The organism is Candidatus Hydrogenedentota bacterium (assembly GCA_013359265.1).
Lineage (GTDB): Bacteria > Hydrogenedentota > Hydrogenedentia > Hydrogenedentales > SLHB01 > JABWCD01.
In genome coordinates this window covers 1-57,671 of sequence record JABWCD010000031.1, presented here as the reverse complement: position 1 = coordinate 57,671, position 57,671 = coordinate 1, and the positions used below count along the sequence as shown (strand labels likewise).

Here is a 57,671-nt window from a genome sequence, read left to right as displayed (position 1 = left end):
CCCAACTGGAGCAGCATTTGATTGCCGACCGCATTGGTGAAGTCGAACCAGTGGTCTTCGAGTTTGCCGGATGGCGCCGCATCGTTGCCGATGACTCGCGAGATTTTCGGGTCCGACGCGGCGTACCGCTCTGCCTGCGCTCGCAGCATGGACATGATCGTGTCGCTCTGCGGGTCGGCGGCAAAGGCGCGGCGCTGGCGTCCGACAAACGAATGCATGCGGCCGAGGAGAGTCACCTCGCGCGTCGCGTTTGTTTGAAGGCACTTATCCAGGAACTGGAGCAGCGTCGCCGCGTTCGCGTGTTTGCCGAGGTTCAATTTGCTCCGATAAAACTGATACGCGATGCCATAGATGTTGTGCGCCATGAGCCGCGGTGTCGCGCCGCCGCCGTGAATCACGGAACGGCCCTGTTCGATGCCGCGCCAGAACTGGGACAGCGTACCAGCGCCGGGGACCTCGGTGTACGTCTCGGCAAGGTGGAGCGCACTGTGATCGTCCGAGCCCGCGGTAAGGTTTTTCTTCCAGGGTTCCGCGAATGTGGGGGCGATGCCGTGTTTATCCGCGAGGCGTTCAATCAGTTCCGGCGTGAGGTGTTCGACAACCTGGCGCAAGACGGCGTTCGCGTCGGAATTCTGATCGCCGTTGATTTCCCAGTTCTTGAACAGCAGCACGCACTGTTCGAGGTGATCCAACGTGAGCCGGTCGTTCACGGCGAACAGCGGGTGCGCGAGGACGTGAACGATTTGGCGCGATTCCAGGTATCCTACGAGGTCGTAGACGTTTTCGCGCGCGGTTTGGATGTCCTTGTGCTGCGCTTCGGAGATGTCGTATACGAGCACGTGCAGCTTGCACCGGTCCTTCGGAAAATACGTCGTTACTTCGTCGCTCAGAAACGTATTGGGAAGGTCCGCGATTTCGAGACACCCGTCGATGCTGTTGTGGTCCGTAATGGTGACGGCGGTCATCCCCTTTTCGCGCATCGTGCGGTACAATTCGCGCGGGGGCGTGAAGCTCTCCGGGCACCCGATTTTTTGCATAATCCACAGGGAGGGACGTTTCGAGTGCATGGAGTGGCAGTGCAAGTCGATTTTCACGTGGCGTACCTCCGTTTGCGTATGCGTTCCGATTTGGCCGTCTCGCTCGCCATTAGAGATTACTTGACAAACTTTCCGGTCCGGTTAGCGTCGTGTTAGAGTCCGGTTAGCGTGCGCAGGAAAGTACCGTCCATGGACGAAGTGTTAGGCCCACGGACAACGCATTGCGCACATGTCCGGGACGGTGGTGTGAATAAGTCAACGCGAAGGGGACTCACGATGCGCCGATTAGCGATCATGCCGTTTGCAGTTCTTGCGGTGTTGCCGAGTTTCGCGCAGTCCGCGCCGGTCATCACGAAATTGGGCACGATCGCGTGTGACATGGTCGAGACGGCCCCGGTCGCCTTTCGCGGCACGCTGTATCGGTTCGAGTACGTGCGGGAGAACTACGCGTACAACGCGCTCGGACGGACGTATTTTCGGTTCGTCGACGCAGCGTCGGATCGGATTGCCTCGACGGCGTTCGCGCTCGATTGCCATTTGGGGTCGGTGTTTGTCCACGAGGACCACGTGTACGCGTGGGGCGTGCCGAAATGGGGCGCGGATCGCGTGTACGCGTGGCGCTCGGGCGACCTGGCAGCGTGGAAGCCGCTTCCCGCGTTTGTGTTGGACGGTTGGAGCATCTTCAATACAAGCGTCTGCAAAGGTCCGGATGGATTTGTGATGGCGCTCGAGATCGACAAGCCGGTGGCGGAAGCGGGCGCGCCGTTCACGATCCGATTCGCGACATCAAACGATCTTGTCACGTGGAAGCTGACGGGGCCCGAGTGCGTGTATACGAAGGAGCGCTACAGTGCGTGCCCCACGATTCGCTTCTATGACGGTTACTATTACATGGTGTATCTTGGCGCGTATCCGGGCGAGTGGGAGCCGGAACTGGTCCGGTCGCGGGACTTGAAGTCTTGGGAGATCAGTCCGTTCAAGCCGATCATGCACCACGGCGACGAAGATCGCCGGATTGCCAATCCTAAATTGACCGCGGCAGAGCGCAGACGCGTCAGAACCGCGAAGAACGCCAACAACTCCGATTTGGATTTCACGGAGTACGACGGAAAAACGATCATCTACTATTCGTGGGGGAATCAGCACGGCATCGAGCACCTCGCTGTGGCGGAATATGCCGGCAGCGAACGCGAATTCCTGACCGGCTTTTTCCCGGGGGGGCGTTGACATGGTTGCGAACGCGCGCGGCGGAGTGCTTTGGCTCGCAATCCTGGCACCGGCGATCCTCATTCCCTCGGCCGCTTCGTCCCCACTGACCGTAGAAGCGGTACCGGCCTCGCAAGAGATTCGGATCAATATTGCAGGGAAGCATTTCACGTCCTATAAGTTCGCCGAGACGCAGAAGTACCCCTATCTGTATCCCGTCGCCGCTCCCGCGAGCGGCGCGTCCGTGACGACGGAAAGTTCGGAACCGTACCCGCACCATCATTCGTTGTTCTTCGGATGCGACAAGGTGAACGGCAACAACTACTGGCAGGATGAGAACGAGCAGGGCCAGATTCTGTCGCAAGGCCCGAAGATTATTGAGGCGTCGGGAAATCGGGTGGTGATCGAGGATACCTGTCTCTGGCAACGCGCGGGCGCGGAACCGGATATCCGCGATACGCGCACCATCGTCGTGGCCGCGCCCTCGGATTCGGTCCGCAGAATCGATTTTGAAATTACGCTCGAACCGCTGAAGGACGTACGCATCGAAAAGACAAACCATTCGCTGTTCGCGGCACGCGTTGTGCCCGAGTTGAGCGTGACGAATGGCGGACGGCTGGTCAATGCGGAAGGCAAAGAGAAGGAAGCGGGCACGTACGGCGTGCCGTCGCCCTGGTGCAGCTACAGCAGTGAGCGTGACGGCGTGCGCGAGGGTATTGCCATTTTCCAGCATTCAACGAATCGCTGGTATCCGTCGCAATGGTTCACGCGCGACTATGGGTTCTTCTCCCCCACGCCAATGTATTGGCTGCCGGACGGACATCTTGATCTGCCAAAGGGTGAACGCCTGACGTTGCGCTATCGTGTCGTTGTGTATTCGGGCGACGTGGATATCGGCGCGCTGTTCGCGGAATATGCGGACAACCCGCCGAACACGAACCAAAGTACCGTTCGTCAACGGGCGGGTTCGGGGTCCGCAGTGCTCGGATTGACTCGAACCTCGATCTCGAGGGGCCCTATTCGCTGATCGTCCTGCAAGAGTTCGACGGGCGGTTTCGGCGGTTCGCATTGCGAAAGCAGTTCCGTGAACCACTCGAACGCGGACGTATTGTCGGGCTCTAACGTTGTAGAGAACACAAACACGCCAAACATGAGGCGAAACACGTTGCTCCGTGGCACGATTGTCACATCGGGCGGGACTTCGTCTTTGTTCGCCGCGGTCATAGCCTTCTTTCCGAACGGGTTCGCGACGACAAGTCCGTAGTCGCGCGAGTGGTACCAACTGGTGCGGAAGTTATCCGGGCCCGGCATGATCGTCGCACCGACAAACGCGTCGTCCACCTTTCCGTACGCGCTGCACCACTTCGCGGGGAACCCCCAGGTGCCGTACTCGTTGCGGCCTTTCTGGCTGTTAAGAATTGTGCCGTTGCCGAACTTTACGGTGAGCGGCGTCTGCATGCGCACGCCCAGCCCCATTTCCTCCTGATCGCCGAAGCGGATTTCGCCTTTGCGGGACTGAAACGCGGACTGCGCGATGATGAACCAGCCGATATCGAGCGCGTACACGTCATACCGGCAGGTCTCGTAGAACGAGGCATCACTCGATCCCGTCAACGGATCGTAAACATTCAGCACGGTGAACGTGGCGTGATCGTCGTCGGAGAACGGTTTCTCCACAAAGTGCGCGTGCCACACACGCGCCTTGTTCCGCCACACGTCAAGACCGTTCACGTCGCCGAATGCCAGCCAGATGCCGGGGTGCATCGTCGCGTGGTCGTCGTTGCCCTTGTTGATAACGGGATCGGTTGGGTACGAACGGGTGACCTGTGCGCCGTTCGGCGCGTGAACGTTGCAGAAGTAGGGCCGCACGATATTTGGGTCGGACCAGACGTAGGTGGCGAAGGGTTTGTCCGCGATTCGGATTTCGAGCTTGTCGGTTGATTCGGCGATAGCGATTTCCGCTCGTGCGGATGGTGATGCGATTGACGCGACGACCGCGAGTGCGAGTACGGCAACTGAGTAGTAAGTGGCGGACTGGTGGATCGGCGATGGTCGATTACGATTACGAGCACGATTACGAGCACGAGCACCAGTATGAGTACGAACGAACGAAGAAAGCGGGTTCGTGGAGTGCGTAAGAAATTCTGCCGATGTTAAGGAAGAAATGGGAAACCCCCTTCCGGAAATCCGATGGGTACGCCGGAACTCGGATTGGTGCTGGCGCGCGCCGTTGGCGGCGGCGGTGTGCTTGCGGCCTTTTGGGGTTCCCACACTTCTCTGTACCATTCGAGCCATCGCTCGCGCGCCAATCCGTAAGGCAAACCGAACAATGCGGCCAACGCGTCAGTCGATGGAGCCACCAAACCGGCGTTGGCGCGTACCTGATCCATGAGAAACTCGACTACTTCCTCGTTTGGAACGTAGGCCAGCAGTCGAATCGCGATCTTTCGCGCGGCGGTGTCGCGCTCGGCGCGTCCGCTCGCGGCTTCGATCAACGTCTTGCGCGCATCGTCCCCCCCTATTCGCGCCAGTCCACGGTATGCCGCGACGCGCATTTGCACCTGCGGATGCGCGGCCATGCGGACAAACTCGCCGAGCAGGTTTGGGTTCTCGACGCTCGACAGGGCATCCGCGCAGTAGAAAGCGAGCGTGAGATCGTCGCCCCAAATTTCTCCGGCAAGCGGCACTCCCGCGCGCTGACTACCGATGCGCCCCAGGCAATACGCCGCGGCCATGCGTTCGACTCGGGGCGTTTCGCGCGACTCGAAGCGCACGATTAGGGGCGCCTCTATCGTGTCGCGCAGTCGCGGAAGCGCCGCGTCGACACTCTTCGCAACGACGGGGTCCCCCCAACCCAACACGCCCACGAGTGAACTGACCAACACGTCCTTCGGAACGTTCGTCAAGGCCCGCTCCGCAGCGTCACGGACTTGCCCATCGCGATCGGCCAGCGCGATGAGCAGGAGCGGGGCGGCGTCTTTTGCGGCATCGCCGGCGAGACCTTCGACGGCGCGCGCGCGAATCTCCGCATCCGTCGATTGAAGCATCTGTACGAGCAGGTCCGACGCGCTGTTGTCGGCCGCAGTGGGTTTGGTCCGTTCGCGCCGTTTGGCAGCCTGTTTCGACTCGGTTGCCACAGCTTGTTTCTTGAGTTCCTCCAGGGTCGGCGGGCCCAGCGGGATGAAACCCTCCAAATACGCGTTCGATGTCCCGCGGTTCTCGGTCGCCGGATTTGGCGAAGTTTGTTGGGCGAGGCACGCAAGCGTCGCGCTGACAATCAACAACGTCGCGACCCGAAGGGAAGTGGGTCCGCACGAAACGCGCTGTATGGTGCAGACGTTCATACGTCGAATTCTGAAGGAGAAACGCGAAACTGTCAAAATATGAATAGTGCAACATGCTGCGAGGAATAGACATTTGAGGGAATTATGTTATAATAGGTTGACGAAGGGGAGTCCTTCCCCCAGGCTTCCCCTTCGGGTACAGTCAGCAATGACTGGTTCCCACCACCGGCGAGTGCGTCGAAGGCAGTTCCCCCGCTGCCCGCACTCGCCTCTTTTTTGTGCCAGTTTGGCTGCGGATTACGTGCTGATGCCGTACAAGGCGGAGGGTCGGCATAGTAATTTATTAACAATACAGATAATTTCACTATTGACTTTATAGTTTCCATTCAGTATACTTGCGCCACGAGCACGCCTACCTGAGTCAATATATAACGCTAGAGCGTGCAAGACCTTACGGCGCAGGTACACCTCATTATCCCCAGTGTTTGGGCAGAAGCGGTGGTCTCCTGTCACACAACTCCTGTTGGCCGATTTGGTCAAATGTCCAGTAGCTAGGAGCACAATAATGGCACTACGTTTGTCGATGTCCTTGGACGTTTTTGGTTCCAGTCCGGACCGATTCTGTCCGCAAGGATTCCGTGATCCACTGCGGCCGCAGGAGAAGATCGCCATGGCTGCCAAGATCAAGGGAGTCAAGGCGATAGAGGTCAGCCAAAAGGACATCACCCCCGATTTTCCGGTGAAGGAATTGAAGCGAATCCTGAAGGACTACGCGCTTCTCTGCTCGGGCGTAGCGGGGGATCTCTCGGCGGATCGCCGGTTCGCGTGGGGCGCATTCGGACATCAACACCCGAAGACGCGAAACGCCGCAATAGACGAAGGCCGGAAAGCGGTGGACATGGCGCGCAGCCTTGCGGCGACGGAAGTTACGCTCAAACTGCACAGCGACGGGTTCGACTACCCGTTCCATATTGATTACACGACCCATTGGAACACGGTGATTTCGTCGATTAAGACAATTGCGAAGTACGCATCGCCGGACATCAATGTTGCCATTGCCTACAAGCCGCGCGACCCGCGAAAGTTCGCGACGGTTTCCAGCGTTGGCAAGGCGTTGTCGCTTTGTCAGGAAATTGCGATGAAGAACGTTGGTGTGGCGATGGGTTTCTCACACGCGCTGATGGCCGGCGAGACGCCCGCGGAATCGATAGCATTTCTCACCCGCGCCAGCAAGCTGTTTACCGTATACTTCAGCGACAACTACCGTCTCTGGGACGACATGCTGATGCCCGGAAGCGTGCATATGTGGGAATTGCTCGAGGCGTTGTTCTACCTGAAGACCACGAAGTTCAAAGGCTGGAGCGTTATCGACATGTTGCCGCAGCGGGTGGACCCTGCGCAGGCCTGCCAGATCGCGATTGGCAATCTTTCGATTTTCTGGAAGAAGCTGGAAAAGCTCGATCCGAACGAGTTGCGCAAGGCGCAGAAGACGCTCGACGCCGTCGAGAGCCAGCGGATTATCCGGCGGGTCATGCTGCAAGGATAGTCTCACGCAAACCACACGCCATACGGTTCAACCGATTTCGGACCGGGGTCTCCCCGAACAGGGAGGTCCCGGTTTTTCGTTTATGGAGTAACGAACATTCGGGTAGAAGGAAACACTCACGGACTTCGCGCGCAGCCGCTGCGCCGCCTCGAGCGGCTGGCGTCGCGCAGGACCGGCGCCGATACGATTGTCAGTCCCGAATTTGCGCGGGCGTTGACCGAGACGTCGCTCGAGATTCAACGGCAGGTGGGTGCGTTGATCGACCGCCGCGGACAGACGCGCAAGTTGGTCGTTGGCGATGCGCGTTCGCTGTTGCTTCCTGATCTGCGCGAGTATCGGCAAAGTCGCGACCGATTGTGCGGCCTCCGTCTTGTGCATACGCACCTGAACAATGAACCGCTCACCGACGACGATTTGACGGACTTGGCCGTATTGCGGCTAGACCTGATTGCGGCGGTGCTTGTCCAGGACGATGGCCTGCCGGGGACGGTGCATATCGCGCACCTTGTCCCGAACAACGACGCGGACCGTGCGTGGGAGATCACGCAGGCGCGTTCGGTGCACGACCTGCCGAACGACTTTCTTGATACGATCGGTGCGCTCGAGGAGGAGTTCGCGCGGTTGCGCAAGCCGCGCACGGTAGGCGACACCCGCGATCGCGGAATCCTCGTACACGTCTCGTCCGCGCGCCTGACCGAAGCGGAAGATTCGATGCAGGAACTGAAGGACCTCGCGCGCGCGGCGGGGATCGACTGCGTGCACGAGATCATTCAACGCCGCGAGATCGATCCCAGGTTCGTCATGGGAAAGGGTAAGCTGCAGTCGGCTGTCATTAAAGCGATGCAGCTCGGCGCGGAGGCCTTGGTGTTCGACCAGAACCTCTCCCCCGCGCAGGTCAACGCGTTGTCCGCGTTTACGGACCTGAAGATTCTCGACCGCACGCAGGTCATCCTCGACATTTTCGCGCAGCGGGCACAGACACGCGAAGGCAAGATTCAGGTCGAACTCGCGCAACTGCGTTACATGCTGCCGCGGCTTGGAATGAAACAGACGGCGCTCGCGTATTCGCGCCTTACGGGCGGCATCGGCGGGCGCGGCCCGGGCGAGACAAAACTGGAGATCGATCGGCGCCGCGCTCAGGAGCGCGCGGCGATGCTCGAACGCGAGGTGACCAAGCTGGGCGAACGGCGCAAGCTGCGGCGCGCGGTGCGCACGGAGAAACGAATGCCGACGATATCGATCGTCGGTTACACCAACGCCGGCAAATCTACGTTGCTGAACAATCTGACCGAAAGCAGCGTGGCCGCCGAGGACATGCTTTTCGCCACGCTGAATCCCGTGTCGCGGCGACTGCGGTTTCCGGAAGACCGTGAAGTCATCATCACCGATACGGTCGGATTCATACGCAAGTTGCCGAAGGAACTGATGGCGGCGTTTCGCTCGACGCTCGAAGAGCTCGATGATGCGGACCTGCTGTTGCACGTCGTCGACGCGTCTTCCGAAGGATTCGAGGAAAAGAAGGCGGCCGTAGAATCGCTGTTGGACGAACTGGGCCTGTCGCAGACACCGCAGTTGCTCGTATTGAACAAGGCGGACCTTTGCGACAAGGACGAACTCTCGGGCCTTGCGCAGCAGACTGGCGGTGTCGCAATCTCGGCGCTGGATCGCGGGACGTTTCAAACGCTGATGCGTGCAATCGAACAGCAGTTGTGGAAGCGCGCTGCCTATGCGCGCGCAACCTCGGACACCTGATCGAGCACGTTGCGGACCTTGCGCGCGAGCGCCTCAGGCGTGAACGGTTTCGGGAGGAAAGCGATCCCCTTTTGAAGTTCGCCCTGGTGAACGATGGCGTCCTCCGTGTAGCCGGACATGTAGAGCACCTTGAGGTGCTCGTGTCGCGGCTTGAGCTGTTCGGCGATTTCCCGCCCGCTCATCTTCGGCATCACGACGTCCGTTAACAGCAGATGGATGGGGCCCGCGTGCTTCGCGGCGATCTCGATTGCGTCGAATCCGCCGGGCGCCTCGAGGACCGTGTAGCCGCGTTCGACGAGCGTTTGCACCGTGATCGAGCGGACCAGAGATTCGTCTTCGACGAGAAGGATGGTTTCGTTGCCGCCCTTTGCCGGCATTGCGGCCCTTCTACCCGGGAGGTTTGCGGCTTCGCCGTGTATGCGCGGCAGGTAGACCTTGAACGTCGTCCCGCGGTCCACTTCGCTGTACACCCAAATGTGGCCGCCAAACTGCTTGACGATCCCGTAGCACATCGCGAGGCCGAGCCCGGTGCCTTTACCATCCTCCTTGGTCGTGAAGAACGGCTCGAAGATGTGGGTGCGAACGTCGTCGGTCATGCCGAACCCGGTGTCGCTGACCGCGAGCATCACGTATTCGCCCGCCTTCACTTCAGGGTGATACGCGACGTACTCTTCATCGAGAATCGTTGTGGCGATCTCGATCGTAAGTTTGCCGCCCTGCGGCATCGCGTCGCGCGCGTTAATGACAAGATTGACGAGGACCTGCTCGAACTGCCCGGGGTCGACATACGCGATGGGAGTTTCTATGGATGTGCAGGTTTTCAGCTCGATGTCCTCGCCGATCAGCCGGCGGAACATTTTTTCCAGGTTTTGCGTCAGGTAGTTCAAGTCCACGTTGCGCGGCTCCGCGATCTGCTTGCGCGCGAACGCGAGCAGTTGCCGTGTAAGGTCTGCGGCGCGCGATGACGCTTCCAGAATCTGCTCCATCTGCACGTGCAGCGTGCTGTCTTCCGGCACGTCCTCCATCGCGAATTCGCAATACCCCATGATTGCCGTGAGGAGGTTGTTGAAGTCGTGCGCGACACCCCCGGCCAGGCGGCCGATACCTTCCATTTTCTGCGACTGCATGAGCTGCCGCTCAAGGCTCTCGCGGTCCGTGATGTCGCGCGAATTGATAACCGCGCCGTCCAGTTCGGAGTCGATAGACATCCCGCGCCCAATGGATTCGAGTTTGTGCCACGATCCGTCGGCGTGTTTGCAGCGGAATTCGATACGGTGAACGGAGGCCGGATTGCTCAATCCCTCCAGCAGGGTCCGCAGTACGCGCCCCCGATCGTCGGGATGAATCAAATCGAACACGTTTCTACCGAGCAGTTCGTCGGGATCGTATCCGAGGATATGCTTGATCGAGGGGCTTTCGTAGCGAATGGTGCCGTCGAGGTTGAGAACGGTGATCAGGTCTTGCGCGTTTTCGGTCAGGGCGCGGAAATACCGCTCGTTGCGCTGAATCGCCTCGTCTTCGCGGTGGCGTTCCGTGATGTCCATCATCAGGCCCACGGTCTCGACGACGAGGCCGTTCGGGCTTACGACTTCGACCGAACTGTCACTCAGCCACCGTTCCTCGCCCGACTTCGTTTTGAACTTGTATTCGCGGTGCCAATTGCGGACGGCGCGATTGTCGATGAGGTCGCGCACCTCGTCCGCCGGAACGCCGGCAAGCGGTCCGATATACCGGACGTCCTCCGTCATACTTTGCAGATAATCGAAGGTAAGTTCGTCCGGCGAACGCCCGGTCAGGGCGTAGATGCGATCGTCGAAGAATGTGTAGGTTTTGCTGGCCCAGTCAATCCGGTACGGGATCGCACCCGCTTGCGCAATCGCGGCGCGGTAGACGTTGTCCTTTTCGATGAGTGCATTCGTGAGCCGCCGGGTGCGTTCTACTTCGTTGACGAGTTCGACGCGCTCACTCCGGAGTTGCGATTCGGCCCGGATGGTCGTGAGCAAGGTGAAATACAAACTCGCCAGAAGCAGCACGAGGCCGGCGACGAGACAGAACCATCGGACAGGGTCGTGCAGCGCACTATCATTGCCCAGGACAGGCCATGCGTTGAGCGCCGCGAGATGGCCCGTCAGGTTGACCAGTTGGTTCGCCAACAGAAATGCCGAGCCGGCTATCATCGTGTAGCGCAGCGTCCGCGCGTCGCGCAGCCAGAAGATGAGGTACAGCCCCGGCGAAAGCAGTGTGAGGATCGCGAAGGTGCTGATTATCCCGCCGGCAGCCGGATATTGGGGATAGGCGTTCTTGACCCATTGCGAGACCATCTCGAGAAGGACTGCGATAAAGAGTACGGCAAAAATTCTCGCGCCTGTCCATACCGAGTGGGGTGCGTGGCGCGGCGCCGTGCGGCCGGACGGGGCTGCCGGTGCGTGCACATTCGCGGTTGTGCTAATTGATGCCATCAGGTCGTAGAGCGCTTATCTACTTGTTGCAGGTTCGCTTTGGATTCGCGTATGGAATCGTCGAGGGCATGCGACGGCGGCCGCGCCGCAAACGTAAAATACGGGCGTTATAGCGTCCGATGGTAACCCGTAACGTTTTTGCGGGTCGAGTTTGTTATTCCGTATAAACCGCATATATTGTAAATCCTGCTTCAACTCGGCAGATTTTCGCATAAACTGATATATTAGTCAACAGAAAAGTTCGCCTTTCATCTACGCCTCCAACAGGCGAAAAGTATCAGATACCCGCGCATAGCATACTACGCGCAACTATATTAATAGCAATAGTTTAAGTCCGACTCGACATACTGGACCCTCCGTTTCCGCCGTTGCTGGGATGTGCGGTGGCAATCGAGCCCGATCATCGACCTCAGGTCGTGTGGTCATTGCAGCGTCCTGAATCACGCGGCAAATTGGGTCCGGCGCGCGGAGCAAGTTGGACTCTACCTTGTGCGCGCGGTAAACTGCGTCGGCAGTTGTAATGCGGTGCCGATTCCAGAGGAATTGCGGTAGTTTACGGGGAGTGCGATGCGTTTTCAGGTTGTCTTGATTACATCCGCGCTGTGCGGAATGGCCTCGTTTGCCCAATCGCTTGATATCGCGGGGATCTCCGAAAAAGTCGCCGAGGGCTTGAAGGCCCGGGACGCGAGCGCTGCGGCATTTGGGCAGGGCAATCAGGAAGAAGGCGCCAAACTGGCAGAGACCAGCACCAAACTGCTTCGGGAAGCGCGGGCCGAGTACGAGGCCAACGGCGCGGGGGAGTCCGACGACCCCGATGCTCTGATGGCGTATGCGGACGTGTTAAACGAATTGGGCGATTATGACCTCGCAGAGAAGTCGCTTTTGCGCGCGGTGTCTATCGACCCGGAGATCGCGTCCGCGTGGTTTAAGCTGGGTCAGACGGAAGGCAAGCTTGGCCCGCGGGCCGAGTCGCGTGCGATTCGCGCGTTGCGCCGGGCCGCGGCCATCGAACCGAAGACCGATATTACGGTGCAGGCAAACGCTTCGCTGGGCGCGCTGTACCAGCAGTCAGGACTTTTCGATTTCGCGCGCGAAGCATACGAGCGCGCGCTTGAACAGGACCCCACCCACGTCGGATCGAAACTGGCGATCGCGTCGCTCGATGCGCGCGAGGGCAAGATGGTAAAGGCCAAGGCGGCGTACGACTCCGTCGAGAAAGCGTCGAGCGACTACGCGCCGTTTATCACGCGCACGCTCGGCGTTGCCTTGGAGGAGTTCAGCCAATCGCGCCGTTGGTTGGACGACACGGCGGAATCGCACCTTGCGTACGCCGAATTGCTGGTCCGCGCGGGCCGCCTTCCCGAGGCGTACTGGCCACTGAACCGATCGCTGAAACTGAATGACCAAGACTACGTTGGGTGGAACCTTATGGGGTCCATCCTGCGGTCCATGGGCCAGACGAAGGGCGCTCGCGACGCGTTCGGCAAGTCGCTCGCCCTGAATGCCAATCAGCCTCGGACGACTCAAGTCATTGCGGAACTGGACAAAGAACTCGCGGCGACTGCGAGTGCGCCGGCTCCGACCGAGGGGCAGGCGCCAAATCCCCCGACCACGCCCGAATCTCCGGTTCAGACCGGCGCGTCCGCCCCATCCCCTCCCCCATCGGCGCCCGCTTCCGGGCAGTAAGTAAAACCCTGACAATGTGTTATGGGTATGAAGTGCTTGAAGTTGACGGGCAGGGTCTAAATATATTACATTACGAATCATATTTGTAGTATATTTTCCCAATTGCCCGAAAGCGCGACCACGCGGGTGGAGCCGATACCATGGGGTTTGAAGCGTACCTTACGCTTGGCATAGTCGTCGTAATCTTTATCGGGCTTGCAAAAGAGGTTGCGCCCGATTCGCTGTTACTTGGCGGCGTCATTGTGCTGGCCCTGGCGAACGTCATTACGCCCAAAGAGGCGCTGTCCGGCTTCTCGAACGAAGGCATGATCACGGTCGCGGCGCTGTTCATCGTGGCTGCGGCGTTGAAGGAAACCGGCGCTCTCGAACATATCGGGCGAATCCTGTTGGGCCGGGCGACGAACGAAAAGGGCGTCATCGCGCGGATGGGCGTCATCGTCACGGGAATCTCCGCGTTCATGAACAACACGCCCGTGGTCGCGATGATGTTGCCGGTGTTGGTCAGTTGGTGCCGCAAGCATCGCGTTTCCCCTTCCCGCGTACTCATTCCGCTCTCGTATCTCACGATCCTCGGCGGCGTCTGCACCTTGATCGGCACGAGCACCAACATCGTGGTGAATGGCTTGTTGGAAGACGCCAACAAGACACGGCCCGATTTGGCGCCGATGGGGCTGTTCGAGATTGCGTGGGTGGGCGTGCCGTGCGCCATCGTGGGAACGCTGTTCCTCGTATTCATTGGGCGCAGGTTGTTGCCTGAACGCAAGGACTTGCTGGACCAGTTGGGCGAGTCGATGCGCGAGTACATGGTGGACATGCGCGTCGAGCGGGGCTGCCGGCTGTCGGGCCAGCGCGTCGAGGAAGCCGGACTTCGCCACCTGCCGGGTCTGTTTCTTGTCGAACTCGTGCGTGGCGAACAGGTCATCTCGCCCGTCGCACCCGATCAGATTATCGAAGCGGGCGACGTGCTGGCGTTTACCGGCAGTGTTTCGACGATTGTGGATTTGGAGCGTATCCCTGGTCTTGTGCCGGTGGCGGACGAAGGATACGTCCGTGAGGCCGCTGAACGCCGCGGGCGCATGTTGAGCGAGGCCGTGGTATCGAACAAGTCGCCGCTGATCGGCAAGAGCATCCGTGACGCGAATTTCCGCGCGACGTACAATGCGGCGGTCGTGGCGGTGCATCGTGGCGGCGAACGCTTGAAAGGGCGCGTCGGCGATATCGTGCTGCGTAACGGCGACACCCTGCTGCTGCAAACCGGGCCCCACTTTTCGCGCGCGCACCGGGACAATCCGGATTTCTTTCTGGTGAGCGACGTCGAGGACTCGCGGCCGACGCGCCACGAGCGTTCAACGCTGTCGCTCGTGTTTCTCGGCGTGCTGATTGTGCTCCTTATGACGGAGAAATGGGGCACGGCCATCGCGGCGCTGACTGTTGCCGCATTGATGATCTCGACACGCTGCATCTCGACGACGGACGCGCGATTGAGTATCGACTGGCAAACGTTGATAACGATTGGCGCGTCGTTCGCTATCGGCACGGCGATGGAAAAATCTGGGCTGGTGTCGGCCATCAGCGGCTTGCTTATACCGGACCCCAAATCGTTGTCGCCGTTCGTTGTGCTTGTCATTCTATACATCATGACGAATGTCGCTACCGAGCTCATCAGCAACAATGCGGCGGCAGTGTTAATGTTTCCGTTCGCGGTGCAGTTCGCCGATCACCTCGGCGTGGAACCGAGGCCGTTTGTAATGGCGGTCGTTATCGCGGCGTCCGCTGCGTTTGCTCTGCCGCTGGGGTATCAAACGCACTTGATGGTATATGGCCCGGGCGGATACAAGTTGACCGACTTCTTGCGTGCCGGCCTGTTCATGGACGTGCTCATTGGGATCGTCGCGTTGACCGTAATTCCGATGGTGTGGAAATTCTGATCCGCGCCGTGGGCGAGAATGACGAAAACGACCGAAGGGACTTAAACGTCGTTTTCCGCGGATGTGGTGATGCCAAAGGTGTGGTGGAAGCATTCGACGAAGTCGCCGGCGACTTGCGCGAAGGTAGGAGCCGATCCAAGCAGCAGGTTAATGGATGTGATTGGCTTGTCCGGGATACCGCAGGGAACGATGAGACCGAAGTGGGCCATGTTCGGGTCGACATTTAACGCGATGCCGTGGAACGTGACCCAATTGTGCAAGCCGATTCCGATGGCGGCAACCTTTGCGCCGCCCACCCATACTCCCGTGTAGCCGTCCATGCGCTCGCCCTGTATGCCGTACCGCGCAAGCACGGAAATGATGACGTCCTCGAGGCTGCGCAGATACCACTTGATCGACGGCTTCCACTGATTGAGATCGAGGATCGGATACGCGACGAGTTGACCGGGCCCGTGGTAGGTCGCGTCGCCGCCGCGGTCCGCTTCGCAAATGTCGACGCCAAAATGCCTGTACCGATCCCGCCCGTGCAGGAGGCTGGACTGCCGGAAGTTGCGGCCCAGCGTAATGACGGGATCGTGCTCGACGATAAACAGCGCGTTTCCCGCCTCCCCGCGCTCGATCGCGCCGCGGCGCTCGAGCTGCATTGCATACACGTCGGCGTATGGCATGCGACGCGAAAAGCCAATGACGTCTATCGTACGCGGGGAAGTACTCGATGCAGTATTCACGAGAGAAACCGGTCGCGCACATCGGGCGTGGGGACAACGCATGTGTCCTGTTTACCCCACCATTTGTACCGGTTGCGCGCGACGATGTCGTATCCAACATTGCGGATGGACCGTGGAACAAAGCGGAGAAGCACGCCTAACCTGGCGGCGCCATTGAGATGCGACGCCATGCGGATGGTCGCGTCGGTCTTGGTATACGCCTTGCCGTTCACGATCAGCACTACGGAATCAAGCATATCCGGCGCGAAGCCGTGTTCAACGAGCAGCTTCTTGCCTGCATCGGATTGGAGGTGGGCGAAACGGAAGTGTTTCGAGGGGTCGTGCCGGATGATGTAGTTGCAGATTGAATTGCAGTAATTGCAGACGCCGTCGAAAAGTATAACCGGATGGTCCATGCCATTGCTTACTCGTGTCTCGGCAGTCCATTCGCTCCCGAAAACCAGAGTGTGTCCTCACCGAGTAAACCCTCGACTTCGTCGCATAATTCCTGGCTCGGCGCGACCTTGCACGCGGAGGTGGCGTGCACCGTTACATCTTCGTGTTCCGGCGTCACACAATGGAGATACACGTCGCACTTGCCCGGCCGCTCGCCGAGGATTTCCGCGAGGCGCTCGATAAGCGTTTCGTCGAGGCCGATCGTGGTGAGTCGAATATGGACGGCGCGAGTCAGCCGGTCCGGCGCTTCGTCGATGGGGATGACGTCGGACGCGATGAGACCCGGCTCGTCGTTGCGGAAGCTAATTCGCGCGGCGATCATCACCGCCATATCGGAAACAAGCAAGCCCGCCTTTTGTTCGTACAGGTCCGGAAATACGGTGACCTCGCAAGGTCCTTCGAGCGTTTCGAGGGTGACGAACGCCATTTTCTTGTTGCCGCGCTGTGTAATGTGCTGCTTCACGTTGGCGATCAACCCGCCGACGGTGACTTCCGTGCCGTCGCGCAGGTCCTTCAATGCCGCGATGCTGTGCGACGAGTACCGTTCGAGGATGCGCGAATACTTCGCGAGCGGATGGCTGCTGACGTAGAGGCCGAGCATCTCCTTCTCGAACTGCAGGAGCTCGTTCTCCGGCCACTCGGGGATGTTTGGTTTCGTGTGAATCGGGGCGGACTCGGCCTCGCCGGACACGAGATCGAGCAGGGAGGTTTGTCCCGCGTCGCGGTCGCGCTGGCTGAGTTGGCCTTCGTTAAGCGCTGCGTCGAGCACTTGCTCGACCTGGCGCCGGTTCCAGCCCGTGCTCGCGAACGCGCCGGCCTTGTTCAGGCTTTCGATGACGCGCCGATTGATCAGGCGGCTGTCGATGCGCTTGCAGAAATCGAAGATGTCCTTGTACGGACCGTTCGCGTCGCGCTCGGCGGCGATCGCCTCGACGGGCCCGGCGCCGACATTCTTCACCGCGCCCATACCGAACCGGATGCTGTTGCCTTCGACGGTGAAGCCGGTGTAGCTGGAATTGATGTCCGGCGGCAGCACGTCGATGTTGAGCCGCCGGCACTCTTCTACATACACGCCAACTTTATCGAGGTTGCCGGATTCGCTGGTGAGCAGGGCAGCCATGAACTCGGCGGGATAGTTCGCCTTTAGATACGCCGTCTGATACGCGACGTACGCGTACGCCATGCTGTGCGACTTATTGAACCCGTAGCCCGCAAACTGTTCAATCTTGTTGAAGAGATTCATCGCGACGTTTTTGTCGATCCCGTTTGCGACGGCGCCATCGACAAACTTGTCGCGCTGCTCGGCCATAAGATCGGCCTTCTTCTTCCCCATCGCGCGGCGCAGAATATCCGCCTGGCCCAACGTGAACCCGGCGACCGCCTGCACGATCTGCATGACCTGTTCCTGATAGAGCGCAACGCCGTACGTCTCGCGCAGGATAGGCTCGAGCAGCGGGTGGTCGTAGTGGATTTTCTTCTTATTGTGCTTGTTCTCGATGTATTGGTCCTTGAGTTGCATCGGACCTGGACGATACAGCGCGACCAACGCGCAGATTTCCTCCAAACTCTCCAAACCAATGCGTTTGGCCAGATCGCGCATGCCCGAACTTTCGAGCTGGAAGATGCCCATCGTCTTGCCGGAACGAAGCACCGCATAGGCGTTTGAATCGTTCGGTTCAAGGTTGTCGATATCGATTTGCGCGCCGCGGTTTTCCTTGATGAACCGCACCGCATCATGAACTACGGTCAACGTCCGCAGGCCGAGAAAGTCCATTTTCAGCAGCCCGACCTCTTCGACCCCTTTCATCTCGAACTGCGTGGCGACTACGTCGCTGCCTGCCGCCTGGAACAACGGAACGTGCTCGACGAGCGGCTGGTCGCAAATCACGACACCGGCGGCGTGCGTGCCGCAGTTGCCGATCGTGCCCTCGAGGCGCGTGGCGAGTTGCCACAGTTGCTTTACTTTCTCGTCGTCCTTGATAAGGCGCTGAAGTTCCGGCTCCTGCTTGGCCGCTTCGGCCAAGGTGATCTTGAGTGCGGGATCGTCCGAGATGAGCTTGGCGATCTTGTCGACTTCGCCGTATGGCATTCCCAGCACGCGCCCAACGTTTCGCACGGCCTGCCGCGCCTTCATTCGGCCGAACGTAATGATCTGGCTGACATTTTCCTGTCCGTACTTCGCGCGCGCATATTCGATCACTTCGCCGCGGCGGTTGTAGCAGAAGTCGAGATCGAAATCGGGCATGGAGATACGTTCGGGATTCAGGAACCGCTCGAACAGCAGTGCGTAGCGCATCGGGTCGATATTCGTGATCTTCAGCGCGTACGCGACCAGACTTCCCGCGCCCGATCCGCGCCCCGGGCCGACGGGGATATCGTTCTTTCGCGCGAACGCAATGAGGTCCCACACGACGAGGAAATAATCCGTGAAGCCCATCTGGACGATGACGTCCAACTCGAAGTTTGCGCGCTTCACATGTTCATCCGTAGGACTGTTGTGGTAGCGGCCGTTTAGCCCCTCGATCACGAGATGGCGCAGGTAGGCTTCCTTCGTGAACCCGTCCGGCGGCTCATAGCTGGGGATGAGGTGGTTGCCGAGCTTCAGTTCCACGTTGCAGCGCGCGGCGACCTTCTCGGTGTTCGCGATTGCTTCGGGACAATCCTTGAACTTTTCGGCCATTTCCTCGCCGCTGCGAATGTAGAACTCCGGCGTTGGGAATTTGAACCGATCTTCCTGGTCGAGCGTCGCCGCCGTCTGAATGGCGAGCAGCGCCTCGTGTGACGTAGCGTCGTCTTTGTCGGTGTAGTGGCAGTCGTTGGTTGCGATGACCATAAGGCCGTGGTGTTCGGCCAATTCCGCGAGCATGGGGTTAATCTTGATTTGCTCCGGAATGCCGTGGTCCATGATCTCGATCAGAAAGTTATCGCGGCCATAGACCTCTACGTACTTTTTGATCGCTTCGTTTGCGGAGTCGCGGTCGTCGTTCATCAAGAACTGCGGGATTTCTCCCGCGAGGCACGCGCTCGTGGCGATGAGGCCCTCGCTGTATTTCTTGAGGAGGTCGAAATCGACGCGCGGCTTGTAGTGAAAGCCTTCCGTGTATCCGAGCGAACTGAGCTTGCAGAGGTTGTGGTATCCAATGTCGTTCTCGCAGAGCAAGAGGAAGTGGTTGCTCGATGCACCCGCCGAGCGCCCCGTCTTGTCGAAGCGGCTTCCTTTCGCGACGTAGAGTTCCGAACCGATGATCGGCTTGATGCCGGCCTTTCGCGCCGCTTGATAGAATTCGAGCACGCCAAACAGGGCGCCGTGGTCCGTCAACGCGCAGGCCCGCATGCCGTACTTCTGGCAGCGATCGATAATCTCGTAAATCTTGCTCTGGCCGTCGAGCACGCTGTATTCGGAGTGGACGTGCAGATGCACGAACCCCGCGTGGTGATGACCGTGAGTTGTCTGTTCGGTTGTGCTCAACGCAACTGCTCCAACAATAACGTTAACGCCGCGTCGGCGGTCTTTTCTTTCACGTCCTCGCGCGACCCCTCGAACTGATTGCGCGTAACAATCGTACGCGCCGGCGTGGCCACGGCGATGTACACCAGCCCGACGGGCTTCTCCGGCGTCCCGCCCGTAGGCCCGGCAATACCCGTAACGCCTATGGCATAGTCCGATCCAAACACGCGCCTTGCGCCTTCCGCCATCGCGCGCGCCACGGGTTCGCTCACTGCGCCGTGCGCCATCAGCATATCATGCGGCACGCCGAGCAGGCGTTCTTTCGCGTGATTGCTGTAACTCACCACGCCGCCGAGGAAGTACGCGGACGATCCGGAAATGTCTGTAATGCGATGCGCGACGAGCCCCCCGCTGCACGATTCCGCGGTGGACAACGATTCCTTTGCGCCGGCAAGTCTGTCAGCGATCAATTGGCTCAGCGATGGCATTGACATGGCATCACGCGAATGAAGTCCCCTAGTAACGCGGAGAGGTACCGTACCACGCAGCGTGCCGGTGAGCAAAAGGTTCGACGAGATTCAGTCTGACATTGAATGGAGTTTGATGCACCGTTCGCAGGGGAACGACGCAGTGCGAGGCACTCGCGATTCATGGCGTGGCGGATAATGTTCGCACACAACTGCGAATACTACGCCGCAACAATTCTCTTGACAGATCCACCGCGTGACCCTACGATCCGCGCCGGGCCGGAACACCGGGGGCGATCGAATGACGCGTACCTATCATAACGAACGGCAAATACACGCAACCATTATTGTCGCCACGGTCGCCATCGCGCTGTGCGGAATAGCCTCGGCCGAAACGCTTCAAGACTTCGACAAAGGCGGCGGGATTTGCGAGAAAGGGGCGGACTGTGTTCCGTGGCAATACGAAAACGACCCCGCGCCGCAGCGCTTTGACGGCGGGCCCACCGGGACCGGAAAGTTTCTTCGGCTTGCCTACGGGGACCCGGTTGGGGGCGCGCCGAGTTTCAACACCATCTCATTCGATCAAACGGACCCGGCCTCGGACCTGATTACCGTCGATTTCGATTTCAGAATTACGCCGCGGATCGGGCGCGGCGACGGTTTCGGGTTCTCGTTGCTCAACGTCAATCTCGATGGAATCGGGCAATCGGGCGCCGTGGGCGGCACGGGCGAAGAGCCCAACTTCCAAGATTCGCTGGGCGTCGGCTTCGACATTCACGAGAATGCCGATCTCGATGACATCGGCAACGACATACTAAAAGCGAATTTCAGCAACAGCATTTCAATTCACTTCAATGGCGTGCGCATGCAGACCGATGTTACCGGCGCAATCGATCTCGCCTGCGGGCAATGGATTCACGCGCGCATCGTGCTACGTCCGGGCGGCGGGTTCTCGGATGTAAGCGTCTACCTCACGCCGCCGGATGGGCCATCCATCCAGGTCGTCGACAGTCTCTACATCGACGGGTTCGAACCGTACGCCGGCCGCGCCCACTTCGGCGCGCGATCGGGTGGAGACACCGCGGATTTCGACCTGGACAATATCAACGTACAATACGAGCCGCTTGATTCGTCCCACTTTTCCTTCTCGAAGCCGCTGTTCACCGGAATAGAATCGAATGGCGCGGCGACAGTCGAACTGGTGCGCACGGGCGATACGTCCGCCGCCGCGACGGTCGACTTGAATACAAAGAGCACAGGCTCCGCGGACAATGGGTCCGACTTTGAGTCTACGAATGTCACGGTTGCCTTTGCGGCAAACGAACTCAGCAAGTCCGTCGACATCCCGTTGATCGACGACGACACATCCGACGGCGATCTCGGCTTCCAAGTGCGTTTGCGGCGTCCCAGCGGCAATGCATTCGTGGCGGGACCCGCGGTCGCGGGAGTCACAATCATCGACGACGAGGTTGCGCGCACGAAGGGGCACTGGGGCGAATTGGCGCACTGGCCGATTGTAGGCGTTCACACGCACGTGCTTCCGACCGGTGACGTTGCGATATGGGACAGACTGGGCGCAGCCGCGATTTGGGACCCGACCACAAACGAAGCGCAACTCAGCAACACGCCCGGATACAACCTGTTCTGCAGCGGCCACGCGTACCTGCCGGACGGTTTGCTGCTGGCGACCGGCGGGCACGGCGATCCGCTCGGCTCGCCGCACGCCGATGGCATGGGACTTCTGGATACAAGCCTCTACGCCGCGTCGATCGACACGTGGTACTCACTACCGGACATGAACGACGGACGGTGGTATCCGACAAACACACCCATGCCGAACGGCGACATGCTGGTCGTTTCCGGAAGCGTGATGGATACGTCGACGCGGAACACGTTGCCACAGGTGTGGCAATACGCCACGTCGACGTGGCGCGATCTCACCGGCGCCGATGCCATCGAACCGCTCGGCGTGGACCTTTATCCGCGGATGTTCGTGGCGCCCGATGGCCGCGTGTTCAAAGCGGGCATGGACCAGGAATGCTGGTACCTCGATACGGCCGGCGTGGGCGCATGGACGCAGGGTCCGGACAACACGACCGGCGCGCACATTTACGGAACGGCGATCATGTATCGCCCGGGACGAATCCTCATCGCGGGTGGAAGCGATCTGCAGACCGGCGGCGAGGAGACGATCGTTCCCACAAGTACCGCCGAAGTCATTAACCTGAACGCGGCGAACCCGTCGTGGCGGGAAGTCCAATCGATGCAGTATCCGCGCCGTCATTTGAATTCGGTTATGCTGCCCGATGGCAGCGTGATTGTCATAGGCGGCACGAGCGACCCCGGGTTCAGCAACTCCGGCGCGCCGGTGTTGCCCGCCGAACGGTGGGACCCGAAAACCGAAACGTGGACCGAGCTGGACGCAATGCGCGTGCAACGCGAATACCACAGCACCGCGTTCCTGCTTCCTGATGGCCGCGTCATTGCTGCCGGCGGTGGACAAGGCGCAAACGTCCCCTCGTTCCAGAATCTTGCGGAAGTGTTCTATCCGCCGTACTTTTTTAAGGGTGAACGGCCAATAATCGGTGCCGCACCAGAGTCCATTGTCTACGGTTCGACTTTTTTTATCGCAACATCGAAACCGTCGAAGATTGCCCACGTGTCGATTACGCGGCTCCCTTCGGTTACGCATGCGTTTGACATGAACCAACGATTTGCCTTACTCGATGTCGAGAAAACAATCGGCGGCGTCAACGTGACCGCACCCGCCGACGCGCTCGCCGCTCAACCGGGGCACTACATGCTGTTTCTCGTGAACAAGAAAGGCGTGCCGTCGGAGGGGCAAATCGTGCGGCTTGGTAATTAACCCGTGCGACGCGCGCAGCGATACTATTTGGCGGCAGTCAACCGAATCCTGGCCGTCTGCGTTCTTGGCGCGCTTGCGCTGGCGAGCGGCTGCAATCAAAAGGTGAAGACCGCCACGGCGACTGACGCAGGCGGTCTCCCTCGGTTTCACCGCGCCGCACGCATCGGGGACATCGCCGCCGTGCAGACGATGCTGAAGGAAGGCGTCTCCCCCGATCTGCGCGACGCGGACGGCGTGACCGCGCTGCACCGCGCGGTGCGCGACGGCAAGCTGGATGTCGCGCAGGTCCTGCTCGACGCCAACGCGAACACCAATCTTGCTACTGCGACCGGGTGGACGCCGCTCCATCTGGCCGTGAAGTACGACCGGCGCGATGCAGTCGAACTTCTCATGCGCTACAACGCGGACGCGAACATGAAAACGCCGGACGGGTACCTTCCGTTGACCGCGGCGATTCGATCCGGCAACAACGAGATCACGCAGTTGCTGATTGCGGAGTGGCCAGTTTGGAAGCACGTGCCGATCGTGCAGGACGGCAAGGTGGTCGCGTACGAAACGCAGACGACGGGTACGCGCGTAGCGGACGTAAATATCATCGACGGCGAAGGCGTGACGCCGCTGTGGCTGGCCGTAGCCGCGAACGACTACGGATTAATTACGGACCTGCTGTTCAAAGGCGCGGACGTAAACGCGAAAGTAAAGAACGGCCGCACGGTGCTTCACCTCGCCGCCGAGCAAGGCACGGAGTATTGCGTGACGACGCTCCTCGAGCGCAACGCCTTCGCCGGAGCCCGTGACGATAAGAACGAATCGCCTTTCACGGTCGCGCAGCGCCGCGGCGATCAAAAGATTATGCAGCTTCTTTGGGAACGCGGCGGACGGCCATAGCGCCGGCGAGGAAGCCGGGCGCTACGTTCCCCCCTCCGACGGCATTACAGCTCCAACGCGCCGAGCAGTTCCGCCCATGCCCTGCTGCATGGATACAGGCCGGGAAACTTCACGAACTCGACGTGCCCGTCCATGTACAACACGTTTCCGCCGCTGGGAACGTGGTTGAACTCCTGCACGTCCGTGCTGACCTTGTCGAACATCACCGGTAATTGGCTCTGCGCGATGCTCGTCTTTGACGGATTGTTGATGTCCTCGACAAAGAACCGCTCGATTCCATCCCGAAGGCGCATCACATTGCGCTCCACGCCGGTGTCGTCCACAAACGCCCAATCCGCGTCAAGCGCCTGCGCGGGCTGATTGACGAAGATGTCCTGAAGCTTGTTAAGGAACAGGGGCGACAAATCCTGCGTTGCGGTTTCCACGAGCCAGGGCGACTTGATTGCCCACGGCATGTATATGTATGAAAGCGAATCGAACAAGCACGGGTTGAACGAACCGTTCTGGTAGGTCCCCCCCGTTCCGTCCGGCCGCCGCCAGCGCGGGCCCTCGAACTCCGTCATGCCGTTCGCATCCGATGGACACACGAGCAGTCGCGCGTCCGTCATGTACTCCGGATACATCGGAAGCCCGGCGAACATGAGTACGCCGGTGTTCTTTTGATCGCAATTGGGCCCCATGAACAATTGCACGGAAGGAAATCGCTCACCCTTTGCTTCGTTCGCGTACATCTTGAAGCAGAGCCCGAGTTGGCGCAGGTTGTTCGCGCACGAAATGCGCCGGGCGGATTCGCGGGCACGCGCCAGCGCGGGCAGCAGCATGCCCGCGAGGATCATGATGATCGAGATGACCACCAGAAGCTCGATGAGCGTAAAACCGCGCTTCCTCATGCTGCCGCTTCTCCCGGCCAGGGTAATCGTCACACACGCAATATTACAATCATACCCGTACCGCGAAACCAATCCAATAACGAAGGCGCATGATTGTGAAATCGAGAAGCCTCGACGGACTGTCGCAGTGCCCTTTTTCGCCGCCCTTTCCAAGGCCGGGAAGAAATGTTGGGAGTGCACTCCTTCCAAGTTCGCCCTTCGGCGGTTGGGCGTCAAGGAGAAGTACACTCCCACATCGAACGGCTTTACGGATGAGGCGCTCCGGCACGGTCGCCCGTCAATCGCTCTGCGATCGACGTTTTGCCCTTGCGTTCACGTCCGGTGTCCGCAGCTTGCCTCAAACCTCCAGCCACTCGATATCCCTGGGTGCTATCGCTCCGGGACCCAAACGTCTCGATACTCATACGTCGGAGGTATCCAACGCGTCCTGGTCTCGAAGTGACCAGGGACCTTCTTCAAGTTCAAGAAGCCGTACCGTTCCTTCGGTACCCAGACCTGATAGCTTTCGGAGTAACCTTCCCGGACCATTACGCGTTGACGCTCATAGTGACCGGGAGTTTTCACCTCGACCTGAATCTTCGGCTCAGATTCGATGATTCGGACCTCCGGCTCGATGATCCGTACCTCGGTCTCCGGCTCGATTTGAATGTCTTGGACCAGCTTGACTTCTCCGCGCAGCGTGTCCGCCGCCGCGGTCCCGCTGAAAATCGCGGGGGCCGCAGCCACCGCCGCGCTCGCCATGCCGGCCGTTACCAGTCGTTTCAGATCGAATCGCCTACTCATGATGCTCTCCTTTCGGTACCTGCGTCACGAACGCTGCAGATACGCTTCCGGGCGAAACGCCGCGTCAGTCCGCGGGTACCCACACCTTGCGGTACTCGTACTCCGGCGGCACCCAATGCTGCCGCGTTTCGTAGTGGCCGTGGAACGTCGCATTCAATTCAGGATCGAACCGTTCCGAAACCCATACCCGGATATCTTTGTAGTAGCCATCACGCACCATCACCTTTTGGTACTCGTAATGGCCGGGGACTTCGACCCGGAGTTGTATCCGAGGCGCCCGTTCAATGATCCGCACTTCAGGCTCACGCTTGATGATCACCTCGGCATCCGCCCGGGCCATTTGCACGGTTGCCGCAGCAGGCAGTGTGTTCATGCCCAATTGCGAATCGCTCACCGTGCCGGGCCGCGTCGTATCGCCCAATACCGGGAACGCAAACAGCGCACTCACAAGCATTGCGGCGTAGACCAGCCCTTTCCGTGATAGTCGATGCACCATGCTTTGCACTCCTCTGTTTCTCCCGCATCTTCAGTCAGAGTCCAGGGTCGCCTCCTTCGCCTATGTAAAAGCACAACCCCTTCGTCCGGCCGATTATTCGCGAGAACAGGAAAAAATTTTGGAGCACGATTTTGCGCTTGGCCCACACCAACTTGCGGCAAAACGCGAATTCATGAAATCGCCGCAATACCGCAAACAGTGGAAATTTGGCTCGCCATGTCTGCTCAACGGCGGTTGAATGCAGAGTCAGAATTCAAGATCCAACGCTGGATATAATACATATATACATACATATTTAACATATCTCGCTTGAGACGGGAAGCAACTTGTCCACCACGTTCTTGATTCCGCGGTACCCTTGTGGTAAAGTTTCATTGGTTTGACACCTCGTGGGGCGATCATGCCCATTTGACGGCGAGTGCCCCGTGCGATGGCGGACGCGGGTGGGTGTCTGCTATGCGGTAACTCTTTACATTACAATCAGTTGCAGGATACCATTGGGCAAATACTCCCAAGAGATCAAGGCGCGCGTCCTCGCGGCGACCGATATTGTGGAACTCATCGGGTCCTCGCTGGAGCTCAAGCCTTCCGGAGCAGGCCGTTTCAAGGCCCTTTGCCCATTCCACCACGAGAAGACGCCTTCCTTCAACGTGAGCCGGGATAGGCAGCGGTTTCACTGTTTCGGGTGCCAGAAAGGCGGGGACGCAATCCACTGGGTGATGGAGCACGACAGCCTCCCCTTCCCCGAAGCGCTACGCAAGCTGGCCGATCGGGCAGGGATCGAGCTTCCCGCCCCGTCGGAACGCGACAACAAGGAAGACTACCTGCGCCGCCAGTTGATCGAACTGGGCAGTTTCGCGGCGGGGTTTTATGCGGACCTGCTCAAGGACCCGATGAAGGGCGGCAAAGGCCGGAACTATTTGAAGACGCGCCACCTCAAAGACGAGACCGTGAAGCGGTTCTGCCTCGGGTTCGCGCCGGAAGGCTGGTCGCACCTGCTCGACGCCGCGCGCGCGAAGGGTTTTCGCGACACCGTGCTCGACGCCTCCGGCCTCGTGAAGCGCGGCGAACGCGGCTCGTTCTACGACACATTCCGGGACCGGTTGATGGTCCCTATCCGTGACGTTTCGGGAAACGTCGTCGCCTTCGGCGGGCGCGACCTCGGCGGCGAGTCTCAGGCAAAGTACATCAACAGCTCCGAAACCGCGATCTATAAGAAGAGCCGCGTACTCTACGGTCTCTACGAAGCGCGCGAAGCGTTGCGCCAGGAAAAGCGCGCGATTCTGGTCGAAGGCTACTTCGACCTGATGCGCTGCTTCGACTCGGGCATCTCGAACGTCATCGCAAGTTGCGGCACGGCGCTGACAACGGATCAGGCCAACCTCATTCGGCGCTACGTGCCGGAAGTAGTCGTCGTGTTCGACGGCGACGCGGCGGGAATTAAAGCCGCGCTGCGCGGTATCGCCATTTTGACCGCGGCGGGTATCACCGTGCGGGCACTGACGCTGCCGGACGGCAAAGACCCGGACGATTATATCCGCGCCGAAGGCGTGGACGCGTTCCGCGATCGCGTCGATGCCGCGCAGGACATCGTGACGTTTTACGTGCGTATGAACGAACCGCGCCTCGGGACCATCGAAGGCAGGACGGACGTCGCCAAGGAAGTGTTCACGATCGTCCAGAGTCTCGACGACGCGATGCGCACCGACGAGTACCTGAAGCGCCTCGCGCGCGAACTCCAACTCGACGAGTGGAGCGTCCGCCGCGAGTACCAGTCGCAGCTTCAGCGCCGAGACGCGAACGGTTCGATCGAAAAGGTGTCGGAAAAGCCGCGCGCGAAGTTCACGTTGGACGACACCAATTTCATCTCCGCGCTGTTGACGGGCGACCAGTTGCGCGATCGAGTTCGGAAAGAACTGACCGGCATCGCGCTGAAACCCGGCCCGTTTGCCGAGGTATTGATCGCGGTGCTCGCCGAAGAGAACGGCGACGCGCTCGGGCGTATCGATAACGAGGACGCCGGCCAGCTCTACGCGGCGGCGGCTAACCGGCATGTCGATTCCGAGACAGGACTGGAAATAGTGGAAAAACGTCTAACGAGTATCCGCCGGGAAGCGCTGTTGGACGAGGATGCGAATGTGCTCGAACAAATGCGCGAGGCCAAGCGCCGGGGCGACATCGCCGCCGAGGCCCAGTTGGCCACGCGGCGGGTGGGCATACGCAAGGAAATAGATAGGCTGGGCGCGGCATAAGGGGCGCCGCTCCGGCTGTTTACAATGCGATAGGCAGCAGTACCGACCGAACGCGGGAAGGTGGACAGGAAAAGCTATGGGAACGACAAAGGTTTCGTCCGATCGCGAGGCGATGAAGAAGAAGGCCATCGAGCTGGCCAAGAAGAAAAAGGGCAAGCTCACTTACGATGACCTGAACAATCTGCTCCCCGCGGACGGCGGCGGCGATATCTCTGTCGAGATCGACGAGATGATGGTCATGCTCAGCGGCATGGACATCGATATCGTCGATGACCTGCGTGTCGACGCGGAGTCGAAACAGGTCCAGGAAGAAAAGGAGAAGGCCGCGCGCCGCGCCGAAGCCCGCAAGGAAGCCGCACAGACCCGCCTCGAACGCGCGGACGATCCGGTCCGCATGTACCTGCGCGAGATGGGCCGCGTTCCCCTGCTGACGAAGGACCAGGAAGTCGCCATCGCGAAGCGCATCGAAGCCGCGGAAAACGACCTGACCGAACTGCTCCTCAGCACGCCGTACACGTTCAAGGAAGTGTCGATGCTCGCCGCACGCATTCTCGCGGGGCGCATGAGCTTCGCGCAGATCACCGACATCGAGGACGTGAAGGAACACGAGAAGTTCGTGAAAAAGCTCCCCGCGTTCATGGACCAGATGGGCGGGTTTGAAGGCCAGATCGAGTTGCAGGAAAAGCGAGCGCGCCGTTCCGGCCTGTCCGAGCGCAGCCTCGATAACATCATGCTCCGCATCATCGAACTGCGCCGCATGCAGGCGGACATCGTGCGCGAGTTCCGTCTGAAGACCAAAGAGATCATGAAGATCGCGCGCAAGATCAAGAGCTTGAAGCGCCGCATCCAGTCCTCGCGCGACGAGATCGACCGCGTCGAGCGCGAAATCGGCTATTCCGCGCCGGACATCCATAGCATGGCCGTGCAACTCCGCCGTAGCGCGTCCGCCGCGAACAAGCTCGGCGTGGACCGTGACCAGGTGTTCGACGCCGAGCGCCGCCTGCTCCTCGCCCAGCGCAAAGTCGACCAGATCGAGACCGACGCGAAACTGAACTCCGACGAGATCACCGCGTTGATCGACACGATCAAGGAAAAAGAAGAGCGCATCTACAAGGCGAAGATGGAACTCGTCGAGGCGAACCTGCGCCTCGTCGTCAGCATCGGCAAAAAGTACACGAACCGCGGCATGTCCTTCCTCGACCTTATCCAGGAAGGCAACATCGGTCTCATGAAGGCCGTGGACAAATTCGAATACCAGCGCGGATACAAGTTCAGCACCTACGCGACGTGGTGGATTCGCCAGGCGATCACGCGATCGATCGCGGACCAGGCGCGCACCATCCGCATTCCGGTACACATGATCGAATCGATCAACAAACTCGTGCGCACCAGCCGCCGCCTCGTGCAGGAGTACGGCCGCGAACCCAGCGCGGAGGAAATCGCCGAACAGATGCAAATGTCCGCGGACAAGGTACGCAGCATCCTCAAGATCGCGCAGGAAGCCATCAGCCTCGAAACGCCCGTGGGCGACGACGGCGACAGCAACTTCGGAGACTTCATCGAAGACAAGTCCGCCGAATCGCCCGCGAACGCGACGGCATTCACGGTGTTCCAGGAAAAGCTCGACGAAGTCCTCTCCTCCCTCACCGAACGCGAGGAGAAAGTGCTGCGCCTTCGCTTCGGCCTCGGTGACGGCTACCCGCGCACCCTCGAGGAAGTCGGCAGCGTGTTCAACGTCACCCGCGAACGCGTCCGCCAGATAGAAGCCAAAGCGCTCCGCAAAATGCGCCACCCGACCCGCGCGCGCGACCTGAAACCGTTCCTCGACTGGACCCTGACAATAAGCAACAACAATTAGCTTGAGCGCGGCGCGTATAATAATCGACATCCCCCTCAATCCCCCTTCAAAGGGGGACTTGGGAAATGCTAAGCGAGGTTATGGTTCTTGTATTATGAGCCTCTAACATTAATGCCGAAACCCCTTCGGGGTAAACGCAAAGACGTCATTATTGTTAGAAGTTCTAAGTCCCCCTTTGAAGGGGGATTGAGGGGGATGTAAAGCGGACGACGCCCGCTTGGCCTCCGCGCCGCGCGGTGCTTCGTAACGATACCGCCCCACCCGTGGGCCCGTAGCTCAGTTGGTTAGAGCAGGTGACTCATAATCACTTGGTCGTAGGTTCGAGTCCTACCGGGCCCACCAGTTAGATTCTAGATTGACGTGATGTGATTCCACCGCAAAATAACAGATGTCCCTATTCACCCTATTTACCTCAACCGCGCGCATGGCCCTTGCTAACCCATTCGAGGCGCATGGAATTCGCGGCATTCATCAATCGTCGCCTTTGCGGCACTTCGGGATTCGCTTATCGATGACGACGGGGTTGCGCGTGGACAAAATGTATCTAGCGAGTTGGTCGAGTTCCTCAATCCACGCGTTGATGACTTCAAGCACGTCCTCTATGCACTCGCACCGCGCCAGCAAGGAGACTTCCTTCGCGATCTTGTATAGGGGAAAGTCAAGTACCAAGTCATAGTGGGTAATGTGTCCTGAGCGGCGTAGCTTCAATTCCAGTCGTTGTGTACGTTGCATGGTTATTGTTATCTCTGCTTCGTTTGAAGTTCTTGCAGCCATCGCTCGATTTCTGCGCGACGCCATCGCACGACACCAGATCGCTTGCCACAGCCAAGCCTCAACGGTTTAGGTAACGCATTTCTGTCGTTCATCCTCCAACAATGTCTTACGGAAACCCCGAGTAGATGCGCCAATGTCTTGACGTTGATGAGAGCCGGTTCAGGGAACGGATCACACATTTTCGCCATCCTTTCTACCGCGCATTAGAGCGAGGCAGTTGGAATGTTACCTGCGTATCCCAGATTTACCCCGGCGGGCTACAGATGACCGGAAGGGACGTGACGCAAACTACTTCGTTGCGCCTACTTGCGTAAGGCACTGAATGGAATTGACCTGTGTGCTTGTTCATTTCGGGAAACGGGCAAGATACGATTCACAGTTTGTCCGAGTATCGGCCAGCTAGTTGAAGAGCGGATTCACGCGCGTAAAGCGTGCGTGGCTTTGTCGGGGTCGTTCGGTCAACGCGAAAATCAATCTTCGTTGCGATCTTTCGGCGTTGGAGTGCCGACTTGAACGCCTTGCGTCTCTTGCGGTCGCTAATCTTTGCCTCAGCATAGATTTGCTCGATGGGCATATACTTCGGAATATCCCGTCCGTTGATTAACGGTGCCATGTACATTTCTGGCGTCAGAGGGTTAGGTCTGCTGCTGAACGGCGATTCATGTCTCAATACGTCGAGCAACGCTTCATAGGTAATAGGAGTATCGAACGGACTAGTAGGCATTGATGCACCTCCGTAGGATGCCCGTGTGAGAGGAAGCCCGGCAGCCGCCACAGTTGCGGTTTTCGGCCGGTCGGCGTAGCCGGGAATGACTGACCTATGATACCATGAAACGGCCCTGATTGGGGGAGAAAGGAAGCGAAAATGCGGACCCAACAGTACGCGCCCGCCGCGCTGACCGAAAAGCACAAGGAATTGCTTCGCAAAATTGCCCTAGGCGCGCGCCAGTGCGACGCAGCCCGCGAATTGGGAATCACAACGCGCCACGCATCGAGCATCCGTAACTCGCCCTTGGGACGCGCGTATCTTCAAGAATTGATGGACAGCCGCGACGCGACCGCACGTAACATCGGTGCGCAACTTGCCGATTTGCTACCGCGAGCCGTCGAAGTTGTCGGGCAAGTGCTGGACGGACAGCTAGGCGGGTCAATGGCCGCGCAGATGCAATTCCGCGCCGCCGAATCGGTCTTGAGCCGTTTCGGGTATCCGGTCACAAAACAAATCGCCGTCGATGCGCCGCACTCGAACATAGAACACATCCGCCGCCTTGCCGCCGAGATGAATACGAACAGCAACCCCAATATCTTGCCTTTCCTGCAAGTCGTGGACTCCGAGACCTCCGGGGCATGTGGAATGCAGGCCGCGTTGAAATCGGAGGAAGTCCCCGCGTGAATCTGGCGCAAAGAGTGGCAGTAGTTTGCGGCTCCGCGCTCGTCTCCCTAACCCTGTTCCTGCCGTGGTCAACGCATGAAAGTCCTGCGCACACGAAATGGGCGGTTGCACACGCCGAATATACGAGTCTGACGAACGAGATTGCGGTGCTTCAATTCCGCAAGACTCGTGTGTCGAAGTTGTCCAATGAACTGAAAGCAGGAACGAGGTTAGCGGACGCGCTTGCCAGTGCAGATAGTGCGCTAATCGAAAGTATCCGTCCGGAAGACGACGCTTCGATAAGTACCAATTCAGCACCTCCAGCAATACTACCTATGAGAACCGCTCAAGTTCGGAAGCCGCTACCGAAGACTGGTGAGATAACTCAAGAGGTCGTTACTTCGATACTGGGGCGGCGTGATGAAGTACCCGGTGACCGGCGCAGGGGGACCAAAGCGGAATCGTGGCTCTCCAGTTATGCACGACTACTACCATCAGGTCTAAGAGATGGCGTTCTGTCCGACTTTCCTTTTTGGGACGAGGCATCAAGTGTGGAGGAACTGGAGGCGCAGGAGAAAGGGTTCGTTGAATTCTTCGGGCCGCTTGTGCCACAGGAATACGCAGACAAGCGATTGACAGAAATCGAGAGCAAACTGAGTGAAGCGCAGGTCGCGGCAGATCAACTACCGCTTGCGCGGTCCCCTGAGCCAGCCGAGATGGAAACGTCCCCTGCACTGTTTTGGAAGTATCCAGCAAAGACCATCCTTTGGCCCTACGTCGGATTGCAGGCGTGCGGACTTCTCGTTCTGACTGTTGGAGCTAGCATGGCATTGCGCAGGAAGGAGAAGGCGTAGCCTAATTCACGTAGTGCTGCAAGCAATAATATTATATATATAGTACAGAATGCACTTCTTCCAGAGCACCGCATTTTGTGAGGGGTGGGGTATGGACGCTCTCAGAACGCATTTCCCCCCCCTCTCCCCGAACTGGTGCGCCAAACTCTCTGGTAGAAGTGCGGAGACGCGACTAAGATGTGGGCACGCGGCAACAGAAGGCATTTCAAGCTTATCCGTTGGCGGGTTCATGTCGTCACATCGTCGCCGTCAGTCAGCAACCGCACCAACGCCGCCCGTTCGCCTTCGTTCAGGTTCCGCAGTGCCGTATCGAGTGCGTCGAGGTCCGCTTGCTGTGACGAATCTGGGGTGTCACTGCAACCGTTACTGCAACGCCCGGAATCAGGATTCTCTAAGGTATTGTCCCCAAGTCGTTCTGACACGATGGCGAGTGACTCATGATCTCGTGGCAGCAGGTTCGAGTCCTACCGGGCCCACCATCATACTTCCTGGCGTGAAATGGAACCGCACGCCAATCGCAAAAAACAACGCCCGCTCCAGGCCTTGATACGATCGGCGTGCAGACTACGACAGACATGCTACAGCCCACGCGGGCGATTGAATGTCAGCGTGTGCACCCAATTCCTGTAAGCCGATTCTGACGTGCGCGCTGCCCTACCGTTGAGTTGACTACGTCACGCGCTCAACAACAGGATTCGGGTATAAACAGCGGGAGTGAATGGCTCTACGGCCGCCAGCCTTTCCACAGTTCATGTTGTTTACGGACGAAAACAGCGTCATCCGCAGCCAAAGATGGCCCAGAAAAGATCGAGGATTTGCTCGACGATGAATCCGACCACCGGGATATTGAACACACCCAGATCGTCGAGAAACATTCCGAAGTTATTGATTCGGTCGCACATACCATTTCTCCTTTATCTAAATGGGGACAGTCGCCTATTAAATTAATCGCAAACGATCCTACTGCGGGCGAAGCTTCTTCGGTATAAGTGTCTTCGGCGGTACGGGTGTGAATGCGGGCGCGGGTTTGGATTTTGTGATGCCTTTGGCGTGCTTCATTCGGAGAGTCTCCTTTTTTTGTGTGCGACAGTGTACCAGACCGCAGCGCGCACGTCCGTTCCGTTTTGCGAGTTCCGCAACATTACAGCACCTGCATGCTGAAACGTTGTCTTCCGGGCCGTGGCGAATAGTCCCGTAGCGCCCGGTTTCCGTGCCGGGCAAGACTCGCGTCATGCATTCTCGCACATAAGCTACGAACGTAGACCTTCGGCCTTTCTCCATGTCTAAATGATAGATAGGGACTATAACAGATGGCTGTCCCTATTTAATGGGTGCCGCGTTCGGACGGCGGGTTGACCGCACCGCTACATGCCGGGATAGAGCGTTTCGTTGTACAAGCTAGGGATCTCGACGGGGCGTGCGTTGGCGTAGATGCAGGCGCCTTTCGCACCGAAGAGGATGACCTCGTCGCGGGCGTCGCCCCAGACGTCGGCGGCGAATCCGTAAAAGTTGCTCTTACGATCTTCATCCGTCCGATTCGGCGTGCAGACCATCGGCAGGGTGTCGACGACCTCCCCTTTGCCGTCACAGACGACGGCGGGCCGGCCCGGTCCGTGCCCATAGACCATGAATCCGATGGGCGCGCCCGGGCCGAACCAATTGACGGGGACCGTTGCGATGGCCCATGCGCCGGAGGGCTGTTGGCGCTTCCACACTTCATTGCCGTCGAGGTCGTAGAGGTAGAGGATCGCAAAAGCGTGCTCGTCGCGTTGATGGGTGGGCAGTGGCGTTCTATCCACCACGACGATATCGAGTGGAGATTCTTTGCGGAATTTGCCCGCGATGACGTGCTGCCCCTCGCCGATCGGGTGACTCCAAACCTCCGTGCCGTCCACGGCCAGGCAATGGATGCCGCCATTCCCGAAGAGGAGCCGCCACTTGCCATCGGGCGCGCGTTCGATCCATGCGGCGTCCTGATGGGCGCCCTTGGGGTCTTTCGTGAACAGCACTTTGCCGTCGTGGTCAATGAGCGCGAATCCGGCGAACACTTCGTCTTTCCCATCGTCATCTACGTCCGCAATGGCCGGAAAGTGCCCGGTAGACCCCTCCCAATGCCAGAGAACTTTTCCGTCATGCGCGACGCCCCACATGTTCCAGTAGCGATCTTTGACCACGAGGTCCTCGCGCCGACCGCGCCCCGTCAGGTCAGCGAAGAGGATGGTGTCGTCGGCGGGCGCGGGTAGCGGGAGCGTGCCCTTCTCTTTTCCCGTCTGCCCTTCGAGGATAACGAGCGTTGCGTTGCCTTCGTACCGGGAAGCGCGTTCGCGCACGCTCTTGCCATCGTAGGGTGGTTCCGCGTACACGGCTTGGCGCACGTACAAGACTTCGTTTCTTCCGTCGTAATCCCAGTCGTAGATTTGGACGGGCAAGTCGCAGTAGGCAGTTCCGTTTTCGGCGGATGGATCTCCTGTCTGCCACAAAACCTCGCCCATAACGGTCGTCGCCGTCAGGCACGTGACGGTTCGGGGACCGTAGGCGTTTTGCACGAACAGCAAATCCGGAGCGCCATCGCAATTCAGGTCACCGATTCGGACCGTCTCTGCGCCGAAATTCTGCACATCGATGGCGCTGACGAGATGAGTCGTGGGGCGGCTTTGCTCCTCTTGGCCGAATGCTGACACCGCGGCAATGACAACCATCGTAAGCGCAATCCTCAATCGCGGCATAATGGGAACCCTTTCTTGGAGGCGTGGGCGTCTTAACCCGGGCGCAACCGCGCAATCTTGTCTATGTCTAGCTTGCCTTTTTGACCCCAGCCCCGCACACCGTAATCTACCGCGGGCCTGAACTGCTCGTAGAGTCCGAACGCCTTTTGCTGCAGATCGTCTTTCGTGTGCGCGCTCGCAAGTTTGCGCATAGCGGCAACGACGGCCTCGAGATTGTCACCGAACGATTTGATGACGTACCGCTGTACGCTTTCGGAGTCAACTTCGTCGGCTCCGCTCATCGCGCGCATTCCGTCCTTCGTGCGGCGTGCGGGTACGTTGCGACCGCATAGCTCGACGAATTGGTGCTCGCCCAGACGTTTCTTCTTGGCGGCTTTCTCTGCGTCGTCCGACTTGGCGTAGATACCAAGATGCTGCCCCTTGCTCTGCGCCGTGAGCCCAGCAACCGCTTTCCCGAGTGAGAGCGCTTCGTCCCACTCGTAACCTATGCGCTCGGCGACGACTGCGGCCCAGAGCGTGAGAACGGGCGCGCGGTTGACCGTGATGGTCCTGCTCATTGCATCACTTCAACGTAGGGTAGTCTGCGACACGAGATATGCATGTGTTGAATTGTGGCCCCTCCAGGATGTTGTCACGCTGCGGGAAATCATCTCTTATGAAGACTCGGGTCGCCACGGGCGCGATCACGCGCCGCGGGACGCTCCCAGAAACTACCGTCCAATGTCGTACCGCTGCCCACCCAGCCGATCCTCGCAGCAGAGACGATCATCGTGCACCGAACCGGCGCGCGGCGCAAGCTGACGCGTTTTGCTCGGGGCGCAGGCGCCAATCGCAGACCATTGTTCAGCCCTTCGCGCCGCGGTCCGAGGCGGCGACAGCACTGCGGCGCTCATGCATGCCATCGTCGGAGACATGCCGGCCATCGCCGCACGAATTGCCAGTGGCGGGCGCGGAGGCCGTGCGCCGGCTTGCGGGTCATTGCCGCGTTGGGTACTGTCGTGGGTACAGCCGGGAATGACGAATCGTGCGAGCCGAGGCATGGGTGGAATCCGCAAGAAGCGTGGATAAAACGCCTGGAACGGCCGGCCGGCCTTTCCGATTTCGGGAGCTATTGCTTCCGACGTTCGTGTGTTTGCTCGTACTGCCAATTCTATTTCCATACGTCTTCGCGTACGGCCATGTTATTGCGCCCGGTTACAAGCTGTACGAGTACGCGCCGTGGAATCACTATGGCGGTCCGGACGCGTTTCCGCACGCAAAGTACTATCCGTCCTTCGAATACATGCTGACCTGGGTTCCGTGGTACAGCATCGCGCAGGAGGCCTGGTCTCATGGCGAATGGCCGCTGTGGAATCCCTACCAATTGACCGGCGTCCCGCTTCTCGGCAACGGACAGAGCGCGTTTTTCTATCCACCCCGAATGCTCTTTGCATTTCTGAACGTTCACGTCGCGGGAACCATCAACATCATCCTCAAGGTGTGGCTGGCCGCGTTGACGGCGTATTACTGCGGTCGCGCGTTGGGGCTGCGCGTGGGCGGGTCACTCCTGCTTTCGATCTGCTGGATGCTGGCGCCCATGCGAATGCTTTGGCTTTTTTGGTCGCCGGCCGACACCCTGATCTGGTTACCGCTCCAGTACTGCGGCGCCGAGTTGCTGATCGCGGGACATCGCAAACGCGGTTTTTCGTTGATCGCATTGTCCGGCGCGCTCATGTTGCTTGCGGGACATCCGGAGACGGCTTTCACGATGGGATTGGGGACCGGATTGTACTTTCTGGTTCGTGTCATTTATCGCTATGGGACGGCGCCCGTCGCCGCGCTCAAACTGGCGGTCCTTGCCTTATCGGCATGGATTGCGGCGCTCCTGGCGGCGAGCGTTCAGTTGCTGCCGCTTGTGGAGTATCTGGCGAACAGTTCGACGTTGGCCGAGCGCGCAACGCATGACGCACCGATGCTGTCGAACGCGGGAGCACTCGTGTGCATGTGGGTCCCGGAGTTCTACGGAATATCGGACGGCGCCGCCGGCGCGGCCAGGGCCTTCGACAATTCAAATTGGACGGCCATGTACTATCCCGGCTGGATTGTGTGGCTCGGGTTTTCGATTTGCGCATCGAGCGTATTCGGGCGCCGGCGCGGCGCGTACCTGAGCGCCCGATTGGTGGGCCTGGCCGCCGTTTCCGCCGTGATGCTAATCTTGGCGTTTCGCCCACAGTCATTCGCATTCCTCGGCCGCTTGCCGCTGACGCATCTTGTGCTGCATGCGTGGTACTTCCCGTTCGCGCTATTCGGAATGATTTGGATCGCTTGCGGGTCCATCCAGACGTGGTTCGCGACGACACACCGGTTTCGCGAACTGGCTTTGCCCATTGCGTGCCAAATAGCCATTGTCATTGTGGCAATCGTTGCGACGCTCGATATTCGCCAGGGTGCGCTGCCGGAAACGGCAGCGCACCTCGACGACCAGATCGTGTACTTGTGTCTGACGTCGTTGGGTGCGATTGCGGCGCTCGTGGCGTCGTGCTTCGCTCGCGCGCGCGTGGCCGCATTCTTGACGGTCTTGATCCTTTGCACTGTAGACCTGCTCCGCATCGGCAGCGGAATTCACCCCACGTGCCCGCGCGACAAGGTCGAGTTTGTGCCGGACCTGATCGCGCAACTGCGGGAGAAGAATCTCGAGGGGCGCGTGCTGACGCTTGACGACGACACGCATGCACTGCGTCCTTTCTTGCCGCGGGGATTGCTGCAGACCTACGGCGTGGAAGACCTGTTGGGTCACGAGGGTCTGTATCCCATACGATTGAACCGTTTCTACGCGTCGTGCAACTTGCTTGGAAACATGTTCGATGCGTTTTCCATTCGCTGCGTTATTAGTCCTGACGGGGCGTCGGTCCCGCCGCAACGCGGTCAGGATCGGTTCGGCGGCGGCGTTGAGATCGACGGCTGCCGTGTGGTGATGCCGCCCTCCGCGTGGCCTCGAGTGAAGCTGGTTGGGGAAGCGCGCGTCATGGATGACCTTGATTCCATGTTCACCGTCATGAACGAGGAAGGATTCGATCCGTCGCGGCTCGCTCTATTGGAATCGCCGTTGCCGCATCCAATTGATTCGCAATCCGAGGGCGATCCCGGCGAGGCGAGGCTGGTCAGCCGCACGCCGAATACGGTTACGGCGGAAGTTGACGCGAAGTCGTCCGCAATACTGGTGCTTACCGATCAGTACTATCCCGGGTGGAAAGCGATCGTCGACGGCAACGACGTTGACGTGTTTCCGGTCTATTCGTTGTTTCGCGGAGTACGTGTCAGCGCGGGGATACACAAGGTCACGTTTTATTACGATCCGTTGAGCTTTCGAATCGGGTTCTGGGTTTCAGCGGCGACGTTCCTCGCGTTCAGCACGGTTTCGATCCGGCTGTTGCGGGGCACGGCGACACGGAGACGTGCGTCAGAAAAGGCCGACCACCATCCCTGAGCACAAAGCGCAGCGTCTATATTTCTGGGATGCGCTTATTTTGCTTTGACCGGTTTCGCGGGCTTCATCTTTACCGGCGCCGGCGCGGCAACTATCGGGTGCTTGGTCTGAGATATCTGTTGAATATGCTTCACTAAACTACACCTCACTTTTGGGCCAGTGCATCGTCAACACACAGGCAACTTCGGAAATTCCGACGGCGCGGGCTGCGAAGCCCATCTGCGCGGGGCCTTTCTTGCCGGTCCCCGCGCAGATGGATCGCTTTCACACCGCCGTGCGCTTACGGGCGCGGCACGATGTCCAACCCTTCGTAGAGCGGGTCGTTCGGGTAATACCAGAACCGCGGCTCGAATACGGTGCCTTGGATTCGGTTGCCGCACCACGGCGGGATGTGCATCAGCCACGTGTTGTCGTACACGTTCGCGCGCATGAACTCGACAAACAGCGGTGTGTACGGGAGCAGATCATATGGATCGGGGTAGCGTTCGAACTCGCAATGGCCGTCGAGGTACAAGACGTTTCCGCCGCGCTGCTCGTGAGCCAGCAGGTTCCTGCCGAGCGTCGAGGTCGAGTCGAACAGCACGGGAATGCGTGAATCGGACGCGGACGACCTTCCGGGGTCATTGATGTCGGTGATGAACATCTTGCCAAACGCTATGCGCGTGCGGTGAAAGACGTCACCGCCACCGGGCGCATGGCCGCCGGGCACGACGATGTCCTCATCCAGGAAGTCGGTATACCCGAGGTACATGAGGCGGCTGATTTCGTCCAGCAGGAAAATCCCTTGCTCCTCGGTCATCACCGAATACGGGAGGTACGTGTACATTTGATTGGTCATGCACTCCCAATCCGGGTACACGCCCAGCATGCGGATGCGCCTCCAGAATTCGGCGTTGTCATCCAGATTGTCCGTAATTGGGATGTCCGCGAAGAACCGGTCGGTGATGTTTTCCGGTGCGAACGTCTCGTCCATATACCAGCGGTCGATCTTTGCATCGTGACCGATAAGTCCGGACGGACACACCAGGACTTTCATTTCGTCGAGGTAATCCGGCCAAATCGCGCTGGCGTCAACCGCCAAGTTGTTCCGCACCAGGCGATCGTAGTCGTAGAGAAAGACCTCGTCGTCACCCCACAACTGGTTTTTCGCGCCCGGCGGCAACTGGTCCTGATGTTCGTTGGCGAACATCATGAAGATGAGGCCCATCTGCTTGAGGTTGTTGAGGCAACTGGTCCGGCGCGCCATTTCGCGGGCGCGCGCCAGGGCGGGCAAGAATAGCGCCGCCAGAATACTGATGATCGTTACGACGATGAGCAGTTCGATGAGGGTGAATCCGGTACGGGTAGGTTGGTGGCTCATGAAGACGGCCCCCCTTTCTCGCTTGGGGAGGGCGTGCCCAATCCCGCTCTCCCTCCCCGGGAGGGCGGCACGAGTGCGTGCCGTCGTTAATCCAACCTTTACTTTACCCCTATTGGGTTATTCTGTCAACAGAAACACGCGAAAACAGGCCATTTTATTACTACTTTTGGGTTAACGCAGCGTCCGCACGGAGTTGCGCGCAGGTCGGCGTCAGGCGATGGCTCGCGCGGCGCTCGCGGTGGTCCTGCGTGACAGCGTCATTGGCAGGCCGCCTTTCGGACGAAGGGTAATTTGCGGATCGTACCCAACGGCATGCCCCTGCCGCAGCGTCATGCGCCAACGTTGGCCGAACACGGCAAGTAGCAGAACGCCTTCCATCCACGCGAACGATTCGCCGATGCAGGTGCGGGGCCCGCCGCCGAAGGGGAAGTAGGAGAACTTATGGCGTTCGCGTTGCCGCTCGGGCGTCCAACGATCGGGATCGAAACGTTCCGGATCGGGGAACTGCGCGGGATTCCGATGACACACGTAAGGACACATGAGGATTACGCTTTTCGGCGGCAACGTGTAATCGCCCAATTGGTATTCGTCGATCGCCATGCGGCCGATCAGATACGCGGGCGGATAGAGGCGCATCGATTCGGCAAACACACGGCGCGTGTACTCGAGTTTTGGAATGTCGTGCGGGGTTGGCAGTTCGCCGCCGAGCACGTCATCGATTTCCGCGTGAAACTTCGCCTCGACGTCCGGATTCTGCGATAGCGCGTACCACGTCCACGACAGCGCATTCGCGGTCGTCTCGTGTCCCGCGAGGAACAAGGTAACGGCTTCGTCGTGGACCTGTTGATCGCTCATTCCGGAACCGTCGTCTTCGTCCTGCGCGTTGAGCAACATCGACAACAGGTCGCCGTGGTCCACGCCCGATTTCCTGCGCTCGGCGATCATCCGGTAGATGAGGCTGTCGATGCGTTTCTTCGCGCGCATGAATCGGAAGTTCTTTAGCGTCGGCAAGATTGTCAAGAGCACCGCGGCGGGATGCACCGTTCGCTCGAACAGCCCGACAATGGACGACAGCGCTTCGCTGATTTCATCCGCTTCGGACTCGACGTCGAAGTCGAACAAGGTCTTCGCGACGATGGCCATCGTCAGGCGCATCATTTCCTGCGCCATGTCGACGGACTGTCCATCGAGCGCCGCCGCGTCCCAGCGGCCCGCGTGGCGGTCCGCGTACTCGATCATTGTTTCGCCGTACCCGTGGATTCGTTGCATATGGAACGCGGGCTGCATCATGCGGCGTTGGCGCCGGTGGGATTCACCCTCGTTCGTGAGCAGTCCTTCGCCGAATATGAACTTCGCGAGCTGAAGCGCGCGGCTTTTCGTGAAGTTTTTGTGATTCGTGACGAACACGTCCTTGATCAGGTCGGGGTCGGACACCAGATACAATGTTCTGTCCCAGACCTTGAAACAGACGACGTCGCCGTAGGTGCGCTGCAATTCGACCATAAAGCCGACGCGGTCGGCGCCGATCTCGCGCGCGCACCCGCTCAGGGGCGAACCCTTCGGCCCGGGCGGCCGAGTTCTGTCAGACATAGTTCCGTGTCCTCATGTCCCGGATTTCCACGATTTCCGCGGAAGGCCCCCGCGGCCAACTACTGAAGCGTTCACGCCGCGACCGTGTGGAACCGGTTGCGCGCCAGCCATCATTGGCTGCCCCCTCATCTTCGACGACTTAGACTCGCCGAAGGTACGTGTTGGTGTCAACTTGTACCGGAGGCATCCGGCGCGATGGTCGGGCATGAATCGTTCCTACTTATTAGCCCGGCGTGTTGCACTGGGGGAAGGCGAAGTGGCGAATTGCGAAGTAGTTAGGAAGTTGGGAAACGAGCAAGTTAGGAAGCAAGACAACAACTTGGGGCGTCCGTGGGTGGCGACAGAGGGACGTGACTGCGCGCAAGTTGTTCTTTCTCATGTTCAGCGAGGCGCTGGTCTCGGGGTGGGGTGTTGTGAGTTCTTTTGACGAAACAAGGGGTATCGTGAGCGGAGGTGTCCGGTGGCGGTTCGGCGCGGTGGCGAGGATTCGTGACAAGACAAGGGGGTCCTAGGCGGAGGTGTCGGACGGTGCTCCGGTGGGGTGGCGAAGTATTCTTTGACGAAATAAGGGGGGTGTCGTATGGCTTTTTTTTGACGATTCAAGGGGGTCGGGGTGCCGAAATCGTCGTAAGTCCTGGTTTTGTGGTCGGCACAGGGTTGACACCCCCCGGGGGAAACCAGAGTGCAGAATGTCTCGGGCGGAATTGGCGCAAGCGGAAGATCGGGGGAGCCGGTTTCCGTGATCGGCGTGTAATGAACATTTGGTCTGCTCCTGCCTGATATTGGACGCGACGGGGGGCGGCAGAATATCGCGTGAGTATTACGAGCCTCTAACATTAATGCCGAAACCCCTTCAGGGTAAACGCAAAGACGTCATTATTGTTAGAGGTTCTCAGAGCCAAGACGGAAACCTGAACCGAAACCAAAGACGGCGGCGATACCTCGCCGCACCTCAAGGCGTTGCGCGCGAGTTCGGCACGGACGGACTCTTGTCCTAGCCTTAAAGGATTCGCCCAGGACGCAAGTGTGGCCGCACGCGATCCTGTCCTAATCATTAGCCCAGCGTGTTGCACTGGGAGGGGACGCGAGGTAGCGAATAGGGAAATAGCGAGTAGTGAAAAGTCAGGAAGTCGAAAGGGGCAGAAGGACCTAAACGACCAAAAGGACCTAAACGACCAATGGGACCGATACGACCAATGGGACCGATACGACCCAGAAGGACCCAAATGACCAAATGGAACTAGACAAGCAAATGGACCTAGCGCGGCTTGTGGCGCTAAGGGACGAGTTTTGCCAATCGATTTCAGATTTTAAATCTCAGAATTTCGGAGAGCAGCTCGCTGAAGCAATGGAGCTTATGCGAGAGGTGCAGGATTCTTGGATATCTTCACTGGAATCGATCAAGAGGACCTGAACGACCGAATGGATCTAGCGCAGTTTGTGGCGCCAAGGGAAGAGCTTTGTCAATCAATTTCAGATTTGAAATTTCAGAATCTCGGAGAGCAACTCGCTGAAGCAATGGAGTTTATGCGATAAGTGCAGGATTCTTGGATATCGTCACTGGAATCGATCAAGATGACCTGAACGACGAGGGATGGAATCTACTTTTTCAATGGTGGCACAAGCACGAATGCGCGGCCCCCCGAAAAACCGGAGGAGTGTCTTTCTTCCTAACTTCCTAACTTCTTAACTACTTCGCTATTCGCTTCCTCGCTATCTCGCTTCTAGCAGTGCAACACGCTGGGCTAAAGATTAGGAACGCATTCTTGGCATGGGCGCGGACGGAAAGATGGGACGACTTAACCGTCGAAGCGGTAGCCGACGCCGTGGACGGTGTGGATGAGGCGGGGTAATTTGGGATCACGTTCGATGCGTTTGCGGAGTTTGGCGATGTGTTGGTCGAGCGTACGGCTGTTGGGCAGGTAGTCGAGGCCCCAGCATTCGTTGAAGAAGGTGTCGCGGTCGACGACTTGTCCTTTGCGGGCGTGGAGTAATTGGAGAATTCTAACCTCACGGAGGCTGAGGTCGATGGTGATATCGCCGCGATGGGCACGGAGCTCCGCCGGGAATATCTCGAGGTCGTCCATGACAAAGGACGGGGTTTCGGCGATTGGCTGGCGCGCGGCGAGGCAGCGGCGGGTGACGGCGCGGATGCGCGCGAGCACTTCGCGCACGCCGAAGGGCTTGAGAATGTAGTCGTCGGCGCCGAGTTCGAGGCCGAGGACTTTGTCGACCTCTTCGGACTTGGCGCTAATAAAGATGACTGGCACGTTGGCGTTCTTCTTTCGGATTTCGCGGCAGACGTCGTAGCCGTTCGCGCCGGGCATCATGATATCGAGACACACGAAGTCGGGCGCGGCCTTTCGGAAGAGTTCCAAGGCTTCGGCGCCGTTGCGCGCGAGAACGGTCGAGTAGCCTTCGTTGTTCAGCAGTTCGGCGAGACCGTTGCGAATGTTTTCGTCGTCTTCGGCGATGAGCACGTTCATGGCGAAACTCCAGCGCGGGGACAGTTGAGCGTGACCTGGAAGCACGCGCCGCGCTCCGAGGGCTGCAACGTGAGATCGCCGCCGTGCAGGCGCGCGAGTTCGCGGGCGATCGTGAGGCCGATGCCCGTGCCGGCGACGCCGTCCGTCAATTTATCGCTGACCCGATAGAACGCGTTGAAGACGCGCACGCGTTCCTTCGGTGGAATACCGGGGCCCGCGTCCGCGACGGTGATGGTCACGCTGTCTCCTGTCTGCGAAGTTGTGATGGTCAATTCCTTGCCGGTGGCGGCATATTTTTCGACATTGCTGACGAGGTTCCCGACGATCTGGCCGATGGCGTCGGCATCGATTATCGCCGGCGCTTCCGCGCAGAAATTGGCAGTTACGGAGACTCCATGGGCGTCGAGTGCGGGCTTGAAGTGATCGAGGACGGACCGGACGCAGGTATCGACCGACCCGGGCGCGGGGCGCAGCTTGAGCGCGTGGCGCTCCTTTCGGCTGAAGGTGAGGATGTTCGCAATGAGGCGGCTGAGGCGCTGGCTTTCGGATACGAGCACACCCACATGCCGCTTGGATTGATCATCGGCGTGATCGAGGTTTTCCTCGAGCATTTCGGCGTACATGCGGATGTTCGTAAGCGGCGTTTTGAGTTCGTGCGATACCTGGTTCACAAAGGATACGCGCTGCGCCGCTTCGCGCATGCTGCGCATGTTTTCGCGGTACAAGTAGATTGCCAGGGCAATGAGCGCGATCGCGAGCGCGCCGAGTTGGGTGGAGATGCGATACCAGAAATAGGGCTCGGAATCGTACGCCTGCGCCAGTTCGTCCTGATTCACGAAGCATGCGAGCGACCATGTGTTCAACGGATACTCCAGCGCAAGCGCTACTCGCAGGTGCGTGGCATCGTCCGTGCCGAAGTTGCTGTTCGAATAAACGACATCGCCGCGGGAGTTTCGCAGTTCGACACGTTTCGTGGGAAATTCGGCTTGTGCGGCAACGCTTTGAGAGAGCGCGGCAATGACATCGGCGATAAGGCGCGGCCGGCTAATTTCTGCGCCCACAACGACGCCGTCATCGCGGCGAGTCCAGAGCAGAATATGAATGTCGCTACCCCAGTGCCAGACATACCAGCCGGAAGTGCGCTGTGACGGCGCCACGTTCTGAACACCGACTTTTCCGACGCTCCGAGTCGCAGGCGGTGAGGCTTGTTCGGGTGCGGACTGTGTGGTCAGTTCGCCGTTCATCCAAATCTCGCGCGTGCGGACCAAGAACTCCTGTTCGGTGCTGTTGCCATTGCTTTCATAGACGGGGTAACGAGGAGCACCCTGTCGATCCACGACGAAGTATTGTGTGACGAGCGGTGAATGTTGCAGTAGTTCACGCAATTGCGCGGGGTCCAGCGACGATGTGTCCAACTTGGCAGCGACATCCCGTTGATACTGTTCCATAACGCCCGTGATCGTTTGCGAGTAGCCCTTGATCTCTTCGCCCAATAGTTTGTCAATCAAGTCGTCCGTGGCTGCGAGTTCAGCAGTTTGAAGCCGTGCCCCCAACCACCCGAGGACGGCGAGGGGCACGGCGACCATGAGTGTAAGCAGTATGAGGAGTCGGAGGTTCAACGTACCGATTTTTCCAGAATGACGCCCTGTTTCTTGGTGCCGACCTGATACTCTTGCTGGAGTTTCCGGTTGTATTTCCACTTCTCGGGATCGAGATTGTCGGCGGCGAAGCCGTTTGTGTCAGCGTCTTTGCGCAATTGTTCGTCATTGTATCGGGTTGAATTGTCGAAGAGGAAGGACTGATTGCTCAAGAAGGTTTGGCGCGCTTCCTCGATTTTGCCGCTGTCGCGCAGGCGCATGGCGAGTTCGTTTTTCTCGGCGGCGATTTGCTGGACGGCTGCGACCATGACCGCCTTGTTGGTGTTGCGATCGACTTCGTCCTTGGACTGCGACATTCGGACGCCGAGCGAGTACGAACAGAGGGGCGTTGGGCTCATGCCTGGAAGGACCATGACGTAGCCGCTCGCCTTGCTTTCTGTGTCGAAGGGGTACCAAACGCTGACGTTCGCCACGCCGCCCCCGTCGGGCAACCCTGCCGGCACATCAAGTTCAACCAGCGCGTACTTGGTGCGCTCGCTGCTGACGTCGCCCAACGTCACGAGGACGGTTTTGTCGTCAATGATTGCGTCACGGCCGAGGACGCGCACGGGGCGCACGCCGTTGACACACTCGACGCGGACTTTCAGGCCGCGCGCGACGACCGTCATCGCATCGCCGAACTCCATAGCGTAGGCGCGATCGAGGGCTTCGACGCTGTCAATGAACATGTGGTTGCCGTCGCTGGTGGATGCGAGCCTCGAGAGCAAATCTTCGTTGTAATCGAGGCCTAGACCGAGTGTAGTCACGCAAATTCCTTCTCTGCCGAGCGAAGTGCCGAGTTCGGCAAGTTCACCGGGGGAGCTTGGGCCGACGTTGGCGAGGCCGTCGGAGAGGAGGACGATGCGGTTGATGCGCCCGGAGCGAATTTCCTTGCGCACCTCGCCAGCGCCCATGCTGACGCCCGCGAAAAGCGCGGTGCTGCCGCCGGCGGTGATGGTGTCGATGGCGGAGAGTATTTGCTGGCGCGTCGTCGCCGCTTTGTCGGAGTTGTCATCGATGCGGATTGCGGGTTGCACGATTGTGACGGAGGTCTCGTAAGCGATGACGGAGACGGTGTCGTTCGGTCGTAGGCGTTCGATGGCGGACTTTGCGGCTCGCTTGGCGGCCTCGATTTTCTCGCCCTGCATCGACCCGGAACGATCGATAACGATGGCCACGTTGAGGGGGACGCGCCTGGACGCGTCGTTGATTCTGTCGCCGGTGACGGCGACGCGGAGGTAATTGGTCCCGCCAGCGCCGGAGAGCATGACGGGATTGCCGAGGGCGGCTTCGATTTTTACGGGGGGTGGGGCCGCGGACGAGACCGCTGCGCCGGTCAGCGCGAGCACGATTGCGCACATCAGCTTTGGGAAACGCATACCGAATCTCCTCTGAGCCGCGGCGCGTGGGTCGCGCCGCGGCGCGGTTGGTTTCGGCGGCAAAACCGCCTGAAGCCAACGTAGCGCCACGACGAATCGAATTGGTCGCGCACTTGTCATTGATTTGTAAAAGTATTGTAAATCGGCCGGGCGGCAGGTCAAAAGGGCGTAAACGACGTAGAGCCGCGGTAACGCGGCGCGGTTTGCTCGGTGTGGCGTGGGGCGGTATCATCGCGGCGCGAGGACTGGGGAGGATTCCGTGAGCGCGTTCCGTCAGGCGATCAAAGACATCATCTCGAACATCGAGTTGGTGGTGTTGGACAAGGCGCAGGTGATCAAGACCGCGTTGTCGGCGTTTTTGGCGGGTGGGCATGTATTGCTTGAGGACGTGCCGGGCGTGGCGAAGACGGTTTTGGTGCGGTCGCTGGCGGTTTCGAGCGGGTGCTCATTTAACCGGATACAGTGCACGCCGGACCTGTTGCCGTCGGACGTCACGGGCGTTTCGATTTACAACCAGAAGACGCAGGAGTTCGAGTTCCGGCGCGGGCCGGTGTTCGCGCAGATAATCGTGGCGGACGAAATCAACCGGGCCACGCCGCGCACGCAGTCCGCGCTGCTCGAGGCGATGGCGGAAGGCCAAGTGTCGGTGGACGGCACGACGTACAAGCTGGCGCAGCCGTTTTGCGTGTTCGCCACGCAGAACCCCGTGGAGCACGAAGGGACCTTTCCGCTTCCCGAAGCGCAGCTCGATCGCTTCATGCTGCGGCTGACGGTGGGTTACCCAAACATTACGGCGGAGGGGGACATGCTGGAGCGGATGCGGGTCGCGCACCCGCTGGACAGCCTGAAACCGGTAACGGATGCGCAGACGATTCTCCGGATGCAGTCCGGTATTCGGGACATCCACGTGCACGAGAAGGTCCGCGAATATATCTTACGGGTGATTCATCGCACGCGGGATTCGACCCATTTGAGCCTTGGCGCCAGCCCCCGCGCGTCCATGGCGCTGTTCCGGGCCTGTCAAGCATTTGCCGCCGTCCAGGGGCGGACCTACGTCATTCCTGATGACGTGAAAGCTTTGGCGCATCCGGTGTTGGAACACCGGCTTATCCTTAATCCTGAAAGCAGGTTACGGCGTGTTACGACGAATAGCGTACTTCGGGACATTTTGGTGGAGGTGCCTGTGCCTGCCGGCACGATGACTTGGAAATCTGCGTGAATTTCAGGTAAAACTGGGAAGGTGACTTGGAGCGATTGAAACTCTTTCGGTTTGGCACAGGGCTTGGTGTGCCGGGCCACGAGGTGTGGAGTACAACCAGGATATGCTGGGGATTATGAGGCTGTTTCGGCGAAAGTCCGTGGCCGGCGGCGAGGACATGATTGGAGGCGATGAGCGCGCCGAGGTCAACATGGACGGCGCGTCCAGCGGTTTGGAACTGGCCACGGTCGGCCCGTACGAGATTATTGCGCCCATTGGCAGCGGCGGTATGGGGACGGTGTATAAGGCGATTGACCGCCGGCGCGACATGACGGTCGCGATTAAGGTGCTCAAGCCGGAGTTCGACCTGGACAAGAAGAAGCGGAAGCGCGACTATCTCGGGCGCGAGATTCTGGTGGCGGCCTCGCTGAAGCACGAGTGCATCATCCGTTACAACAAGGAGATCATCGAGCAGGCGGACTCGCAGGGACGCATCCGGCGCTGCCTGCTCATGGAACTGGTCGATGGACCGGATTTGCGCAAGCACATCGCGGACCGCGACCTGACGGTCCCGCAGATGATCGACGTGTGCATCCGCTTGTGCCGCGGGCTGGATTACCTACACCAGAACAATATCGTTCACCGTGACATCAAGCCCGGAAACTTTCTGTTTTCGCGGGACATGAAGCAGGTGAAGATTTGCGATTTCGGATTGTCGAAATCGAGTTCGAGTTGGCGCACGCGGTGGATTCGCGAGGGTGGCGGCACGCGCGCGTACATGTCGCCCGAGCAAATCGAGAACAAGGGGCGCGGGCTCGACGCGCGGTCGGACATATTCTCGTTCGGCATCACGATATACGAACTGCTGGCGGGACGGCACCCCTGCGATGGCCGCGACTCGAAGGAGATCATGCGGCAGATTCGCAGTTCGAAGTACAAGTTCGAGCCGCCGTCGAAGTATAACCCCGAGATTCCGCACGCGCTCGACAAGATCGTGCTGAAGTCGATCCGGCGGCGTCCGGAACAGCGTTACCAATCGATGACGGAGATGCTGCTCGATCTCACGCGGGTGTCCGAATCGCGCATCTAGACGGTGTCATTCCGGCGATTGCGGAAAACGGGGCGGGAATTGGATAGAACCTAAGAACGGCAGTTGAACGGGGCAGACATCGTGTTTCTCGCATCACGTTGTTACCCGTAAAGTTATCCACAGGCTGGTGGTTCAGCAGCCCTTTTTAGTTAGTGTCATGAATCCCAAATTCGTTCGAAAAGTCGAATGCGCATAGAACTTGTGCAGGAGTTCGAATGCTCGATTACGATTACGATTACGAGCACGACCACGAGCACGAGCACGACAAATGGTGCGGATTTCAAACTCACGACAGTAGAATGCCGCGCATGATCGGTCGAATCGGTACTCTGGTATCCGTCGTTATCTGGGGCACGGTGTGCGCGTTTGCGGACACGCCGGCCGCCGAACTGGTTCGCGCGTTAGAGGGCATCAAAGGCGACGCTGAGGCGTTTGCGCGCATCAAGGCTGCGATCGAGGCGGAGACGGACCCATCAGATTATACGGTGCGCAAGGCGGCGCAGATTCCGGACAGCGAGAAGTATTGGGCTTTCCGGCCGCGGATGCGTCCGGAACCTCCATCGATTACCGATCAGGGGTGGGCGGTAAATCCAATTGACGCGTTCGTTCTCGCGAGGCTTGTCGAGGCCAATCTCTCCCCTTCCGAGGCCGCGTCGAAGCGCACGCTCATTCGCAGGGTGTATCTCGACGTGCTGGGGCTGCCGCCGTCGCCGGAGGAAGTCGACGCATTCATCAACGACACGTCGGATAATGCATATGAGAAAATCGTCGATCACGTGCTCGCGTCGCCGCACTACGGCGAACGCTGGGCGCGTCACTGGCTCGATGTGATCCGGTTCGCGGAGACTAACGGTTTCGAGACGAACACGCCGCGGCGTAACGCGTGGCACTATCGCGACTACGTGATCCAGGCGTTCAACGAGGACAAACCGTACACCGAGTTTATCACCGAGCAACTTACCGGGGACCTGACAGGAAATATCGTCGCGACGGGTTTTCTTTCCGCCGGCCCGCTGGACGAGGTCAAGAGTCCCGACATCGTGCTGACAAAGATGCAGCGCGACCAGGAACTTGGCGACATGGTGTCGACAACTGCCGCCGCGTTTCTCGGTCTGACGGTTGGATGCGCGAAGTGCCACGACCACAAGTTCGATCCTATCTCTCAGCGGGACTATTACGCGCTGCGGGCCGTGTTCGCGGGTGTGTCGCATGGCGAGCGCGAACTGCCCGACCCGGAACGTGACATTCGCATGCGGCAGGTGGCGTCGCTGAAACAGGAACTGGCCGCGTTGCGCGGCAAGTTGCTTTGTTTCGCGCGCGACGAACAACCCGACGGCCTGCTGCGGCGTGTCAGCACGATGGAAAATGTGGATCGGTTCGAGCCGGTCGAGGCGAAGTTTGTTCGGTTCACGGCGCGGAAGACGCACGACATCGAGCCGTGCATCGACGAGTTGGAGGTGTTCACGCCGGGCGAGAGTCCGATCAACGTTGCGCTTGCTGCGAACGGCGGCATTGCGACGGCATCGAGCGGGTTTGCCGACAATTCGAAGCACCGAATTGCGCATCTGAACGACGGCCTGTTTGGAAATGACTACAGTTGGATACCGGCAGGCCGCGAAAACGAGTGGGCGCAGATCGAATTGCCCAAACCTACGTCGATTGGTTTCGTCGCGTGGGCGCGCGACCGCGAGGGGAATTTCCGCGATCGCATCGTGACCGAATACACGATCGAGACTTCGCTGGACGGGTCGACATGGAAGACCGTTTCGTCGTCCGAGCGCCGGCAGCCGTTTAATCCGAACGCGGAACTGCCGCCGCTCTTCGTGCCCGAGAAGTTGTCGGCCGACGATGCGGCCGCGCTGAAAGACATTCAGAACAGCGAAGGACGCCTCAAGACGGATATCACGTCGCTGGCGAAAGGGCCGCGTGTGTACGCGGTGAAGTTCGAGCCGCCCTCCCCCACGTTCCTGCTGTCGCGGGGCGACCCGATGATGGAGCGTCAGTTTATCGCGCCCGCGACGCCGCGGTTTGTGGGCGAACGGTGCGATATGGACGCGGCCGAACCTGAGACGCAACGCCGCGTGAAGCTGGCGCAGTGGATTTGCGACGAACGCAATCCGCTCACGGCGCGCGTGATCGTGAACCGCATCTGGCAGCACCATTTCGGCAGGGGAATCGTCGATTCGCCTAGCGACTTCGGCGCGATGGGCGTGCGCCCCACGCACCCGGAACTGCTCGACTGGCTCGCAAACGCGTTGATTGACAATGGCTGGAAACTGAAATCGGTTCACAAGATCATTCTGATGTCGAACACGTACCGGCAGTCGAGCGCGCCGAACGCGGCTGCGCTGGAGGTTGACGCCGACGCGCGGCTGCTCTGGCGGTTCCCACCGCGGCGCCTGGACATGGAGCCGATTCGGGACAGCATTCTGTGCGTCAGCGGGCAGATCGATCTTGCGATGGGCGGTCCGGGCTTTGACGTGTTCGAGCCGAACGACAACTACGTCCACGTGTATATACCGAAGACACACTTTACGCGCGCGGAGTATCGGCGCATGATCTATCAATGGAAGCCGCGCATGGAGCAGGACCACACGTTTGGCGTGTTCGACTGTCCAGACGCGGCACAGGCGATGCCCAAGCGCATTACGTCGACGTCGCCGTTGCAGGCGCTGAGTCTTTTGAACAGCCCGTTCATGACGCAACAGGCGGAGGCCTTCGCCGAGCGCGTCGAGAAGGACAAGGGCGAGACCATCGACGCGCAGATTGCACGAGCGTACGCGTTGGCGCTGTGCCGCGAACCCACGGAGGACGAGTCCGCGCGATCGCGCGAGCTTGTGAACGCGTTCGGCATGACGGCATTGTGCCGGGCGCTGCTGAACGTGAGCGAGTTTGTCTATCTCAACTGACCAAGGGCGACGGCTGTCATGAATGACCGTATTCGCCGCAATCTGTTTTGGTTCGTCATCGCGGCCGCGGCCCTGGCAACGGCTTTCATCGTGAAAGCGCCGTACGTCGCGTTCGCCGTGTACGCGTTTCTACTCTTGGTCACGATTGCGAACCTCTCTTCACTTGCGTGGTTGTCGGGGCTCGATTGCACGCGCACGATCAGTCAAAACGTGATGGCGCAGGGCGAAGAGACCTGTATCGAAGTAACGCTGACGAACCGGCGCGGGTGGCCTATCCCGTGGATATTCGTCGAGGACTTCGCGCCGGCCGGGTTCCCGCGTGACGGCGACAACGCGCGATTGGCGATCCTGATGCCGGGCCGATCCATCACGCTCAACTATACGTTGACGTGTCCGCGCCGCGGGTATCATCGCGTTGGCCCGCTTCTCATGGAGTCGGGCGACTTGTTCGGGCTGCAGAAGCGGTTCCGCACCGGCCACCAGCAGGACTACATCTCCGTGCTGCCGACCGTTGCGTATATCGATACGTTTAACATTGCCGCGCGCCGCCCGCAGGGACCGGTGCGGATCAGCAACCGCGTATACGAAGATCCAACGCGTATCGCGAGCCTGCGGGAGTACGTGCCGGGCGATCCGATGAACCGCATCCACTGGAAGGCGTCCGCGCGCACCGGCGAGTTGTTCGTGAAGCAGAGCGAACCCTCGAACGTGCTCGGCGCGACACTTATTCTCGATTTGTTCGCGCCGCTGTATCAGGGCGAAGGCGGCGAGGAGCGCATGGAACTCGCGATTACGACGACTGCGTCGGTCGCGTACCTGCTGCAAATGTCGGGGGAACAGGTCGGGTTAATGACCAATGCGCGCGACGCCGCGGAAGTCGCAAAGTGGGAAGTCGAATCACGGCAGTCGCTGTCGCGGCAGGAAGCGGAGTACAACGTGGTCGGCGAGGGTGAATCCGACCGGCTGAGCCCGCTGACCGTCCCGACGCGGCGCAGCCCGGTGCAGGCGCTGCAAATCGTCGAGAACCTCGCGCGCGTGCTGCCGACGGACGGCCTCGATATCGGCCAGACGATCATGGCGCAGTTCGAGCGGCTCCCGCGCGATGCCGCGCTGATCCCCGTGGTACCGCAGGTGACGGAGGACCTGTCGATGATTCTCGCGCAGATGAAGCTGTCGGGGTTCGCGGTGACGGTATTTCTAATCAAGAACCAGGCTTCGTACGAACGCGCGGCGGCGATGCTCATCGCGCACGAGATCAACTGCATTCACATCGAACATGAACGGCAACTCCACGAAATATCCCCCGCACGAATCGGGCGCTAGTGTGGAGAATCATGCTGATGGCATTTTATTCTTGGAGGGCAAATGCGGCGAAGAGCGGGGACAGGCACGCTTTTCAAACTGCCGAAAAGCGAGTCAGTCCCCGTTTTTCGCTCGACTCCGGTTTTCTTAAGCGGCATTAATCATGACTCACTACACTAGCAACGGTTCCCCGAGCGAAGGGCCGACGGACTTCTACTCGCTGTTGGAGTCTGAGGCCGCGAAGCTGTCCGCGCCGGCCGTAACGCAGCAACAGCGCAAACGCGCGCCCGAAGTGACGGACTTTCAGTCGCTCAAGCGCAGCGTGGTCGAGGTCCAGAAGCCTTACCAGGCGCGCACGTGGACCGACTTCCTGATCGACTTCACGACGCCGTTCATGATCCTCCTCATGGTTGCCGCCCCGATTTTTTTCATTCTCGACGTTCGATACGTGTACACCGAACTTCACGACTGGAACCTGCGCTGGTTCGCGTTCTGGTTTGTGCTTGGCGTTGTCGCGTTGAACCGGCTAATCGCACGCGACGGCAAGGAAGAAAGCATTCTCTACGTTATCGCGCTCCTGGGCGTCGTTATCGCCTACACGACGTTGACGACACAGGCCTACGATGTCGGCGCGGTCGCCAAGGGGTTTCAGTTCACCGGCTGGACGGCGCTCGCGTTCAACACGACGGTGGTCATGTTCATCTGGTGGTTCACAAACCGGCTGACGCACGAATGCTGCGTGGACGACAATCCTTTGGCGGGCGACATCGGCATGCTGACGAGCACCGCCATGAAGGTGCGCCGCGCCATTCGCGCCGATCGCGCTCCCGCGCCGAAGAAATCGAAGCTGCCGGATGGCTTGATGGAGATCGATGCGGTCGATCCGCTCGATTGGAGGAAGCCCGAGCGCAAGGCGAAGCTGCAACTCGACGCGATGACGGAGCGCCTGCCCAAGCGGCACCCCGGCATTTCCATTTTCTACTTCTCGGTGCCGGTGATGATCGCATTTGCGCTGGGGCAGCGCGTCATTCAACACGGCGGTCTCTCGATGTTGCTCGCCGGGCACTTTTACATCGGCTGCTACACGGTCGCGGCGATGGCGCTGCTGATGCTTTCGAGCCTTGCGGGGTTGCGCGAATACTTTCGAGCGCGCCGAGTCCACCTCCCCGGCGGACTCGGGCCCTTCTGGGTGGGATTGGGGTTTGTGATGATCGCGATGGTGGGATTTGGCGCGACGGCATTGCCGTGGCCATCGCTCCCGCCGATCGCGTACGTGGCCGAGCACGAGTTCGATCCGTGGCGGCGGGGTTCGACCTTCCAACTGCAGTCCGTCGTTACACCCGCAGTTGACGTGCTCGAGCAGAACCGGTTTATGGAACGCATCGGCACTGCCGTACTGATTATTCTCGCGCTCTTCATCGCGTTCGCCGCACTGCGCGGCGTGGGAACTGTCGCTGCGCATATGGCGCGCAACCGCCGGTACTTCCCGCAGTTCATCGTGCGGTTTTTCAACTGGGTGGAGACGCTGCTCGACCGCGTGATCCGCGTGCCGCAACTACCGCGCATTCAACGGCGGCGCCGCATATCGCGCGCCGTGTCACGATCCGCGAAAGTCTCCAATCCGATGGCCGACACATCGCGCAGCACTCGCAGCGCAATTGAAGGGTGCTACGACGCGCTCTGCGCGCTGGCGTACGACTATGGGGTCCCGCGCCAACCCGGGCAAACGCCGTACGAATTCATCGCGACTTTTCCAAAGGAACTGAATTCCATTCGCGAAGAGGCCTATGAGTTGACCGACCTATACGTCGTGAGCGCGTATTCGACGCTGCAAATCGACGATCGCATCCGCGATCGGTTGCGAAAGTTCTGGATGACATTCGACAAATTGCGAAACCGCGTGATTCGTTAGATACGCGGCGCGTACAGGGAGGACCTCTCCCTGGGCAGTTCCTGCTCCCTCGCGGATACTCTCCGTAAATCTCTTTCAACTCAGCATTCTGTCAGCCTGCGTAGAAGTGGAACTTTTCGCAGAATTTACTAAGCACTGCTCGGTGAATTTCCAGTTCAGTCAAAAGATGAACAGGATCGTGGAATTAGCTGTGTTTTGGGGCTTGTTGCGTCGATAGGCGCTGGAATGGCGTGAGAGTGTGATATTCGGTTTTCACGCGTCGCTCCATTCGCGGCGAAAAATAGGAGTAAGTCTCATGCGTTTGCGCAAACGGTTGATATCAATCGCGACGGCGGCGCTTTCGCTGGCGTTCGCGGGCGCCTTGGGCCCGCTGGCGTACGCGGACAGCGACTATCAGAATTGGGTCGCATACCGGGACGGCCGATTTATGAAGCATAGACCGGTGCACCTGGCCACACCGGCCGAAGCGCAAGCGGCCAGTTTCGGAATGGACGAGCGGTCATTCATCGACCTCGGCAGCCTTGGACTCTACGAACGCCACGCGCGAACCGTGACCAAGGTTGATATCCAACTGCCGGAGAGTTTTGACCGTGGGCCGGACATCATCCAAACCCCGCGTGCACTGGTGGAGCAACAGCAACCCGTCATCTACGACAAGGGCCATTTGGGAACGTACGAACGCGATGGGCGCAACGTGCATATGAAGTGACCGCGAGCAGCCGAGACAGCCAAAGCAGTGGAAGTGCCGGAGCAGGAGCGCGGGCTGGGCGTCCGCGCTCCTGGCCGATTTGTGCCTCGGTTGAGTCAATCCAAGGCTTTGTTGCGATCCTCGCGGCGGATCATGTCTTGAAGGCAATGACGGGACCGAAGGGACGAAGAGGACGGAAAGGACGGATAGGACCGATAGGACCGATAGGACCGAAACGACATAGAGCGACTACGCAGCCGCAAGTGAGAAGTTTCATTAATCAATTTCAAATTTGAGATTTCAGAATTTCAGAAAACAACGCGCTGAGGCCACAGCGCTTGCGCGCAACGTGTAAAACGCTTTGGATGTTTTCGCCGGGATCGATGAAGAAGACCAAAAAGAGTACAGGGCGAAGAGAAGATCGTTTGGCGGTTCGCGTCTTGAGGGCAGGGACCGTATCGGAAGGACAAGAAGGACGGAAAGGAGCGAAAGGACCGAAAGGACATAGAGTGACTACGCTGCCGCAAGTGAGAAGTTTCATTAATCAATTTCGAATTTGAGATTTCAGAATCTCAGAGAAGAACACACTACAGTCAAAGTGGTTACGCGCAACGTGTAAAACGCTTTGGATGTTTTCGCTGGGAATCGATGAAAGCGACCCAAAAGACACAGGGCGAAGAGAAGATCGTTCGGCGGTTCGCGTCTTGAGGGCAGGGACCGTATCGGAAGGACAAGAAGGACGGAAAGGACCGATAGGACCGATAGGACCGATAGGACATAGAGCGACTACGCTGCCGCAAGTGAGAAGTTTCATTAATCAATTTCGTAACACTTTAGCCGTTTGCCGCGACGTTTGGGGGTAACGGCGGCAGCTGACCGGTTTTGAGGTATGTCGTTAAGGCGTCTTGGAGCGTTGCGA

38 protein-coding genes, 1 tRNA gene and 1 pseudogene (1 of these 40 running past the window's edge) are annotated in these 57,671 nt (G+C 59.3%); 20 read left to right on the top strand and 20 right to left on the bottom strand.

Translation table 11 applies throughout. The features are described 5' to 3' along the window. Positions 1–1,094: the beginning of a glycosyltransferase gene (locus HUU46_22280; GenBank protein NUM56374.1), read on the bottom strand. Its footprint begins 1,372 nt before the window's first position; 1,094 of the gene's 2,466 nt are visible here — the first part of the coding sequence; the start codon lies at positions 1,092–1,094; the stop codon falls past the left edge of the window. 219 nt (positions 1,095–1,313) lie between these two features. On the opposite strand from HUU46_22280, the gene HUU46_22275 reads away from it, so the two are divergent. Beyond that, entirely contained in the window at positions 1,314–2,264 is a 951-nt protein-coding gene (locus tag HUU46_22275) for a hypothetical protein (protein NUM56373.1), read from the top strand. 1 nt (position 2,265) lies between these two features. Beyond that, a complete protein-coding gene (locus HUU46_22270; protein NUM56372.1) occupies positions 2,266–3,270 on the top strand; it encodes a PmoA family protein in 1,005 nt (334 codons plus the stop codon). Here the strand turns inward: HUU46_22270 and HUU46_22265 are convergent. Both HUU46_22265 and HUU46_22260 read right to left on the bottom strand, forming a co-directional pair. Continuing rightward, entirely contained in the window at positions 3,198–4,514 is a 1,317-nt protein-coding gene (locus tag HUU46_22265) for a PmoA family protein (GenBank protein ID NUM56371.1), read from the bottom strand. The genes HUU46_22270 and HUU46_22265 overlap by 73 nt on opposite strands. Beyond that, a complete protein-coding gene (locus HUU46_22260) occupies positions 4,397–5,587 on the bottom strand; it encodes a HEAT repeat domain-containing protein (protein ID NUM56370.1) in 1,191 nt (396 codons plus the stop codon). The genes HUU46_22265 and HUU46_22260 overlap by 118 nt, the downstream gene beginning before the upstream one ends. Positions 5,588–6,197: 610 nt before the next feature. Here HUU46_22260 and HUU46_22255 point away from each other — a divergent pair. Next, complete coding sequence (locus HUU46_22255) at positions 6,198–7,073, top strand: sugar phosphate isomerase/epimerase (GenBank protein ID NUM56369.1); 876 nt, start codon at positions 6,198–6,200, stop codon at positions 7,071–7,073. Between the two features lie 96 nt (positions 7,074–7,169). Further along, on the top strand, positions 7,170–8,825 hold the full coding sequence (gene hflX, locus HUU46_22250) for a GTPase HflX (protein ID NUM56368.1): 1,656 nt from the start codon (positions 7,170–7,172) through the stop codon (positions 8,823–8,825). Here the strand turns inward: hflX and HUU46_22245 are convergent. Beyond that, on the bottom strand, positions 8,798–11,284 hold the full coding sequence (locus HUU46_22245) for a PAS domain S-box protein (protein NUM56367.1): 2,487 nt from the start codon (positions 11,282–11,284) through the stop codon (positions 8,798–8,800). The two genes, hflX and HUU46_22245, sit on opposite strands and share 28 nt — an antisense overlap. 567 nt (positions 11,285–11,851) lie before the next feature. Between HUU46_22245 and HUU46_22240 the strand changes: the two genes are divergently transcribed. Both HUU46_22240 and HUU46_22235 read left to right on the top strand, forming a co-directional pair. After that, complete coding sequence (locus tag HUU46_22240) at positions 11,852–12,970, top strand: tetratricopeptide repeat protein (protein NUM56366.1); 1,119 nt, start codon at positions 11,852–11,854, stop codon at positions 12,968–12,970. 140 nt (positions 12,971–13,110) lie between these two features. Next, positions 13,111–14,898 carry an SLC13 family permease gene (locus HUU46_22235; GenBank protein ID NUM56365.1) on the top strand — a complete coding sequence of 596 codons (1,788 nt, stop codon included), beginning with the start codon at positions 13,111–13,113 and terminating at the stop codon, positions 14,896–14,898. A 41-nt stretch (positions 14,899–14,939) separates the two neighbouring features. On the opposite strand, the gene lipB is transcribed toward HUU46_22235, so the two are convergent. The 4 genes from lipB to HUU46_22215 are packed head-to-tail and all read right to left on the bottom strand — an operon-like array spanning position 14,940 to position 20,003. Then, entirely contained in the window at positions 14,940–15,626 is a 687-nt protein-coding gene (lipB, locus tag HUU46_22230; GenBank protein ID NUM56364.1) for a lipoyl(octanoyl) transferase LipB, read from the bottom strand. Then, positions 15,623–16,021 carry a DUF393 domain-containing protein gene (locus HUU46_22225; GenBank protein NUM56363.1) on the bottom strand — a complete coding sequence of 133 codons (399 nt, stop codon included), beginning with the start codon at positions 16,019–16,021 and terminating at the stop codon, positions 15,623–15,625. The genes lipB and HUU46_22225 overlap by 4 nt, the downstream gene beginning before the upstream one ends. An 8-nt stretch (positions 16,022–16,029) precedes the next feature. After that, positions 16,030–19,530 (bottom strand): DNA polymerase III subunit alpha, encoded by a 3,501-nt coding sequence (locus HUU46_22220; GenBank protein ID NUM56362.1) that lies wholly within the window; start codon positions 19,528–19,530, stop codon positions 16,030–16,032. After that, positions 19,527–20,003, bottom strand: coding sequence for a CinA family protein (locus HUU46_22215; GenBank protein ID NUM56361.1), 477 nt, complete (start codon positions 20,001–20,003; stop codon positions 19,527–19,529). The genes HUU46_22220 and HUU46_22215 overlap by 4 nt, the downstream gene beginning before the upstream one ends. Positions 20,004–20,277: 274 nt before the next feature. Between HUU46_22215 and HUU46_22210 the strand changes: the two genes are divergently transcribed. Then, positions 20,278–22,842, top strand: a complete 2,565-nt coding sequence (locus tag HUU46_22210; protein ID NUM56360.1) for a DUF1929 domain-containing protein — start codon at positions 20,278–20,280, stop codon at positions 22,840–22,842. Between the two features lie 3 nt (positions 22,843–22,845). Further along, the gene (locus HUU46_22205; GenBank protein ID NUM56359.1) at positions 22,846–23,730 is read left to right on the top strand and encodes an ankyrin repeat domain-containing protein; all 885 of its coding nucleotides are present in this window, start codon (positions 22,846–22,848) and stop codon (positions 23,728–23,730) included. Between the two features lie 572 nt (positions 23,731–24,302). On the opposite strand, the pseudogene HUU46_22200 reads toward HUU46_22205, so the two are convergent. From HUU46_22200 to HUU46_22190, 3 genes and pseudogenes are all read right to left on the bottom strand, one after another. Continuing rightward, a pseudogene (locus tag HUU46_22200) lies at positions 24,303–24,620 on the bottom strand (type II secretion system protein). A 369-nt stretch (positions 24,621–24,989) separates the two neighbouring features. Next, positions 24,990–25,403, bottom strand: coding sequence for a hypothetical protein (locus HUU46_22195; protein NUM56358.1), 414 nt, complete (start codon positions 25,401–25,403; stop codon positions 24,990–24,992). A 64-nt stretch (positions 25,404–25,467) separates the two neighbouring features. Continuing rightward, positions 25,468–25,899, bottom strand: coding sequence for a hypothetical protein (locus tag HUU46_22190; protein NUM56357.1), 432 nt, complete (start codon positions 25,897–25,899; stop codon positions 25,468–25,470). A gap of 497 nt (positions 25,900–26,396) precedes the next feature. On the opposite strand from HUU46_22190, the gene HUU46_22185 reads away from it, so the two are divergent. The 3 genes from HUU46_22185 to HUU46_22175 all read left to right on the top strand — a co-directional run bounded on the left by HUU46_22185 (position 26,397) and on the right by HUU46_22175 (position 30,351). Then, the gene (locus HUU46_22185) at positions 26,397–28,151 is read left to right on the top strand and encodes a DNA primase (GenBank protein NUM56356.1); all 1,755 of its coding nucleotides are present in this window, start codon (positions 26,397–26,399) and stop codon (positions 28,149–28,151) included. Between the two features lie 76 nt (positions 28,152–28,227). Continuing rightward, positions 28,228–30,009, top strand: coding sequence for an RNA polymerase sigma factor RpoD (gene rpoD / locus HUU46_22180; protein ID NUM56355.1), 1,782 nt, complete (start codon positions 28,228–28,230; stop codon positions 30,007–30,009). A gap of 265 nt (positions 30,010–30,274) precedes the next feature. Then, positions 30,275–30,351, top strand: a tRNA-Ile gene (locus HUU46_22175). A gap of 129 nt (positions 30,352–30,480) precedes the next feature. Here the strand turns inward: HUU46_22175 and HUU46_22170 are convergent. Beyond that, the gene (locus tag HUU46_22170; GenBank protein NUM56354.1) at positions 30,481–30,741 is read right to left on the bottom strand and encodes a hypothetical protein; all 261 of its coding nucleotides are present in this window, start codon (positions 30,739–30,741) and stop codon (positions 30,481–30,483) included. Between the two features lie 415 nt (positions 30,742–31,156). Next, a complete protein-coding gene (locus tag HUU46_22165) occupies positions 31,157–31,507 on the bottom strand; it encodes a hypothetical protein (GenBank protein NUM56353.1) in 351 nt (116 codons plus the stop codon). Between the two features lie 141 nt (positions 31,508–31,648). Between HUU46_22165 and HUU46_22160 the strand changes: the two genes are divergently transcribed. Both HUU46_22160 and HUU46_22155 read left to right on the top strand, forming a co-directional pair. Further along, a complete protein-coding gene (locus HUU46_22160) occupies positions 31,649–32,176 on the top strand; it encodes a hypothetical protein (GenBank protein ID NUM56352.1) in 528 nt (175 codons plus the stop codon). Then, the gene (locus HUU46_22155; GenBank protein ID NUM56351.1) at positions 32,173–33,009 is read left to right on the top strand and encodes a hypothetical protein; all 837 of its coding nucleotides are present in this window, start codon (positions 32,173–32,175) and stop codon (positions 33,007–33,009) included. Before HUU46_22160 ends, HUU46_22155 begins: the two co-directional genes overlap by 4 nt. 1,364 nt (positions 33,010–34,373) lie before the next feature. Here the strand turns inward: HUU46_22155 and HUU46_22150 are convergent. Together HUU46_22150 and HUU46_22145 are read right to left on the bottom strand one after the other, a co-directional pair. Next, entirely contained in the window at positions 34,374–35,735 is a 1,362-nt protein-coding gene (locus HUU46_22150; GenBank protein ID NUM56350.1) for a hypothetical protein, read from the bottom strand. 32 nt (positions 35,736–35,767) lie between these two features. Next, positions 35,768–36,292, bottom strand: coding sequence for a hypothetical protein (locus HUU46_22145; GenBank protein ID NUM56349.1), 525 nt, complete (start codon positions 36,290–36,292; stop codon positions 35,768–35,770). Between the two features lie 575 nt (positions 36,293–36,867). Between HUU46_22145 and HUU46_22140 the strand changes: the two genes are divergently transcribed. Next, entirely contained in the window at positions 36,868–39,201 is a 2,334-nt protein-coding gene (locus HUU46_22140) for a YfhO family protein (GenBank protein NUM56348.1), read from the top strand. Between the two features lie 280 nt (positions 39,202–39,481). Here HUU46_22140 and HUU46_22135 read toward each other — a convergent pair whose 3' ends face one another. From HUU46_22135 to HUU46_22115, 5 genes are all read right to left on the bottom strand, one after another. Beyond that, positions 39,482–40,561: a DUF1559 domain-containing protein gene (locus HUU46_22135; GenBank protein NUM56347.1), complete on the bottom strand. Its 1,080-nt coding sequence runs from the start codon at positions 40,559–40,561 to the stop codon at positions 39,482–39,484. Positions 40,562–40,771: 210 nt separating this feature from the next. After that, positions 40,772–42,151 (bottom strand): cytochrome P450, encoded by a 1,380-nt coding sequence (locus HUU46_22130; protein NUM56346.1) that lies wholly within the window; start codon positions 42,149–42,151, stop codon positions 40,772–40,774. Positions 42,152–43,950: 1,799 nt separating this feature from the next. Then, complete coding sequence (locus HUU46_22125) at positions 43,951–44,637, bottom strand: response regulator transcription factor (protein ID NUM56345.1); 687 nt, start codon at positions 44,635–44,637, stop codon at positions 43,951–43,953. Then, positions 44,634–46,256 (bottom strand): HAMP domain-containing histidine kinase, encoded by a 1,623-nt coding sequence (locus tag HUU46_22120; protein NUM56344.1) that lies wholly within the window; start codon positions 46,254–46,256, stop codon positions 44,634–44,636. The genes HUU46_22125 and HUU46_22120 overlap by 4 nt, the downstream gene beginning before the upstream one ends. After that, positions 46,253–47,653, bottom strand: a complete 1,401-nt coding sequence (locus tag HUU46_22115; protein ID NUM56343.1) for a VWA domain-containing protein — start codon at positions 47,651–47,653, stop codon at positions 46,253–46,255. Before HUU46_22115 ends, HUU46_22120 begins: the two co-directional genes overlap by 4 nt. A gap of 259 nt (positions 47,654–47,912) precedes the next feature. Between HUU46_22115 and HUU46_22110 the strand changes: the two genes are divergently transcribed. From HUU46_22110 to HUU46_22085, 6 genes are all read left to right on the top strand, one after another. Beyond that, positions 47,913–48,872, top strand: coding sequence for a MoxR family ATPase (locus tag HUU46_22110; protein ID NUM56342.1), 960 nt, complete (start codon positions 47,913–47,915; stop codon positions 48,870–48,872). 115 nt (positions 48,873–48,987) lie between these two features. Then, on the top strand, positions 48,988–49,941 hold the full coding sequence (locus HUU46_22105) for a serine/threonine protein kinase (GenBank protein NUM56341.1): 954 nt from the start codon (positions 48,988–48,990) through the stop codon (positions 49,939–49,941). A gap of 320 nt (positions 49,942–50,261) precedes the next feature. Further along, positions 50,262–52,850, top strand: coding sequence for a DUF1553 domain-containing protein (locus tag HUU46_22100; protein ID NUM56340.1), 2,589 nt, complete (start codon positions 50,262–50,264; stop codon positions 52,848–52,850). An 18-nt stretch (positions 52,851–52,868) separates the two neighbouring features. Beyond that, positions 52,869–54,173, top strand: a complete 1,305-nt coding sequence (locus HUU46_22095) for a DUF58 domain-containing protein (protein NUM56339.1) — start codon at positions 52,869–52,871, stop codon at positions 54,171–54,173. A 142-nt stretch (positions 54,174–54,315) separates the two neighbouring features. After that, entirely contained in the window at positions 54,316–56,064 is a 1,749-nt protein-coding gene (locus HUU46_22090) for a DUF4129 domain-containing protein (GenBank protein ID NUM56338.1), read from the top strand. Positions 56,065–56,359: 295 nt separating this feature from the next. Continuing rightward, on the top strand, positions 56,360–56,773 hold the full coding sequence (locus tag HUU46_22085; protein ID NUM56337.1) for a hypothetical protein: 414 nt from the start codon (positions 56,360–56,362) through the stop codon (positions 56,771–56,773). Positions 56,774–57,671: the final 898 nt, after the last annotated feature.

Coding starts and splice junctions, on each gene's coding strand:
- HUU46_22275 (NUM56373.1), top strand. CDS start 1,314: ATGCGCCGATTAGCGATCATGCCGTTTGCAGTTCTTGCGGTGTTGCCG.
- HUU46_22270 (NUM56372.1), top strand. CDS start 2,266: ATGGTTGCGAACGCGCGCGGCGGAGTGCTTTGGCTCGCAATCCTGGCA.
- HUU46_22260 (NUM56370.1), bottom strand. CDS start 5,587: ATGAACGTCTGCACCATACAGCGCGTTTCGTGCGGACCCACTTCCCTT.
- HUU46_22255 (NUM56369.1), top strand. CDS start 6,198: ATGGCTGCCAAGATCAAGGGAGTCAAGGCGATAGAGGTCAGCCAAAAG.
- HUU46_22245 (NUM56367.1), bottom strand. CDS start 11,284: ATGGCATCAATTAGCACAACCGCGAATGTGCACGCACCGGCAGCCCCG.
- HUU46_22240 (NUM56366.1), top strand. CDS start 11,852: ATGCGTTTTCAGGTTGTCTTGATTACATCCGCGCTGTGCGGAATGGCC.
- HUU46_22235 (NUM56365.1), top strand. CDS start 13,111: ATGGGGTTTGAAGCGTACCTTACGCTTGGCATAGTCGTCGTAATCTTT.
- HUU46_22225 (NUM56363.1), bottom strand. CDS start 16,021: ATGGACCATCCGGTTATACTTTTCGACGGCGTCTGCAATTACTGCAAT.
- HUU46_22215 (NUM56361.1), bottom strand. CDS start 20,003: ATGTCAATGCCATCGCTGAGCCAATTGATCGCTGACAGACTTGCCGGC.
- HUU46_22210 (NUM56360.1), top strand. CDS start 20,278: ATGACGCGTACCTATCATAACGAACGGCAAATACACGCAACCATTATT.
- HUU46_22195 (NUM56358.1), bottom strand. CDS start 25,403: ATGAGTAGGCGATTCGATCTGAAACGACTGGTAACGGCCGGCATGGCG.
- HUU46_22190 (NUM56357.1), bottom strand. CDS start 25,899: ATGGTGCATCGACTATCACGGAAAGGGCTGGTCTACGCCGCAATGCTT.
- rpoD (NUM56355.1), top strand. CDS start 28,228: ATGGGAACGACAAAGGTTTCGTCCGATCGCGAGGCGATGAAGAAGAAG.
- HUU46_22170 (NUM56354.1), bottom strand. CDS start 30,741: ATGCAACGTACACAACGACTGGAATTGAAGCTACGCCGCTCAGGACAC.
- HUU46_22165 (NUM56353.1), bottom strand. CDS start 31,507: ATGCCTACTAGTCCGTTCGATACTCCTATTACCTATGAAGCGTTGCTC.
- HUU46_22160 (NUM56352.1), top strand. CDS start 31,649: ATGCGGACCCAACAGTACGCGCCCGCCGCGCTGACCGAAAAGCACAAG.
- HUU46_22150 (NUM56350.1), bottom strand. CDS start 35,735: ATGCCGCGATTGAGGATTGCGCTTACGATGGTTGTCATTGCCGCGGTG.
- HUU46_22145 (NUM56349.1), bottom strand. CDS start 36,292: ATGAGCAGGACCATCACGGTCAACCGCGCGCCCGTTCTCACGCTCTGG.
- HUU46_22135 (NUM56347.1), bottom strand. CDS start 40,561: ATGAGCCACCAACCTACCCGTACCGGATTCACCCTCATCGAACTGCTC.
- HUU46_22130 (NUM56346.1), bottom strand. CDS start 42,151: ATGTCTGACAGAACTCGGCCGCCCGGGCCGAAGGGTTCGCCCCTGAGC.
- HUU46_22125 (NUM56345.1), bottom strand. CDS start 44,637: ATGAACGTGCTCATCGCCGAAGACGACGAAAACATTCGCAACGGTCTC.
- HUU46_22115 (NUM56343.1), bottom strand. CDS start 47,653: ATGCGTTTCCCAAAGCTGATGTGCGCAATCGTGCTCGCGCTGACCGGC.
- HUU46_22105 (NUM56341.1), top strand. CDS start 48,988: ATGAGGCTGTTTCGGCGAAAGTCCGTGGCCGGCGGCGAGGACATGATT.
- HUU46_22095 (NUM56339.1), top strand. CDS start 52,869: ATGAATGACCGTATTCGCCGCAATCTGTTTTGGTTCGTCATCGCGGCC.
- HUU46_22090 (NUM56338.1), top strand. CDS start 54,316: ATGACTCACTACACTAGCAACGGTTCCCCGAGCGAAGGGCCGACGGAC.
- HUU46_22085 (NUM56337.1), top strand. CDS start 56,360: ATGCGTTTGCGCAAACGGTTGATATCAATCGCGACGGCGGCGCTTTCG.